The organism is Martinezella rhizogenes (assembly GCF_007002745.1).
In the GTDB taxonomy this organism is placed as follows: domain Bacteria; phylum Pseudomonadota; class Alphaproteobacteria; order Rhizobiales; family Rhizobiaceae; genus Agrobacterium; species Agrobacterium cucumeris.
Genome location: NZ_SGNY01000008.1, coordinates 1 through 57,671, shown reverse-complemented (window position 1 = coordinate 57,671; position 57,671 = coordinate 1). Strand labels below are relative to the sequence as shown.

At 59.4% G+C, this 57,671-nt stretch carries 47 protein-coding genes and 2 pseudogenes (1 of these 49 running past the window's edge); 16 read left to right on the top strand and 33 right to left on the bottom strand.

Annotated features, from left to right (window positions below; genetic code table 11):
- From EXN68_RS20810 to EXN68_RS20795, 4 genes are all read right to left on the bottom strand, one after another.
- Window positions 1-11, bottom strand: the 5' portion of a protein-coding gene (locus EXN68_RS20810) for a carbohydrate ABC transporter permease (protein WP_142842668.1). 931 nt of this gene lie to the left of the window's left edge; 11 of the gene's 942 nt are visible here — the first part of the coding sequence; it begins with the start codon at window positions 9-11; the stop codon falls past the left edge of the window.
- The gene (locus tag EXN68_RS20805; protein WP_142842667.1) at window positions 4-906 is read right to left on the bottom strand and encodes a carbohydrate ABC transporter permease; all 903 of its coding nucleotides are present in this window, start codon (window positions 904-906) and stop codon (window positions 4-6) included. The genes EXN68_RS20810 and EXN68_RS20805 overlap by 8 nt, the downstream gene beginning before the upstream one ends.
- Before the next feature lie 143 nt (window positions 907-1,049).
- On the bottom strand, window positions 1,050-2,282 hold the full coding sequence (locus tag EXN68_RS20800) for an ABC transporter substrate-binding protein (RefSeq protein WP_142842666.1): 1,233 nt from the start codon (window positions 2,280-2,282) through the stop codon (window positions 1,050-1,052).
- Window positions 2,283-2,552: 270 nt separating this feature from the next.
- Window positions 2,553-3,983, bottom strand: coding sequence for a mannose-1-phosphate guanylyltransferase/mannose-6-phosphate isomerase (locus tag EXN68_RS20795; RefSeq protein ID WP_142842665.1), 1,431 nt, complete (start codon window positions 3,981-3,983; stop codon window positions 2,553-2,555).
- Between the two features lie 459 nt (window positions 3,984-4,442).
- On the opposite strand from EXN68_RS20795, the gene EXN68_RS20790 reads away from it, so the two are divergent.
- The 7 genes from EXN68_RS20790 (at window position 4,443) to EXN68_RS20760 (ending at window position 13,176) form a co-directional block, all read left to right on the top strand.
- A complete protein-coding gene (locus EXN68_RS20790; protein ID WP_142842664.1) occupies window positions 4,443-6,731 on the top strand; it encodes an NADP-dependent malic enzyme in 2,289 nt (762 codons plus the stop codon).
- Window positions 6,732-7,123: 392 nt separating this feature from the next.
- Window positions 7,124-7,963 (top strand): transporter substrate-binding domain-containing protein, encoded by an 840-nt coding sequence (locus EXN68_RS20785; protein ID WP_142842663.1) that lies wholly within the window; start codon window positions 7,124-7,126, stop codon window positions 7,961-7,963.
- Between the two features lie 192 nt (window positions 7,964-8,155).
- Complete coding sequence (locus EXN68_RS20780; protein ID WP_142842662.1) at window positions 8,156-8,899, top strand: amino acid ABC transporter permease; 744 nt, start codon at window positions 8,156-8,158, stop codon at window positions 8,897-8,899.
- Complete coding sequence (locus EXN68_RS20775; RefSeq protein WP_142842661.1) at window positions 8,896-9,678, top strand: amino acid ABC transporter permease; 783 nt, start codon at window positions 8,896-8,898, stop codon at window positions 9,676-9,678. Before EXN68_RS20780 ends, EXN68_RS20775 begins: the two co-directional genes overlap by 4 nt.
- 12 nt (window positions 9,679-9,690) lie before the next feature.
- Window positions 9,691-10,488, top strand: a complete 798-nt coding sequence (locus tag EXN68_RS20770) for an amino acid ABC transporter ATP-binding protein (RefSeq protein WP_142842660.1) — start codon at window positions 9,691-9,693, stop codon at window positions 10,486-10,488.
- A gap of 4 nt (window positions 10,489-10,492) precedes the next feature.
- Window positions 10,493-11,839: an MmgE/PrpD family protein gene (locus EXN68_RS20765; protein WP_142842659.1), complete on the top strand. Its 1,347-nt coding sequence runs from the start codon at window positions 10,493-10,495 to the stop codon at window positions 11,837-11,839.
- A gap of 26 nt (window positions 11,840-11,865) precedes the next feature.
- The gene (locus tag EXN68_RS20760; protein ID WP_142842658.1) at window positions 11,866-13,176 is read left to right on the top strand and encodes an LLM class flavin-dependent oxidoreductase; all 1,311 of its coding nucleotides are present in this window, start codon (window positions 11,866-11,868) and stop codon (window positions 13,174-13,176) included.
- 82 nt (window positions 13,177-13,258) lie between these two features.
- Here the strand turns inward: EXN68_RS20760 and EXN68_RS20755 are convergent, their stop codons facing one another.
- Window positions 13,259-14,995: a methyl-accepting chemotaxis protein gene (locus EXN68_RS20755; protein WP_142842657.1), complete on the bottom strand. Its 1,737-nt coding sequence runs from the start codon at window positions 14,993-14,995 to the stop codon at window positions 13,259-13,261.
- Window positions 14,996-15,325: 330 nt separating this feature from the next.
- Here EXN68_RS20755 and EXN68_RS20750 point away from each other — a divergent pair, with 330 nt between their 5' ends.
- Window positions 15,326-16,579: an NAD(P)/FAD-dependent oxidoreductase gene (locus tag EXN68_RS20750; RefSeq protein ID WP_142842656.1), complete on the top strand. Its 1,254-nt coding sequence runs from the start codon at window positions 15,326-15,328 to the stop codon at window positions 16,577-16,579.
- 49 nt (window positions 16,580-16,628) lie between these two features.
- Here the strand turns inward: EXN68_RS20750 and EXN68_RS20745 are convergent, their stop codons facing one another.
- On the bottom strand, window positions 16,629-17,162 hold the full coding sequence (locus EXN68_RS20745) for a hypothetical protein (RefSeq protein ID WP_142842655.1): 534 nt from the start codon (window positions 17,160-17,162) through the stop codon (window positions 16,629-16,631).
- A gap of 68 nt (window positions 17,163-17,230) precedes the next feature.
- Window positions 17,231-17,455, bottom strand: a complete 225-nt coding sequence (locus EXN68_RS20740) for an aa3-type cytochrome c oxidase subunit IV (protein WP_161991423.1) — start codon at window positions 17,453-17,455, stop codon at window positions 17,231-17,233.
- Between the two features lie 414 nt (window positions 17,456-17,869).
- Here EXN68_RS20740 and EXN68_RS20735 point away from each other — a divergent pair, with 414 nt between their 5' ends.
- Together EXN68_RS20735 and EXN68_RS20730 are read left to right on the top strand one after the other, a co-directional pair.
- Window positions 17,870-18,409 (top strand): TRAP transporter small permease subunit, encoded by a 540-nt coding sequence (locus EXN68_RS20735; protein ID WP_142842653.1) that lies wholly within the window; start codon window positions 17,870-17,872, stop codon window positions 18,407-18,409.
- A gap of 32 nt (window positions 18,410-18,441) precedes the next feature.
- Complete coding sequence (locus EXN68_RS20730; RefSeq protein ID WP_142842652.1) at window positions 18,442-19,923, top strand: TRAP transporter large permease; 1,482 nt, start codon at window positions 18,442-18,444, stop codon at window positions 19,921-19,923.
- 389 nt (window positions 19,924-20,312) lie between these two features.
- On the opposite strand, the gene EXN68_RS20725 is transcribed toward EXN68_RS20730, so the two are convergent.
- Window positions 20,313-21,407, bottom strand: coding sequence for a TRAP transporter substrate-binding protein (locus EXN68_RS20725; protein WP_142842651.1), 1,095 nt, complete (start codon window positions 21,405-21,407; stop codon window positions 20,313-20,315).
- A 292-nt stretch (window positions 21,408-21,699) separates the two neighbouring features.
- Between EXN68_RS20725 and EXN68_RS20720 the strand changes: the two genes are divergently transcribed.
- Complete coding sequence (locus tag EXN68_RS20720) at window positions 21,700-22,455, top strand: gamma-glutamyl-gamma-aminobutyrate hydrolase family protein (RefSeq protein ID WP_142842650.1); 756 nt, start codon at window positions 21,700-21,702, stop codon at window positions 22,453-22,455.
- Window positions 22,456-22,573: 118 nt separating this feature from the next.
- Here EXN68_RS20720 and EXN68_RS20715 read toward each other — a convergent pair whose 3' ends face one another.
- From EXN68_RS20715 to EXN68_RS20630, 17 genes and pseudogenes are all read right to left on the bottom strand, one after another.
- Window positions 22,574-23,605: an ABC transporter permease gene (locus EXN68_RS20715; protein ID WP_142842649.1), complete on the bottom strand. Its 1,032-nt coding sequence runs from the start codon at window positions 23,603-23,605 to the stop codon at window positions 22,574-22,576.
- Between the two features lie 32 nt (window positions 23,606-23,637).
- Window positions 23,638-25,179 carry a sugar ABC transporter ATP-binding protein gene (locus EXN68_RS20710; RefSeq protein WP_142842648.1) on the bottom strand — a complete coding sequence of 514 codons (1,542 nt, stop codon included), beginning with the start codon at window positions 25,177-25,179 and terminating at the stop codon, window positions 23,638-23,640.
- Between the two features lie 237 nt (window positions 25,180-25,416).
- Complete coding sequence (locus tag EXN68_RS20705; protein ID WP_142842647.1) at window positions 25,417-26,346, bottom strand: sugar ABC transporter substrate-binding protein; 930 nt, start codon at window positions 26,344-26,346, stop codon at window positions 25,417-25,419.
- Window positions 26,347-26,717: 371 nt separating this feature from the next.
- Entirely contained in the window at window positions 26,718-28,160 is a 1,443-nt protein-coding gene (locus tag EXN68_RS20695; protein ID WP_142842646.1) for a M20 family metallopeptidase, read from the bottom strand.
- A gap of 127 nt (window positions 28,161-28,287) precedes the next feature.
- Window positions 28,288-29,832, bottom strand: coding sequence for an ABC transporter substrate-binding protein (locus EXN68_RS20690; protein WP_161991422.1), 1,545 nt, complete (start codon window positions 29,830-29,832; stop codon window positions 28,288-28,290).
- Between the two features lie 36 nt (window positions 29,833-29,868).
- A complete protein-coding gene (locus tag EXN68_RS20685) occupies window positions 29,869-30,705 on the bottom strand; it encodes a serine hydrolase (RefSeq protein WP_161991421.1) in 837 nt (278 codons plus the stop codon).
- A 13-nt stretch (window positions 30,706-30,718) separates the two neighbouring features.
- Window positions 30,719-32,353, bottom strand: coding sequence for an ABC transporter ATP-binding protein (locus EXN68_RS20680; protein ID WP_142842643.1), 1,635 nt, complete (start codon window positions 32,351-32,353; stop codon window positions 30,719-30,721).
- On the bottom strand, window positions 32,350-33,168 hold the full coding sequence (locus EXN68_RS20675; protein WP_142842642.1) for an ABC transporter permease: 819 nt from the start codon (window positions 33,166-33,168) through the stop codon (window positions 32,350-32,352). The genes EXN68_RS20680 and EXN68_RS20675 overlap by 4 nt, the downstream gene beginning before the upstream one ends.
- Complete coding sequence (locus EXN68_RS20670; protein ID WP_003511005.1) at window positions 33,165-34,109, bottom strand: ABC transporter permease; 945 nt, start codon at window positions 34,107-34,109, stop codon at window positions 33,165-33,167. Before EXN68_RS20670 ends, EXN68_RS20675 begins: the two co-directional genes overlap by 4 nt.
- Window positions 34,110-34,289: 180 nt before the next feature.
- On the bottom strand, window positions 34,290-35,195 hold the full coding sequence (locus tag EXN68_RS20665; RefSeq protein WP_110757939.1) for a LysR family transcriptional regulator: 906 nt from the start codon (window positions 35,193-35,195) through the stop codon (window positions 34,290-34,292).
- A gap of 103 nt (window positions 35,196-35,298) precedes the next feature.
- Window positions 35,299-36,243: an isoaspartyl peptidase/L-asparaginase family protein gene (locus EXN68_RS20660; RefSeq protein ID WP_142842641.1), complete on the bottom strand. Its 945-nt coding sequence runs from the start codon at window positions 36,241-36,243 to the stop codon at window positions 35,299-35,301.
- A 44-nt stretch (window positions 36,244-36,287) separates the two neighbouring features.
- Window positions 36,288-36,458, bottom strand: a pseudogene (locus EXN68_RS20655) (hydantoinase/oxoprolinase N-terminal domain-containing protein); the annotation flags it as partial.
- 69 nt (window positions 36,459-36,527) lie between these two features.
- Window positions 36,528-37,238, bottom strand: coding sequence for a ribonuclease activity regulator RraA (locus EXN68_RS20650; RefSeq protein ID WP_142842640.1), 711 nt, complete (start codon window positions 37,236-37,238; stop codon window positions 36,528-36,530).
- Between the two features lie 56 nt (window positions 37,239-37,294).
- Window positions 37,295-39,019 (bottom strand): L-arabinonate dehydratase, encoded by a 1,725-nt coding sequence (gene araD / locus EXN68_RS20645; protein WP_142842639.1) that lies wholly within the window; start codon window positions 39,017-39,019, stop codon window positions 37,295-37,297.
- 1 nt (window position 39,020) lies between these two features.
- Entirely contained in the window at window positions 39,021-40,100 is a 1,080-nt protein-coding gene (locus EXN68_RS20640; protein WP_142842638.1) for a Gfo/Idh/MocA family protein, read from the bottom strand.
- On the bottom strand, window positions 40,097-41,113 hold the full coding sequence (locus EXN68_RS20635; RefSeq protein WP_142842637.1) for a Gfo/Idh/MocA family protein: 1,017 nt from the start codon (window positions 41,111-41,113) through the stop codon (window positions 40,097-40,099). The genes EXN68_RS20640 and EXN68_RS20635 overlap by 4 nt, the downstream gene beginning before the upstream one ends.
- Window positions 41,106-42,158, bottom strand: a complete 1,053-nt coding sequence (locus tag EXN68_RS20630; protein WP_142842636.1) for a Gfo/Idh/MocA family protein — start codon at window positions 42,156-42,158, stop codon at window positions 41,106-41,108. The genes EXN68_RS20635 and EXN68_RS20630 overlap by 8 nt, the downstream gene beginning before the upstream one ends.
- Before the next feature lie 118 nt (window positions 42,159-42,276).
- Between EXN68_RS20630 and EXN68_RS20625 the strand changes: the two genes are divergently transcribed.
- A complete protein-coding gene (locus tag EXN68_RS20625) occupies window positions 42,277-42,990 on the top strand; it encodes a GntR family transcriptional regulator (protein WP_142842635.1) in 714 nt (237 codons plus the stop codon).
- Between the two features lie 46 nt (window positions 42,991-43,036).
- Window positions 43,037-43,945, top strand: coding sequence for an SMP-30/gluconolactonase/LRE family protein (locus tag EXN68_RS20620; RefSeq protein ID WP_237681439.1), 909 nt, complete (start codon window positions 43,037-43,039; stop codon window positions 43,943-43,945).
- 24 nt (window positions 43,946-43,969) lie between these two features.
- On the opposite strand, the gene EXN68_RS20615 is transcribed toward EXN68_RS20620, so the two are convergent.
- From EXN68_RS20615 to EXN68_RS20590, 6 genes are all read right to left on the bottom strand, one after another.
- Window positions 43,970-45,283, bottom strand: a complete 1,314-nt coding sequence (locus EXN68_RS20615) for an HlyD family type I secretion periplasmic adaptor subunit (protein ID WP_142842634.1) — start codon at window positions 45,281-45,283, stop codon at window positions 43,970-43,972.
- Window positions 45,270-47,132, bottom strand: a complete 1,863-nt coding sequence (locus tag EXN68_RS20610) for a type I secretion system permease/ATPase (protein ID WP_142842633.1) — start codon at window positions 47,130-47,132, stop codon at window positions 45,270-45,272. Before EXN68_RS20610 ends, EXN68_RS20615 begins: the two co-directional genes overlap by 14 nt.
- Before the next feature lie 14 nt (window positions 47,133-47,146).
- Window positions 47,147-47,902 (bottom strand): calcium-binding protein, encoded by a 756-nt coding sequence (locus tag EXN68_RS20605; RefSeq protein ID WP_142842632.1) that lies wholly within the window; start codon window positions 47,900-47,902, stop codon window positions 47,147-47,149.
- Between the two features lie 104 nt (window positions 47,903-48,006).
- A complete protein-coding gene (locus EXN68_RS20600) occupies window positions 48,007-50,781 on the bottom strand; it encodes a TonB-dependent receptor (protein WP_142842631.1) in 2,775 nt (924 codons plus the stop codon).
- 157 nt (window positions 50,782-50,938) lie between these two features.
- A complete protein-coding gene (locus EXN68_RS20595) occupies window positions 50,939-51,934 on the bottom strand; it encodes a FecR family protein (protein WP_142842630.1) in 996 nt (331 codons plus the stop codon).
- Between the two features lie 112 nt (window positions 51,935-52,046).
- Window positions 52,047-52,547 (bottom strand): RNA polymerase sigma factor, encoded by a 501-nt coding sequence (locus EXN68_RS20590; protein WP_046801413.1) that lies wholly within the window; start codon window positions 52,545-52,547, stop codon window positions 52,047-52,049.
- 610 nt (window positions 52,548-53,157) lie between these two features.
- Here EXN68_RS20590 and EXN68_RS20585 point away from each other — a divergent pair.
- From EXN68_RS20585 to EXN68_RS20575, 3 genes are read left to right on the top strand one after another with little or no spacing between them, the layout of a single operon-like run.
- Window positions 53,158-54,267, top strand: a complete 1,110-nt coding sequence (locus EXN68_RS20585) for a 2Fe-2S iron-sulfur cluster-binding protein (RefSeq protein WP_142842629.1) — start codon at window positions 53,158-53,160, stop codon at window positions 54,265-54,267.
- 42 nt (window positions 54,268-54,309) lie between these two features.
- Window positions 54,310-55,431 (top strand): histidinol-phosphate transaminase, encoded by a 1,122-nt coding sequence (hisC, locus tag EXN68_RS20580; RefSeq protein ID WP_142842628.1) that lies wholly within the window; start codon window positions 54,310-54,312, stop codon window positions 55,429-55,431.
- Entirely contained in the window at window positions 55,428-56,849 is a 1,422-nt protein-coding gene (locus tag EXN68_RS20575; RefSeq protein ID WP_142842627.1) for an FAD-binding oxidoreductase, read from the top strand. The genes hisC and EXN68_RS20575 overlap by 4 nt, the downstream gene beginning before the upstream one ends.
- Window positions 56,850-56,907: 58 nt before the next feature.
- Here EXN68_RS20575 and gfa read toward each other — a convergent pair whose 3' ends face one another.
- Entirely contained in the window at window positions 56,908-57,480 is a 573-nt protein-coding gene (gene gfa, locus EXN68_RS20570; RefSeq protein ID WP_142842626.1) for an S-(hydroxymethyl)glutathione synthase, read from the bottom strand.
- Window positions 57,481-57,544: 64 nt separating this feature from the next.
- Window positions 57,545-57,671, bottom strand: a pseudogene (locus tag EXN68_RS20565) (S-(hydroxymethyl)glutathione dehydrogenase); the annotation flags it as partial.

Sequence of the window (57,671 nt, the reverse complement as noted above, 5' to 3'; positions counted from 1 at the left end):
ATATTAGCCACGCTTCTTGCCTCCGAATTCGAGGTAGGCCCATGGAATGACGATGATCGCGACAGTCAGAAGCATCATGGTCGAGGCGGCAAAGCCCTGCCCCAGGTTCTGCGCCTGAAACATGTAGTCATAGACATATTTCGCCGGCACTTCAGATGCGATGCCCGGTCCGCCGCTCGTCTGCGCCACGACAAGATCGTAAACCTTGACGATGCCGCTGGCGATGATGACGAGGGTGGTGATGAAGACAGGCCGCATCATCGGAATGATGATGAGAATATACGTCTTCCACATCGGGATGCCGTCAACACGCGTCGCCTTCCAGATATCCTCGTCTATGCCGCGAAGACCCGCCAGCATCAGGCACATGACGAGCCCAGTGCCCTGCCAGAGCGCCGCAATCAGGATGCCGTAGATGACGATCTGCGAATTATAGAGCGGATCGAAGGTGAAGCTTTCCCAGCCCATCGAGCGGACCACGGACTGGATGCCGAATTCCGGGTTCAACAGCCATTGCCAGACAAGGCCGGTAACGATGAAGGACAGTGCAAAGGGATAAAGGAAAATGGTGCGGAAGGTGTTTTCGAACCGGATTTTCTGGTCCATCAGCGCCGCCAGCACGAAGCCGATGACGAGACTGAAGATCAAAGACAAAATACCATAGATCGCCAGATTCTGGATGGAAACGATCCAGCGTGGTGCTGCCCAGAGCCGCTCATACTGATCAAAACCGATGAAGCTCGCCCGCGGCAGAAGCTTGGAATTGGTGAAGGAATAAATCACCGTCCAGACCGTGCCGCCGAGGAAGATCACCATGGCGGTCAAGATCATGGGAATGGAGGCAATCTTGGAATTGAGATTGCGAAAAAGCTGATTTGGACGCCTGGAGCGCGTTTGACCTGCCATGTTACCTCCTCCTGTAACGTTACAGTAAACGGTCAGGCAAAAGCCTTACCGCATGAAACCTCTGCCCGCACTGGTGATTATCGCACGGACCGGACGTTGGAGCGGGGAGCGGCGAACCGCTCCCCAACCCGGAGAGATCACAATCAGTCAGCGGAACCGATGAGGTCCGCGAAGCGCTTCTGGCCATCTGCCGCCGACATCGAGCCAGCGAAGAATTCGGCCATCAGGTCTTCCTTCTGTTTCTGCGTATCGGCAGAAATCAGCTGGTCGGTGCTGGTGAGCGCATTGCCCTTGGCCAGAATTGCCAGCCCCTTCTTCATGCAGTCATTGGCGGCGTTGAGATCGACGTCGCCACGGATCGGCAGCGAGCCTTTCTTCAGGTTGAAGGCGACCTGCGTTTTCGGATCGACGATGGTTTCAGCCAGCACGTCCTGCGCCTTGGTTTTCGCCTCGTCCTTCAGGACCGGGAAATAGAAAGCGTCACCACCAGTGGTGATATAGTCATTGAGGCCAAGACCCGGCAGGCAGGAATAATCCGTACCGGCCTTCTGATTGGCCAGCTGGAATTCACCCTGCGCCCAGTCACCCATGATCTGGCCGCCGGCCTTGCCGGTTATGACCAGGTTGGTCGCCTGGTTCCAGTCCTGAACATTGGTGCCCTTGGCCATGTCGCGCGCCTCGACGGCCGCCGCAAAAATCTTTGCCATATCGGGCCCGGCTGCCGCTTCGGCATCCTTGTCGCCATAGACTTTCTGGTAGAGATCCTTGCCGCCAATCGAAAGCGTCAGCGTGTCGAACAGGCCGTTGGCCTGCCATGCCTGCCCACCGAGCGCGAGCGGCTGGATGCCGGCCTTTTTCAGCGCCGGTGCGGCCGCAACAAATTCCGTCCAGTTCTTTGGAACCTCAACGCCCGCCTTCTTGAAGGCTTCGTTGGAAAGCCACAGCCATTGCCAGGAATGAATGTTGACCGGTGCGCAATAGATTTTGCCATCAATGGTGCAGCTATCGAGCAGGCTTGCGGGCTTGATGACCTCTTTCCAATTGCCCTTTTCGGCAACATCTGAAAGGTCGCGCATCAGGCCGGCCTGCACCAGCTCTTCCGCCTGCCGGCCGTGGTTGAACTGGGTGGCGCCCATCGGGTCACCGCCGGTGATGCGGCTGATCATGATCGGACGGGCCGTACCGCCCGAACCGGCAATTGCGCCATCCACCCATTTATTGCCGGTCGCATCGAAAGCCTTGGCAAGCTCGGCCACCGCCGCGGCTTCGCCGCCCGATGTCCACCAATGGGTCACCTCAAGATCGGTAGCCCCGGCCATGCCTGCCGGAATCATGACACTGGCCAAAAAGGCCGCAGAAATAACACGCATTCGCATGAGTCTCCTCCCTCACTGAAACGTTGCAGTTGGAACGTATGCGAAGATTTTTGATTAGGCAACCGCCTAAAATACGAATCTATTCAGGGTCATTTCGGGGCTTTTACAGGCCGGGAAACCGTGCGGGCCGGCGCCGGGGACTGGAGGCGGCGATGTTTTCCCATGCCTTTGCCCATTGCGTAACCGCACTGGCATCGTGAACGGGAAAAGGCGAGCCGGACAGCAGTCCGACTCGCCTTCGATCATACGGATTTCATACGGCCGGCGATATTATTGCCGCTTGTAATCATCCTCGATGCGGATGACATCATCCTCGCCGATATAGGCTCCAGTCTGGATTTCAACCAGTTCAAGCGGGATCTGCCCCTCATTGGCAAGCCGGTGCGGCTGGCCGATCGGGATATAAACCGACTGGTTTTCCGTCAGCAGCTTCGTTTCTTCGCCAATCGTCACCGTCGCCGTTCCCTTGACGACGATCCAGTGTTCCGAACGGTGATAATGTTTCTGGAACGAGATGCGGTGGCCGGGATCGACCGTGATATGGCCCACCCGGTAGCGCTCGTCCACATACATGTGTTCGATATAACCCCAGGGACGATAAACGCGTTTGTGCGTCTGCGTCTGCGGCGCATGGTCGCCGTCCTTCAGCGTCTCCACCAGCCCTTTCACATCCTGCACCCGGTTTTTCGGCACCACCAGAACCGCATCCTTGGTGGCCACCACCACCAGATCCTTGGCGCCCACCACTGTCGTCAGCAATTGCGTGGAGTGAATGAGGCAGCCCTCGGAATCGATGAACACGCCATCGCCCTCGAGCGCATTGTCATTGCCGTGCTTGTCGGCAATCTCCCAGATCGCGTCCCAGCTGCCGATATCCGACCAGCGGAAATGGCCATGCACCACCGCCATGCGTTTGGTTTTTTCAATCACCGCATAATCGATGGAGTTTTTCGGCGAAGCCTCGAAGCTTTCCTGATGCAAGCGAACAAAGCCAAGGTCGCTTTCATATTGCTCGACCGCCTGCGTCACTGCCGAAAGAATCTCCGGCGCGAAGGCCGTGAGTTCGGCGATCATCACGTCGGAGCGGAACAGGAAGTTGCCGGAGTTCCAGAGATACCCTTTTTCCAGATAGGAAATCGCCGTCTTCATGTCAGGTTTTTCCACGAAGGCATCGACGGCGCTGAGATCGGCCTCACCGTCGATCGCCTCACCCGGCTTGATATAACCATAGGAAGTGCGCGGCTCGGTCGGCACCAGACCGAAGACGACGATATTGCCCTGATCGGCGGCTTTTGCGCCGAGTTTCACGGCGTCGGAAAACTTGTCGGCATCAAGCACCACATGGTCGGCGGCAAGCGCCAGTACCAGGCATCCTGGCTCACGGCGCTCGGCCAGAACGGCGGCTGCGGCCATGGCGGCGGCGCTGTCGCGGCGGGCAGGCTCCAGCACCACCGTTGCCGGCAGGTCGATCTCTTCGGCCTGACGGCGGGCGAAGAAACGGAAATCCTCATTGGTGATCACCAGCGGCTCGGCATAAAGCCCCTTGTCGCCCACCCGCATCAACGTCTGTTGATAGGTCGAAAGATTGCCGACCAACGGCTGGAACTGCTTGGGCAGCTGGTCACGCGAAACAGGCCAGAGCCGCGAACCAGCACCGCCAGCAAGAAGAACCGGCGTGATCTTTCGAGAGTGTTCCTTCACAATAAAACCTTTCCAACTCTAAAAAATTTCCCGGCGCGCCGGACAATATACATATTTGCCAATGCTGCCATCATCGGTTCACGGGCACACAAGCGCAAGCTCATAAATTCGCCCTGTGAAAGCTTGGTGAATAGATGGCAAGGGCAGCTGGAGGGCATGTATATTGCCTGCGGGTTCCTCCGCTAACGCAAGGTCGCTTGTGAGGTTCCATCCGATGCGGCACGAAAATATCGCGGAAAATGGGAACCCCCTTTCGGCAGCGGGAGCACTGATCCACCGAACCTGCCGACCCCGCGCCAGGCGAAGAATATTGACTTAATCGATTGAATCGGCCGCAAATTTCATCACGCTTAAATTTGCTGCACTGAACAACATTCAAGGCTTGGCAGGCGTGCAAAAAATACCATAACAACAACGAATATTTTTATACTGATAACGACAGGAAAGCGCACACAGCCCATGTCCGATACGCCAAAAACCGCCAGCACCAGAACATCGGTTACGGATCAGGAAGCCCTGGATTTCCACTCTGAGGGCAGACCGGGGAAACTGGAAATCACCCCGACCAAGCCGATGGCGACGCAGCGGGATCTGTCGCTCGCCTATTCGCCGGGCGTGGCTGTTCCGGTGAAAGCCATCGCCGAAAATCCGGCAACGGCTTACGATTATACGACACGTGGCAACATGGTGGCGGTCATCTCCAACGGCACCGCGATCCTCGGTCTCGGCAATCTCGGCGCGCTCGCCTCCAAGCCGGTCATGGAAGGCAAATCGGTCCTCTTCAAGCGCTTCGCCGATGTCGATTCCATCGACCTCGAGGTCGATACCGAAGATGCGGATGAATTCATCAATTGCGTGCGTTACCTCGGCCCATCCTTCGGCGGCATCAATCTGGAAGACATCAAGGCGCCGGAATGTTTCATCATCGAAAGCCGCCTGCGCGAGCTGATGGATATTCCCGTTTTCCATGACGACCAGCACGGCACCGCCATCATCGCCGCCGCCGGTCTCATCAACGCCATTGAGCTGACCGGCCGCGATTTCAAGACGACGAAACTGGTCTGCAATGGCGCGGGCGCTGCTGCCATCGCCTGCATGGACCTTATCAAGGCCATGGGCTTCAACCCGGAAAACATCACGCTTTGTGATACCAAGGGCGTGATCTATCAGGGCCGCACCGAAGGCATGAACCAGTGGAAATCCGCCCATGCGGTAAAAACCAATGATCGCACGCTGGCGGAAGCCATGAAGGGTGCGGATGTGGTCTTCGGCCTGTCGCAGAAGGGCGCTTTCAGCGAAGACATGATCCGCTCCATGGCGCCGAAGCCGATCATCTTCGCCATGGCCAATCCGGACCCGGAAATCACACCGGAAGAAGTTTCACGCATCCGCGACGACGCCATCATGGCGACCGGCCGTTCGGATTATCCGAACCAGGTCAACAATGTCCTCGGCTTCCCCTACATCTTCCGCGGCGCGCTCGATGTGCGCGCCCGCCAGATCAACGACGCGATGAAGATCGCCGCCGCGCAGGCGCTGGCCGATCTCGCCCGTGAAGACGTGCCTGACGATGTGGCCGCCGCCTATCAGGGCAACCGCCCGCGTTTCGGGCCGCAATATATCATTCCCGTTCCCTTCGATCCGCGTCTGATCTCGGCCATTCCGGTGGCCGTGGCGAAAGCCGCCATCGAGACCGGCGTCGCCCAGCGCGAACTGCCTGATCTCGACGCCTATGCCCGCGAGCTTTCCGCCCGCCGCGACCCGATGGCCTCGACGACGCAGCGTCTTTACGAGCGCGTGCGCCGCTCGCCAAAGCGCGTGGTCTTTGCCGAAGCGGAAGAAGAACAGGTCATGCGCGCGGCGATTTCGTTCACCGCTCAAGGTCTTGGCACCGCCATCCTGCTCGGCCGCGACGATATCATCAAGGCCAATGCCGAACGTGCCGGCATCGATCTCGACCGCGCCAATATCGAGATCACCAATGCCCGCCTCTCCAGCCGCGTCGATGCCTATGTCGATTATCTCTATGCGCGGCTGCAACGCGGCGGCTTCCTGCTGCGCGACGTGCAGCGCCTGATCCACAATGACCGTAACCACTTCGCCGCCTGCATGGTGGCGATGGGCGATGCGGACGCCGTGGTCACCGGCGTTACCCGTAACTATTCGACGGCGCTCGAGGATATCCGCCGCTGCATCAACACCAAGCCCGGCCATCGCGTCATCGGCGTTTCGCTGGTTGTCTCGCGCAACCGCACCGTATTCGTCGCCGATACCGCCGTACACGACATGCCGTCGGCCGAAGACCTGGCTGATATCGCCGAAGAGGCAGCCGGCCTCGCCCGCCGTTTCGGTTACGAACCGCGTGTCGCCATGCTTGCCTATTCCACCTTCGGCCAGCCGACCGGCGAGCGTTCCGACAAGGTGCGCGAGGCGGTGAAAATCCTCGACCGGCGCAACGTCAATTTCGAGGTCGACGGCGAGATGTCGGCCGATGTGGCGCTGAACCATCATCGCATGCAGAGCCAATATCCCTTCGCCCGCCTTTCCGGCCCGGCCAACGTTCTGGTCATGCCGGCCATCCATTCCGCCTCCATCTCCACCAAGATGCTGCAGGAACTGGGCGGCGCAACCGTCATCGGCCCGCTTCTCGTCGGCCTCGACAAGTCGGTGCAGATCACCTCGATGGGTGCGAAGGACAGCGATATCGTCAACATGGCCGCGATCGCGGCTTATAACGCCGGGAGATAAGCACAGGGCGTGCCACTTGTTTCTTCTCCCCGCCGGGGAGAAGGTGGCCCGAAGGGTCGGATGAGGGGGGCAACGTTGCCGTATCTCACGACCCTTGCCCCCTCATCCCGCTGCCGCGACCTTCTCCCCCTCGGGGAGAAGAAATAGGCGGCATTCGTTCGTTTTCCCATTGGCCATTCGGTCGACAAACGGTGTCCGGATTGTCCTGCGCGCCCTTACGGCAGACGCAGACAAAGAACAGGATTCTACGATTTTAAATTATTAGGATATTTTTTCGCCCTCAAAGCTTTATTGGAACACGATTTTATTCATAGTATTTTTTGCGCAATGCCAATTCTCGCTCTTGGCGGGTGCCTCATGTAGTTTCCACCTACAATCAAAAGGAAATACCCATGGCCCTCTCTTTTTCCAGATTTGCCGCAAAACTCATTGCCGGAACCGTCGTCATCGCTTCGATGGCCACTGCCGCCCATGCGGATGCAACGCTTGACCGTATCAAGGGTCGCGGCAAGCTCACCGTCGGTGTCATCCTCTCTGGTGCGCCTTTCGGTTTCATCGATCCGAAGACGCAGGAGCAGAAGGGCCTCAACATCGATGTCGCCAAGGCGCTGGCTGCCGGCCTCGGCGTCGAGTTGGTCACCGAAACCGTTACCCCGCCCAACCGCGTACAGTTCCTGCAGCAGGGCAAGGTCGACATTCTCATCGCCAACATGCAGTACACCGAAGAACGCGCCAAAACCCTCGATTACGTGCAGACCCCGTATGACCGCCAGGGTGGCGCCGCCATCGGCCGCAAGGACAGTGGCATCAAGGACTGGTCGGATCTGAAGGGCAAGATTGCCTGCGTATCGCAGGGCTCCAACTACACCCAGCCGCTGATCGAGCAGTATGGCGCGCAGGTTAAGGCGCTGCCGAGCCAGCCGGAATCGCTGCTGGCGCTGAAGGGCGGCAATTGCGATGTTTCCGTTCACGTCAACGGCACGCTGAGCCTGATGCTGCAGGACCGCGCCGACGAGTGGAAGGATTACGGCATTCTTATTCCCACCGACCTCATCCCTTCCGATTCCGTGATCTGGCTGCGCAAGGGTGAGGCTGACACGCAGGCCGCTCTGGACAAGATCGTCAAGGAGCTGCACGCTTCCGGCAAGATGATCGAATTCGCCAAGGCGAACCGCCTGCCAAGCATCGGCTACATGGAAGAGCAGCAGAAGAAGCTTTCCGCCGCGCAATAAGACCGACGCAGGGTCTCTCCGTTTCATGCCTCTCGTCACCGCAGGGTGAGGATGATGCCGAACACGCGGAGTGATTTCCCATGACCATCAGGAACGGCCGGTTTCGCCTGCCGTTCTTTTCTGCTTTATAACAAGGCAGGCCATTCTGGCGCCGCCCGCCGGGCGGTTCCGCGATAACAGCATGGATTTCCGATGCAGGATTCATTTACAGCGCGCTTCATTGAACTCGCCGCGCATCTCGGCCTCAACTATGATTTTCTGAACAGCGGTTACGAGGTTCAGATCTGGCTTGACGGCATGAAGATGACGCTCATCCTCGTCGCCGTCACTTTGCCGCTCAGCCTCATCTTCGGCTTCATTTTCGCGGCCATGCTGACATCAGGCAAAGTCTGGCTCGCCGGCCCGGTGCGCGCCTATGTGGAACTGACGCGCAACACGCCGACGCTGGTGCAGCTGATGTGCGGTTTCCTCGTGCTTAACATGCTGATTTCCAACGTGCTGGGCGGCGCGCAGAACAACCCGCTGACGCCATTCTTCTGGGTCGTCGCCATCACCGGCCTGCATATCGCCGCCTTCCATGCGGAGGCCTTGCGCGGCGGCATCGAAGCGGTTCCAGCCACCACCATCGAAGCGGCGCGCGCGATCGGTTTCAGCTCCTTCGAGATTTTACGCTATGTGGAGTTTCCGCTGGCGATCCGCACGGCGCTGCCCTCGATCATCAATAATCTCGTCAATCTGGTGAAGCTCACCACGGTCGGTTCGGCAATTGCGGTCGGTGAAATCACCTATGCCTCGATCCTGATCTGGACGCAGCGCGACAATGTGGTCGAGCTGATGCTCGTTATCCTCCTTTTCTTCAGCGTCATCAATTTCATCGTCGCAAGGGCCGGTCTCTGGCTTGAGCGGCGCCTTGCGGTTCCGGGGTTCGGTCAATGAGCGCGGTGGTTTCTCAAACGCGGGCGGCAAAAAAGCTGCCCTTCGGCACCATTCTGCTGCTCGGCGTGCTGATATCAGTCATTCTGTGGCTGATCCTCGATCCGTCGCTCGGTCAGGTGCTGCTGCAATGGCTGCCCTATCTGGCCAAGGGTTTCGCCATGAACGTGCTGATCAGCATCCTTGCGATCGCCATCGGCACGTTCATCGGCGTCCTGCTCGGCATCATGGAGCTTGCGCCCTATCGCCTCGTGCGCGCACCGGCGCTCACCTATGTGCAGATCTTCCGCAACGCCCCGCATCTGGTGCTGATCTTTGCCGCGACCTACATCTTCCCCTTCGAGATCGTCGCCTTCGGCAATTACATTCCGTTTCCGGACTGGATCAAGGCCGTGGTCGGGCTTGCCATTCCGGCCAGCGCTCATATTGCCGAAATCACCCGCGGCGCCATCCAGTCCATCCCCACCGCGCAATGGGAAGCCGCCCAGGGTCTTGGTTTTTCACGCAATCAGACCCTGCGCTGGATCATCCTGCCGCAATGCGTGAAACGTTCGCTGCCGCCATGGATGAACCTTTATGCCTCGATCACCATGGGCACGGCGCTTGCCTCACTGGTCGGCGTGCATGAGTTGCTGCATGCCGCAACAGACGCCAGCACCGCCGTGCAGCGCAACGATTTCACCGTCGTGGTCTATCTCACCGTTCTGATGGCGTTCTTCCTGTTCTGCTATCCCGTCTCCCGTTTCACGCAGCGCCTCGAGCGGCGCTTCGCTTCCCGCTGATTGGAACAAGCCATGTCCGCACCCGCACCACAAACCGCCCAAGCGCTTGTCGAACTCGAAGGAATTCATCTCTCCTTCGGCGACAACCAGGTCCTGAAAGGCATCGACCTCACGGTCAACAAGGGCGACGCCGTTTCCATCATCGGCCCTTCCGGCTCCGGCAAGTCCACTATCCTGCGCTGCATCAACGGCCTGCTCATCCCGCAATCCGGCAAGATCACCGTTGGTGGCACCCGGGTAGACCAGCTGAAGACCGAGGCCGAGCGCATCGCACTGCGCAAGCGTATCGGCATCGTCTTCCAGCAGTTCAACCTCTTCCCGCATCTGACCGTCATGGAAAACATCACCATCGCGCCGATCAAAATCCTCGGCACACCGAAGGCTGAAGCCGAGCGTCATGCTCGCGAACTGCTGGAAAAGGTCCGCCTTTCCCAGAAGGTCGATGCCTATCCCGGCCAGCTTTCCGGCGGCCAGCAGCAACGCGTGGCGATTGCCCGCGCTCTTGCCATGCGACCGGAACTGGTGCTGTTTGATGAGGTCACCTCGGCGCTGGACCCGGAAACCGTGGGCGAGGTGCTCGCCGTCATCCGCGATCTCGTCAATGACGGCATGACCAGCATTCTCGTGACCCATGAAATGCGCTTTGCCGAGGAAATCAGCGACAAGATCGTGTTCACCGAAAACGGCCTGATCGTTGACCAGGGCACGCCTGATCATATCTTCTACAAGTCGACCAATCCGCGCATCAACGCCTTCGTCAAGGGTCTGGGAGGACAGGCGGCACGGCTCAATGATGGCGAGGGGATCTGACACCATGGCCACCGAAGAAAAACTCACCCTTCAACTGGCCGAAGCCATCGCCGCGTCTGATCCGCTGCGCGACGATGAGGCGGTGACGATTGCCCGCACGGCGTTGATCGATTTTTTCGCCTGCGTACTGGGCGGTGCTGCCGACAGAAGCACGAAAATTCTGATCGATACCTTCACGACAGGCACGCAAGGCACGGCCGGCATCATCGGCCATGACCTGCGCACAGACGTCTTTACCGCCGCCCTCATCAACGGCCATGCCGGCCATGTGCTTGATTATGATGATGTGCATGGCAGCGTGCGCGGCCACCCCACCGTCGCCATCATTCCCGCACTTCTGGCCGTTGCGGTCGAGGAAAATTCGACGGCGGACGCCTTTATCGCCGCCTATATTGTCGGGCTGGAGACGATGGCGCGGATTGGCTTGTCGCTTGGCACCAAACATTACGAAAACGGCTTCCACGCCACCGCCACGCTCGGCCCTATCGGCGCTGCCGCTGCCATCGCCCATCTTCTGAAATTCGATCCGCAGACCACAGCGGTCGCACTTGGCCTTGCCGCCACGCAATCGGCCGGGCTGCGTCTGCAATTCGGGTTCGATGCCAAGCCGCTGCATGCCGGGCTTGCCACCCGCGCCGGCCTCACCGCCGCGCGGCTGGCACGCTCAGGGTTTCAGGGCGCACCGGATTTTCTGGAAAACCCCATCGGCTTTTATTCCGCCTTCGCCTTTGGTGCAGAGCAACCCAAACGGGTCCTGTCTGGCTGGGGCGCGCCCTGGCAGATCGTCTCGCCTGGCTTGACGCTCAAAGCCTTTCCCTGCTGCACCGCCGCCCACCCCGTCGCCGTCGGCGCGCTGGCACTGCGTAACGCGCATGATCTGACGCCGGACGAGATCGAAACTGTTATCATCACCTTCCCGCCGGGCGGAGATGCCGCCCTTGTCGGCACCGCCACGCCCGCTACCGGCATCGATGCGCGCTTCAGCCCCGAATATGTTTTTGCCGCAGCGCTTGCCGATGGAGCACTCGGGATTGGCCATTTCGACGAGCGCCCTGTTCGTGCCGACCTGCTTACACTTTCGGCAAAAGTCTCGCGCCGGCATGATGAAACAGCCCGCCGCCTGTCCCCCGATCCGACCACCCGTTTCGTGGTCATCGATGTGACAAAGAAAGACGGAACATTGCTGTCACGCCGCATCGACGGCCTGCCCGGTATCGACGATCCGACGGAGAAATTCGCCGATGCCACCGGCGGCAATGAGAAATTCGCCGAAATTCCGGCACTGGTGCGTTCCATGAAAACCGCAGCCGATCTCAGGAAGCTCGAAACGCTTCTGGCAACTGAAATATAACACGACCGACATGAAGGCATGACCCCATGACCAATACGACCCGCAAAAGACAGATGCATCTCGGCCTTTTCCTGCAGGGCGCCGGGCACCACGTTTCCGGCTGGCGTCACCCCGATGCGGAGGCTGGCAGCGAGAATTTTGACCTGCTCACCCGCGTCACGAAAATGGCGGAAGCAGCGAAGTTCGACATGGTTTTTCTGGCCGACGGACTGACCAGCGGCGTTGACGCGCATCCTTCCATGATTGCCCGCTTCGAGCCGCTGACCCTGCTTGCCGCCCTTGCCATGGTGACAGACAAGATCGGGCTGGCCGCCACCGCCTCCACCACCTATGGCGAGCCCTATCACACCGCCCGCGCCTTCGCTTCCATCGATCATCTCAGCCACGGCCGCGCGGCGTGGAACATCGTCACCACATCCTATGCCCGCACGGCGGCCAATTTTTCCAAGGACCACCCCGAGCATGACGAACGTTATGCGGTGGCGGAAGAATATGTGAATGTCGTTCGCGGGCTGTGGGACAGCTGGGATGACGACGCCTTCGTCAAGGACAAGCAGGCGGGCCGTTACGTCGATCCGGAAAAGGTCCATATCCTCAATCATGAGGGCAAATATTTCACGGTCAAGGGGCCGCTCAATATTCCACGCTCGCCGCAGGGCCACCCGGTTCTCATACAGGCCGGCTCTTCCGGGCCGGGGCAGGATCTCGCCGCCCGCACCGCCGATATCGTCTTCACCGCCCAGCAGGCGATTTCCGAAGCGCAGGCCTTTTATACGAGCCTTAAAGCCCGCGTGGAGAAATTCGGCCGCAATCCGGCAAGTGTGGCCGTGATGCCGGGCTTCATGCCGATCATCGGCAGCAGCTTCGAAGAGGCCGGTGAAAAGCTGAAGGAACTGAACCGCTGGACGGACATCAAGAGCGCCATGCCGCTGCTTGAAGAACGCATCGGCCACAGCCTTGCAGATTACGATCTCGATGGTCCGCTGCCGGACCTACCGATCTCCGACCAGCTGCGCAGCCGCGCCGAACTTCTGACAGAGCTGGCGCGCCGTGAAAAGCTGACGATCCGCGAACTGGCTTTGCGTGTCGCCGCCGGTCGCGGCCACCACATTGTCATGGGTACGGCAAAAGATGTGGCCGACCGCATGCAGCAATGGTTTGAAAATGGTGCGGCCGATGGCTTCAACGTCATGCCGCCCTTCTTCCCCGGCGGGCTGGAAGAGTTCAACCGCGAGGTCGTGCCGCTTTTGCAGGAGCGCGGCCTGTTCCGCAGGGATTACGAGGGCACGACGCTGCGTGACCATCTCGGCATTGATCGTCCGGTATTGCGGACATAACGGCGTGCGGATGCCTTTGACCAAAGGCACCCGCATCACCAGATTTCATCGATAAGTCAGGGCGGGCAGAAGCCCCGCCCTGTCACGCGGCAGCGCGTCCTGATTGTTGATCGCGCCGGCCGGCATTTGAAAATTCCGACCGGACGGACGATCCGTCTTCACGCTGAATGTTACGACGGTTCAGTTTGAACAGGCTGACAAGCTGCGCAAGCACATCGGCACCCTGAGCCAGCGTGGCACTAATTGCGGTGGTGCGCGCGCTCATCGCGGCATTTTCCTGCGTCATCCGGTCGAGCCGGTTGACCGCCTTGTTGATTTCGCTGATGCCAACGGCCTGTTCGTCGGCCGCCTTTGAAATCATCTCGACATTGCCGTCGATGTGCCTGACCAGCGCGTCGATCTGCTTCAGCGCCTCACCGGTTTCGCCGACCAGCCTGACGCCTTCCAGAACCTCGCTGCCGGAATTGTTGATGAGCGCCTTGATTTCCTTGGCGGCATTGGCGGAACGTTGTGCAAGTTCGCGCACTTCCTGTGCCACCACGGCAAAACCCTTGCCTGCCTCACCTGCACGTGCTGCTTCAACACCGGCATTCAGTGCCAGAAGGTTGGTCTGGAAAGCGATTTCATCGATAACACCGATGATCTGGCTGATTTCCCGCGATGCCGTCTCGATGCGCTGCATGGCATCCACCGTCCGTTCGACCACTTCCGTGGAGGCCACCGTGGATGTCCGCGCGCTCTGCACGAGTTTGCGCGTTTCCTTCATGTTCTCGGTGGAGGAGCGAACCGTCGCGGTTATCTCTTCAAGCGCCGCTGAGGTCTCTTCCAGCGCCACCGCCTGCTCGCGGGAGCGTTCTGCGAGATTGACGGAGGCTTCGCTGACTTCCTGGCTGCTGCGGGTCAGGTCGCCGGTCTGGCCGAGAACATTCTCCAGCGTTTTCTGGAATTCCGCGATGGACTTGTTGAAGTCCCGCCGCAGCCCTTCGAACTCGCCGACGAACGGCTTGTCCAGCGTGACGCGGATGTTGCATTGGGAAAGCCGCTCCAGCGCCGCGCCGAGCTCTTCCACGGCATGCACCCGGTCCGACACGTCGAAGGCGAATTTGGCAACCTTGAAGACCTGTCCCCGATCATCGAGGATCGGGTTGTACGAAGCCTGGATGAAGATGCGTTTGCCATCCTTGCCAAGCCGCATGAACTGGCCGGTGGAGAAACGGCCGGTTCGCAGGTCTTCCCAGAAGGTGCGGTATTCCATCGACCCGGCATATGAGGGTTCGCAGAACATCGAGTGGTTCTTGCCGATGATCTCCTGCGCCTGATATCCCATCGCTTCGAGGAAATTTTCGTTGGCGCTGAGGATCGTTCCATCGGGCGAAAATTCGATCATGGCCTGGGCACGGGAGAGCGCCGCGAGCTTGCCGTTATCATCGGCGCTCTGGCGCTTGATGGCCGTAATGTCGGTTGCGATCTTGACGACCTTGTAGGGTTTGCCGAAACGGAAGACCGGATTGTAGGAGGCTTCGATCCAGATATCCGCACCGCTTTTCGCACGCCGACGATATTGACCCTTGTCATGCTCGCCGCGGGCCAGTTTTTCCCAGAAGGTCTTGTATGACGCAGACGCTGCATCTTCGGCGGAAAGGAATGTGCGGTGATGGAGCCCGACGATCTCGTTTTGGCTATAGCCGATGGCCTTGCAAAAATTATCGTTCGCTTTGAGCACCTTGCCGGTCAGATCAAACTCGATGATGGCCTGTGAGCGGTTCAGGGCTTCCAGCACCGCAGATGCATCCAAACCAAATTTAGAAAAATGAGACATGCTTTCGAACCCCCAACAATGATCAGTTTGCGGACCTCCTCAACCCTGAATTAGACAAGAGATGAAACTGATCGGTCTGCCCGCACGCAAACTAGCTCGACACCGTTAAATAGCGATTAATGATGAGCTATAACCATCGTCTCACAGGTCTAATCTGCCGCTAAAAAACCGAAAGGCCCGAACCCCTCCGGCATGCGGCATCCCCCCAGATGTGGACCGCTTATTTGCCACAGTGCTGATATTTCTGCGGCTGCGGCGCAATGCGGCCTTTCATTGAAACCGCATTCATTGTTATGGCGGGCCTGAAAGATTTGTGTTGCAGGAGCGCTAATGACCAAAACCCTGAAATGCGACGTGCTGGTGATCGGCACCGGCATTATCGGTTCCATGGCGGCGCTTTACCTGCAAAATGCCGGACGAGAGGTTGTGCTTCTCGAACGTGGCGAAGTTGCCGGCGGTGCAAGTTCCGGCAATGCCGGCATTCTGGCCTTTCCGGAAATCATCCCCATTCCCTCCCCCGGCATCATGAAAAAAGCGCCGCGCTGGCTTTTCGATCCGCTCGGCCCGCTCAGCGTGCCACCAGCCTATGCTGCAAAGATCGCCCCCTGGCTCTGGCGTTTCTGGCGTGCCAGCGCCGAGCGCAACTTTCGTCATGGGCTGAGGGTACTCAGCGAGATCAACCGGCTGGCAGCCAGTGAAATGGCGCATGTCGCCGCCATGCCGGAGCTTTCGTCCCTCGTTTCGAAAACCGGCACACTCGATCTTTATGACACAGAAGCAAGCTTGAATGCTGCGGCGAGGGGCTGGGAAGAAAAACAACGCGCCGGGTTCTCCTTTGAGCGTGTCGGCCGCAGTGAGATAGACGAGCTGCAGCCGGGCCTTGCCCCGCAGTTCCGCCACGCCATGTTCTCCCCAGATGGCCTGCAGGTCTCCGACCCCCTTGATTTCACCCGCGCCATTTTCGATCTGGTGATTGCCCGGGGCGCAAGCCTGCGCAAGGGTGAGGCGGAACGCATCGACGCCGTTGGCGAAAGCACGATCGTCACCCTCGAAAATGGCGACAAGATCGATGCCGACAGGGTGGTAATCGCCTGCGGCGCCTGGTCGAAGAAACTTGCCGCGACGCTTGGCAATATCGTGCCGCTGGAAACCGAGCGCGGTTACAACACCACCCTGCCCGCCGGTGCCTTCAACCTGACGCGCCAGCTCTATTTCAACGATCACGGCTTTGTCGTGACACCGCTGTCTTCAGGCATCCGCGTCGGCGGTGCGGTCGAGCTTGGCGGACTGGAGCTGGAGCCGAATTTCAAGCGGTCGGAAGCGATGCTGAAAAAGGCGGGGCGTTTCCTGCCCGGTCTCAAGGTGGAAGGCGGAACGCAATGGATGGGTTTCCGTCCGTCAATGCCGGACTGTCTTCCCGTCATCAGCACAGCGCGTACCACGCCCTCAGTCATCTACGCCTTTGGCCATGGCCATCTGGGACTGACGCAATCAGCAGCCACGGCCCGCCTCGTGACCCAGCTGGCAAACGGCGAGGAGACCGCGATTTCGGTCGATCCTTTCCGACCGGGGCGTTTTTCGTAAGGGAAGAACGCGAAGCCCGCCTTGAAGCGGCCTGACAGCAATATGCGGGTTATTTTACCGGCTGCATGGAATCATCAGGGAATTCCACCGTAGCGAAGGACGGATAGACTTTTCGCAGGATCGTAACCTGCTGCTGATCGCTCACGCGTAGCAGATACCAGTCCGTGCCATCCATCAAGGCGAGTGTATGGGATTTCGCCTCAATCGTCTGGCCGCCGGTTTCCATCACCGTCTTTGTCGGAATGAGCGCATAGGGCCTTCCATCAGGCGTCTGCTCAACGCTGATCGCCCCTTTATCCATGGTAAATTCGGTTATCTTGACCGCCGCGAGCGCCATCTGCATCTGCGTCGTCAGGGCGCTGCGCAATTGTTCGACGGTCACGCCCCCATCGCTTGCGATAAACTCGAAGATTTTGGGCGGCACCGTCTTGCCGACGGTGTCGAAATCCTGCCCGTTCAAGGCGGCGCTGAACCGTTCAATCTGCGTATGCAGCCTGTCTTGCTCAGACGGCAAAAGATCCCGCGACAGAACGGGCTGCGAAAGCGCCGCAAACAGGATGAGGCAGGATAACAGGCGCTTCATGACTAGCCTTTCCGATGTCCGGCGTCGCCTGGTTTCCACACCGGGAAACCACTCGCGAAGGAGATCGTTCAGCGCAACAGAATGAAGCCTGCGGCCGAGAGCACCAGAAATACGATAAGACCACCAAGAAAACCCGCAGAGGTGAAGAAGCCAGCGACCATGGCCAGCATCAGCACGCACAGGAGCATGGTGCCGTATTTCGTCAAAGCCAGAAAGCCGTTATAGGTCTTTTCGTGCTCGACGTAATTCATCTCGGCGCCAACTTCGACCGGACCCGTGTGGTGTTCGCTCATTCCGCTTCCCCTTTGCTCCATCCGTCATGCCGTCATAAAAGACGATTTCTCCCGCGTATGATTACGGGCTCATGCCGGACTCTCCGTAGCCAGAGGTAACATGAAGTCGTCGAAAAGCGCAATGCGTTCTCTGTGAAAGAACATCGCGTCGCCAGGGCGATACGGAACAAACAGAACAGCACCGGCAATTGAACAATGGTCCTACGCCAATAGTCGAATAGAGGCGTTATTTGGACCGTTTTGTGGCGGTTTTGGTTGCTTTTCAAGCAGCCTGCCCATACACGGATTCCGTGGGGAGGAATCTGGAATTTGCAGGAGCGGACAGGCGTGGAAGCGCGGCCGCCCCGAGGAAGTTCCCGGCTTTCTTCTTCGCCATAACCCGCAAAGGGCCCGGCAAGGGAAGAGGGGAAAGTCATGAAATCGCTTTTAAAAATAAGTGCTTTGATAGACCTTGCGAGCGAAGCTCTGGGCAAGGTCGCCGGTTACCTGGTGCTCATCTGCTGCCTTGTCAGCGCCGGCAACGCCATGGTTCGTTATGCCTTCAATTACAGTTCGAACGGCTGGCTGGAAATCCAGTGGTACATGTTCGCCTTCATCGTGCTGATCGGCGCATCCTATACGCTGCGCATGAACGAGCATGTACGTGTCGACATCATCTATGGGGCGATTTCGCCGCGCAACCGCATCTGGGTGGATATTATCGGCATCGTGCTGTTCCTGCTGCCCGGCTGCTTTTATCTGGCCTGGCTGTCCTGGCCCATGTTCACGCTCTCCTGGCATCAGGGCGAAATGTCCTCCAATGCCGGCGGCCTCATCCGCTGGCCCGTGAAACTCGTCATCTTCGCCGGTTTCGCCCTGCTGGTTCTTCAGGGGTTTTCAGAACTCATCAAGCGCATAGGCGCCCTCAACGGGCTTTATGCGCTCGATACGAAGTATGAAAAGCCCCTGCAATGATCGCGCCGATCTGAACCTTCAGGATATTTCCCATGTTTGAATATGGTATTCTTCCACCTCTGATGTTCCTCGGCATGATCATCTTCATGCTTTACGGATTTCCGGTTGCCTTCTCACTTGCCACTGTCGGCCTCGTCTTCGGTGTCATCGGCATCTTCACCGAGCATTTTTCGCCGGCCTTTCTGCAGGCCTTGCCGTTGCGCATCTTCGGCATCGTCTCCAACGACCTTCTGCTCGCCATCCCCTTCTTCACCTTCATGGGCGCAATCCTCGAGCGATGCGGACTGGCGGAGGATCTGCTTGAGGGAACCGGCAAGCTGTTCGGCGCCATTCCCGGTGGTCTCGCATATGCCGTCATCATCGTCGGCGCGATCCTCGGCGCAATCACCGGCACGGTTGCCGCCTCCGTCATCACCATGGGCGTCATCTCGCTGCCGATCATGCTGAAATACGGTTATAATCCGCGGCTTGCCACCGGCGTCATCGCCGCATCGGGCACGATCACGCAGGTCATCCCGCCGTCCCTCGTCCTCATCGTTCTCGCCGACCAGCTCGGCAAATCCGTCGGCGACATGTATCTCGGCGCAATCGGCCCATCGATTCTGCAGGTGGCGATCTTCATGCTCTTCATCTTCGTGATGTCGATGTTGCGACCGAAGGATTTGCCGGCGCTGCCGCCGGAAGCGCGTGGCGAACTCAACCGGGCGCTGGTGTTCCGCGTGCTGGCGGGCATGATCCCCTCCATCGTGCTGATCTTCCTTGTGCTCGGCACCATCTTCCTCGGCCTTGCCACCCCGACGGAGGCCGGCGCGCTCGGCGTCGTCGGCGCCATGGCGCTCGCCGCCGCCCACCGCCGCCTCACCTGGGATCTCGTCAAACAGGGCATGCATTCGACCATGCACATCACCTCGATGGTGGTGTTCATTCTCGTCGGCGCCACCTGCTTTTCCCTTGTCTTTCAGGGCATGGACGGCTCGCTGTGGATCGAGCATATGCTGTCAGGCATTCCGGGCGGCCCAATCGGCTTCCTGATCTTCGTCAATATCTTCATCTTCTTCCTTGCCTTCTTCCTCGATTTCTTCGAGATCGCCTTCATCGTCATTCCGATGCTGGCGCCGATCGCCCAGTCGCTCGGTATCGACCTGATCTGGTTCGGCGTGCTGATCTGCATCAACATGCAGACGAGCTTCATGCATCCGCCCTTCGGTTTTGCCCTGTTTTATCTGCGCTCCATCGCGCCGCGCTCGGTCAAGACATCGGATATCTACATGGGCGCCATCCCGTGGCTCGGCATGCAACTTATCCTCGTCGCCATCGTGATCTTCTGGCCGGAATCCGTCACCTACTGGCTCGACAAGGCGCCCGATGTGGATCTGAACTCCATCAAGATCGAAATCCCCGCTTTCGGCAATCAGGGCGGCAACACAATGCCCAATTTCGGCCTGCCTGGAGGCCAGCCGGGTGGATTGCCGGGCATGCCAAACCTCGGTGAACCGCCGAAGATCGGGCCGTAAGAGTCGTCTTGTAAGGGCTGGGCGAAACGCCTATGATTGTGGAGTGGAAGACAGGGTTCCAGCCCCGCCTTCCCTTTGCTTATCTGCTTAGAAAATTGAACCGGACGGAGACAGACCAGCCCGTCCGGTTCTTCCTAAACCAAAGCGTAATGCTCAGTGGTTTCCACATCACATCACCTCCACAGTTGAGAGCAAGGCCTTTGCCGAGGTCGGCGTGGCCTATCCTCGCCGACACTCCGGCTGGCCCCGGAGCCTGCTGCTTTTGCGCCCAATAGCTTGATCGTAAATCACCCTTTCTTGTCGGGCGCATGAAGGCTGACACGCAAACAAAAACCCCGGAAACCGAAGTTTCCGGGGCCTTTGCCAGGTCCGCCGCCGTCACTGAATAATCAGAGCTTACCGTTACGTTGCTGGATCATCATGAACGTATCGAAAGTGTATTCCGCAAGCTGCATCCAAAGGTAACCTTCGCGCTTGAACGCGACCTGGTCCTCGTAGATCTTCTTGAAGTCTGGATTGGTGGCAGAAATATTGGCGTACACTTCCAGTGCCGATTTGTAGCAGGCCTCGAGGATTTCCTGGCTGAACGGCCGCAATACGGCACCTTCCGAAACCAGCTGCTTGATGGCGATGGGGTTCTTGGCGTCGTATTTCGCCATCATGCTGGTGTTGGCGAAGGCGCAAGCATCCTGCAGCGCCATCTGGTAGTTCTTCGGCAGGCTGTTCCACTTGTCCAGATTGACGAAGGAGTGGATGACAGGGCCGCCTTCCCAGAAAGCCGGGTAATAGTAATATTTCGCCACCTTCTGGAAGCCGAGCTTGTGGTCGTCGTAAGGGCCGACCCATTCGGCGGCATCGATGGTGCCTTTTTCCAGCGCCGGGTAGATGTCACCGCCGGCGATCTGCTGCGGCACGACGCCGAGCTTTTCCACCACCTTGCCGGCGAGACCGGCAATACGCATCTTCACGCCCTTGAAATCCTCAACGGTATTGATTTCCTTGCGGAACCAGCCGCCCATCTGGGCACCGGTATTGCCTGAGATCATGCCGTAAAGATTGTGCTTGGCGTAAAATTCGTTGAGCAGCTTGTTGCCGTTGCCTTCGTAGAACCAGGAATTGGTCAGGCGGGCATTAAGGCCGAAGGGTATCGCCGTGCCGATGGCGAAGGTCGGGTCCTTGCCGACGTAATAATAGGAGCAGGTGTGGCACATTTCCACCGTGCCTGACGACACGGCATCGGCCGCCTGCAGGCCGGGCACGATTTCACCGGCAGCAAAGGGCTGGATGGTGAAATTGCCATCCGTTGCCGCGGCAACATGTTTGGCTATGTCCTCGGCGCCGCCATAGATCGTGTCGAGCGATTTCGGAAACGACGACGTCAGACGCCAGTTAATCTTGGTATTTTGCTGTGCAATGGCGGGCGCGGCCAGAGCCGTAGCGGCTCCCGCAAGCGCACCTTTTTTCATAAAGGAACGGCGATCCATCTATATCCTCCCAGATATGAACGCTGCCCGCAGCTTGAATTCCCCTCTTTGCTGTTCAGGCATCGCAGCAAAGTAAGCACGGTTACCGCCCGGCTGACAAGCACCCGCCCCAAGAATTAATCGCGGAAAACCGGCCTTTTCGGAAAGTCTCCTTCGTATTTTATTTGCAACTGAAATATCCTCGCGCCGCCTTATACTTTAGGCGCATCCACTACCGGCAAAACGCAAAACACCTGCTTGACTTGGTTCACCGGCAGTCGCACAAATTTCGAAGATTCGCCCCGGAGCAACCATGCCAAAACCCATCATTGCCGTTCCCGCCGACATCAGGCATTTCACCGGAGCCGACTGGCACGCCGCGCAGAACCAGTATCTTTCCGCAGCTCTGAAGGTCGCCGGTGTCATGTCCTTCATCATTCCGGCCTTCGAGGACGGCAACGAGGTCGACGCCATTCTGGACCGGGTGGACGGCCTGCTCGTCTCCGGCTCGGCAACCAATGTTCACCCTGCCCTTTACGGAAAGGAAGCACGGGAAAGCGATGGTCCCTTCGATCCCGCGCGTGACGCGACCAGCCTGCCGCTCATCCGCCGCGCCATCGAACGCGGCATTCCGATGCTGGCGATCTGTCGCGGTATTCAGGAATTGAATGTCGCGCTTGGCGGCACGCTTGCTTCGGAAATTCAGGAACAGCCCGGCGTGTGGGATCACCGCAAGCCGGAACATGACGACCGCGACGTGGCCTTCGCCATTCGCCAGCCGGTGCAGGTGCGCGAAGGTTCGTGCATTGCGCAGCATCTTGGCATGTCGGGTGAAATCCAGATCAACTCACTGCACCGCCAGGCAATTGCCGAGACCGCGCCGCGCCTGCAGGTCGAAGCCACGGCGGCGGATGGCACCATCGAAGCCGTTTCCGTCATCGACGCCAAGGGCTTTGCGGTCGGCGTGCAATGGCATCCGGAATATTGGGCCGAGACGGATGCGCCGTCGCGCGCCCTGTTCGAGGCCTTCGGCAAGGCTGTTCACGAATACCGAAACAGCAAGGCGTAAAAAACGCCCCTTCCCTTCAAGGATCGCCCCTGCCCTTCAAGGCAAGCCGCATCTCCGACGCCAGCGCAAAAAAAGGGGCAAGCCTGAAAGCCTGCCCCAAGTCCGGGAGGAGGAGTGCTTAGCGCTTGGCGCGTTTCTTCTGTCGGTAGACGTCGGCGACGACGGCAGCGACGATGATCAGGCCTTTGACGATCTCCTGGTAATAGGCATCGACCCTGAGGAACGTGAAGCCGGATGTCATGACGCCGAGAATGATGGTGCCGATGACCGTTCCGGTGATGCGACCAGCGCCGCCCGCAAGCGATGTGCCGCCGATAACGGCTGCGGCGATGGCGTCGAGTTCATACATCACGCCCATGCCGGCCTGCGCCGTCTGTGCACGGGCTGCGGTGACGACACCGGCAAGACCGGCCAGCATGCCGGCAATGGCATAGACCTTGATCAGATGCGCCTCGATATTGATACCGGAAACGCGTGCCGCCTGCTGGTTAGCGCCGATCGCATAGGTGAACTTGCCATAACGCGTGTAACGCAGCGCGATATGGAAGATGATGGCGACGACGAGGAAAACGACGACCGGCCAGATGCCCGTACCGATGAAGTTGAAGCCATCGGTCAGGCCGGAGATCGGCTGGCCTTTGGTGTACCACTTGGAAAGACCGCGTGCCGTCACCATCATGCCGAGTGTTGCGATGAAGGGGGGGATTTTCGTTCGCGCGATAAGCTGCCCGTTGATGAACCCGGCCAAAGCCCCGGCCAAGATGCCGACAGCAAGCGGTATGAAGAATGGCAGGTCGGTGAGGCCCGGATAAAGCGCCCGCGGCCAGGTCGAGGATTGCGCCACACTGGCAGACAACATCGCTGTCAGACCGACAACCGAACCGGAAGACAGGTCGATGCCGCCGGTAATGATGACCTGCGTCACGCCAACGGCGATGATGCCGATCACCGACACCTGCAGGATCATGATCGTCAGGCGCTGCTGGTTCATCAGGAAGCTCTGGCCGATGAAAATCCAGCCGAGAATTTCATAGACCAGCGCGATGCCGATCAGCACAAAAAAGATATTGGCTTCCGGCGGTATGCGCCTGTGCGGCTTGCGTCCGGATTTTGCATCCAACTCTGCGTTGGCGGTGGCGTTCGTATTCATAGTTGTTCCTCCTCGAGAAATCCCGGCGCGCCTCACCGCGATGCGAGATCCATCACCTTCACCTGCGTGGCTTCACTTCTGTCAAGGAAACCCGTCACCCGACCCTCATGCATGACCATGACACGGTCGCTCATACCCAGAACCTCCGGCATTTCGGAGGAAATCATGATGACGGCGACGCCTTGACGCGCCATCTCGCAAACCAGCTTGTGAATCTCCGCCTTGGCCCCGACATCGATGCCGCGCGTCGGTTCATCCAGAATGAGGATGCGCGGCTTGGTCAGCATCCAGCGACCGATCAGCACCTTCTGCTGGTTACCGCCGGACAGGTTTTCGATACGCTCGTATAGATGCGGCGTCTTGACCCGCAGCTTGCGGCACATCTCTTCGCAGGCGTCCGAAAGGGCGTTTTCCTGCACGAAGCCATTGGCGACATATTTGTCCTGCAGGACGGCGATCTGCATGTTCTCCAGAATATTGAGGATCAGCAGACATCCCGTATCCTTGCGGTCCTCGGTCAGGAACGCCATGCGGTGGCGGATTGCCTCTGTCGGGCTGTCGATCGCAACCTGTTTACCGTCGATTGCAACGGTACCCGAGGAGGCCGGCGTAACGCCGAACACCGTCTCGGCAACATTGGAGCGTCCCGACCCGACAAGACCCGCAACACCTAAAATTTCGCCGGCGCGAACATCGAACGACACGTCATGGAACACACCATCAAGCGTCAAATTCTTGACCGACAGCACCACATCGCCGATCGGAACCTCCTCCTTCGGGAACATCTGCGTGATTTCGCGGCCCACCATCATGCGGATGATGTCATCGCGCGTCACATCGGTGGAAGCATGGGTGCCGATATATTTGCCGTCGCGAAAGACGGAAAACTCGTCAGCGATCTCGAACAGCTCGTTCATCTTGTGGGTGATGTAGACGATGCCGATGCCACGCTCCCTGAGGTCGCGGATAATGCGGAAGAGATGCTCGACCTCGCGTTCCGTCAGCGCCGATGTCGGCTCATCCATGATCAGAACGTCGGAATCGTAAGAAACCGCCTTGGCGATCTCGACCATCTGACGGCTCGCAACCGACAGCTCGCCGACGCGCGTTTCCGGATCGAGGTCGATACCAAGCCTTTCCAGAAGCGTCTCCGTGCGGCGGTACATTTCGCCATGGTCGATGAAACCAAACCGGTTTTTCGGCTCACGGCGGATCCAGATGTTTTCGGCCACCGTCATATAGGCCATCAGGTTGAGTTCCTGATGGATCATGGCAATGCCGTTTTCGAGCGCGTCGAGTGGGGAATCGAGGCGTATCGGAGCACCTTTAAGACGGATTTCACCAATGTCCGGCTGATAGATACCAGCGAGAATCTTCATCAGCGTCGATTTGCCGGCGCCGTTCTCGCCCATCAGCGCGTGCACGGTGCCGCGCTTGAGGTGGAACGACACATCATCAAGCGCCACGACGCCGGGAAATTCCTTGCGTATACCGTCCGCTGCCAGAAGAAATTCTGCATTCGGCACGGCGCCGCTGGCGCGCACGGCGGCCATTGTCGATGGACTGACGACCATCTCACCCTCCACAATAGACAAAAATGACCGGAAAATTGACCTGCAAAATCGCGGCCGTCCTCCGGGGAGGCTTACAGCGCCGTGTCACCGAAGACAGGCATGGGCGCTGTAACACTTTGAATTCAATGAAATTATATTCTCTGCATCAGCCCGCAGGCTGCGCCTTCAGTTGCCGTCCGGGTCCGGCATCTGCTCCCGATATTATTTCAATCGAGCGCAAATGCCGGAACGGGATCGTCAGTTCTTGGCCACGTAATCCTTGACGTTCTCAGGCGTGACGAGCTGGAAGGGAATGTAGACCTTCTTGTCGACCTTGTCGCCCTTGACGAGCTTCAGTGCCGCATCGAGAGCGCCCTTGCCCTGACCAGCGGCGTCCTGGAACACCGTCACATCAAGATCGCCGGCGCGCATGGCGGCAAGCGCGTCCTGCGTGGCGTCCACACCGGCAACGACGTAGTCCTTCATGTCCTTGCCGGCGGATTTCAGCGCCTGAATGGCACCAATGGCCATTTCATCATTGTTGGCGATGACCGCGTTGAATTCGACACCACTGGAGAGCCAGTTGGTGACGAGGTCGGCGCCCTGCGTGCGCTGCCAGTTGGCCGTCTGCTCTTCAACCACCGAAATACCCTTGCATTCATCGGTTTTCAGAACATCGTGTACGGCCTGTGTGCGCATGCGCGCGCCCTGGTTGGAAAGCTCGCCCATCATGACAACGGCTTTGCCTTTACCACCGAGAAGGCGGCAAACTTCCTTGGTTTCCAGCGTACCGGCCACGGTTTCTTCAGATGCCACGAAGGCCTGACCTTCCGGCAGGCTGTCCACGTTCACCGGCTGGCGGTTGACGTAAACCAGCGGGATCTTGGCTTCTGCCGCAAGTTTCGACATGGCCGCCGTCGCGTCGGTATCGACCGGGTTGACGATGATCGCATCAACCTTGGACGCGATGAAATTCTGGATCTGGCTCTGCTGCTTGGCAACGTCGTTCTGCGCGTCTTCAACCTGCAGGGTAACGCCCTTCAGTTCCTTGGAGTAATCCTGCATGCCGTTTCGCAGCACGGTCAGGAAGTTGTCGTCGAACTGAGCCATCGAAACACCGACGGTTTCTGCATGTGCCGCCGTGCCCAGAAGCACAGACATGGCTGCACCAATAATAAGCTTCTTCATTGTTTTCTCCTCCACAGTGTCCGGCGCCACCTCTCCCAGCCGGAAGCGGACCCGAAAGCCCGCCGCTATCTCCACATTCAGAAAACGGAATAATGAAACCGATTTTCTGCTGTTCGATATATTTATTCCATTTTTGGTTCGAACGTCAATGTTTTCTTCGCAGCCAGGCGACGAAGCGGCACACAAGGCGGTGATGATGGGAGATTAAGGAAAACGGAGCTTCCTCCCCGCCCTTGCGGCGAGGAGAGATAAGCCGTTGAAATCATGGATCCCCGGGGCAAGCCCGAGGATGACGCCAAGTTTGATGGCAGGTCGAATTCAATCGCAAGCTCGCATATCATCCAGCGAAAAGGATGCTGGAACGGTACGTTCTATCTGTGCGAACTGGGCATGACATCTGCAGGAATCGGGCAGACGTAATCGCTGCCTTCGGTTTTTTCCTGCCATTCCTTCTTTGCACTGGCGAGCAGTTCCGGCGAGGTCATCAGCGCAAGCCCGGTCGATGCAAGCGTCTTGGCGGCATGCGCCATGGCCTTGTGAGCGGCGGGGCTTTTGCCCTGCGCTACCACCTGCCAGGTATGCGGATTGGTCCCGATCGCCCAGGCCGGCGTCCAGCACTGCGCCGTCGGCGTGATCCAGCTGACGTCGCCGACATCGGTGGAACCCGCCCGGAAATGCGACTGGCCCTCGAAAGCGCGCAGGCCGAGATGCAGGGGCGTCGAACCATCAATCATCCGGTTGGAAAAAACATCGCCCTTTATCTGGTAGAGCCGGATGCTGCTTTTGATCGCCTCGTCGGTGAAAGTATCCTGAATGCTCTTTGCGAAAGCAATATCCGCTTCGTCGAAGGCGATGGGGCCGAGCGTCACCATGTTTTCATGCATCGCCGTTTCCAGCGTGATGTTAGGCAGAAGGTTGGTGGACGCGGTATCGAAGACGATCTCAACCTCGGTCTCGGTCATCATCGCCGCGCCGCGCGCCACCTTGTCCACCCGTGCAGCAAGATCGAGCGCCTGGCGCATTTCCGGGGCGCGGATCAGGTAAAGCACTTCGGCCTTGGCCTGCACAACATTCGCCGCCTTGCCGCCGGTATCGGTGATCGCATAATGCACCCGGCAATCCTGCGGCATGTGTTCGCGCAGGAAATTGACGCCGACATTCATGAGTTCGGCGGCATCAAGCGCCGAGCGGCCGAGATGGGCGGCGTTGGAAGCATGGGCCGCAACACCCTTGAAACGGTAGAAATATTCCAGCACGGCAAGATTGTTGGTGGAACGCACGCCGTTGAACGGTGCCGGATGCCAGGTCAGCGCCGCGTCGACATCATCAAACAGGCCAGCGCGCACCATGAAGGTCTTGCCGGAACCGCCCTCCTCACCGGGGCAACCGTAATAACGCACGGTGCCGGGCAGATTATTGGCTTTCAGATGCCGGGCGAGCGCAATGGCCCCCATCAACGAGCCGACACCGAGGAGGTTATGGCCGCAGCCATGGCCGGTGGCGTCCGCCTCGCGCGGCTGCACCTGCGCCACATCAGCCACCTGGCTCATGCCGGCCAGCGCATCGAATTCGCCGAGGAAGGCAATGACCGGCTTGCCGCTGCCGAATTCGCCGATGAACGCCGTTTCCATGCCTGCCACGCCGCGGCGAACCGCAAAGCCGTTTTCCTCAAGCGCGGCGGCGAGAACGCCAGCGGATTGCCGTTCTTCAAATTTAAGCTCGGCAAAATCCCAGATGCTGTCGCTTAGGGTGGTGAAGTCGGGCTTCATGGCCTCGACCTCGGCGGCAATCGACATCACGGCATCACGGTTCATGGCTTGTCCTCGCATTTCCGCCCTTTACGGGCACGCGCAAGCGCTTCGGCGGATGCACCGCCAAATCCTTGCACCCTATGATGGAAAGCCCGCGCCGGGGTCCGCCTCCGGCGCGGGCAACAGTGGATCAGTTGTCGACCGAGACTTCCCAGAGACGGGCGTTCGACTGCCAGACCGGCTGACCCTTGAGCTTCTTCGTGGCACCCCAGACATCGACCATGTCGTAGAGGAAGATGCCCGGCATTTCCTTCAGCATCAGCTCATGGAACTCGTCGAAAATCTTCTGGCGCTTTGTCTGGTCGGCCTCGACATAGGCCGCCTTCATCAGCTCGATCGCCTTCGGATCGTCCCACATCAGCGAGGCGTTCTTGTCCTTGTTGCCGACATAGAAGGCATACATCAGCGCCGGATCGAGACGCGGGGCGACCGACTGCGAGATCACCTGATAATTGCCGGAGCGACGGCGATCGACCTGAGTGGCATAATCCAGCACCTCGATCTGCACGTTGAGACCCGCCTGCTGCATCATGGCCTGCGCCATGACGGCGGCCGGGAAGCTCGGCACGTTGCCACGCTTGTTGGCGATGATGGAGATCGGCTCGCCCTTGTAACCGGCGGCCTCCAGTTCCTTCTTCGCAGCCTCGATGTCATAGGCCGGACGCTTTTTCTGGGTCTCGTCGAAATAGACCGAGTCCTGCGAGACCATCGAGCCGTTGGCTTCACCCGTGCCGTTCGATGCGGCAGCAACCAGTTCATCGAGATCGAGCGCCATCGCCATGGCGCGGCGCACGCCTGGATTGCTCAGAACCTTGTCGCGGGTCTGGATGTAGAACAGGTTCTTGCCGTTGTTGCGGGCAACGATGAGCTGCATCTTGTCATTGGTCTTGAATTCCGGAATGAGATCGGGAGAAATCTCGGCCGTGTCGAGCACGCCGGATTCAAGGCCGGCCTTCACGGTCGAAGCATCAGGAATGACCATGAACTTGATGCCGTCGGCCAGCGGCCGCTTGGAGCCGACCATGCCATCAGGCTTGCCGTCATTTGCCGGCGAAACATAATCGGCGAATTTGGCGAGGCGGATATATTCGCCTTTTTTCCACTCGTCCCACTGGAACGGCCCGGTGCCGATCGGCTTGACGAAGCTGCCATCGGCAGCAACCGATTCCGGCGAGATCATACCGGTATAACCGCATTCCGGCCGCGACATCAGGCCGAGGAAAACGGCCGAGGGTTTTTCAAGCGTGATCTCGACCGTGGATGCATCCGTGGCCTTGACGCCGGTGACGTGCGCTGCCCCGCCTTCCGCGAAATCGTTGAGGCAGGTCCATTTTGTTTCCGGCTTCAGATAACGTGTCCAGTTCCAGGCAACATCCTCTGCGGTGAGCGGCTTGCCATTGTGGAATTTCACGTCCTTGCGCAGCTTAAACGTATAGGTCAGGCCGTCAGGCGCAACCTCGACGCTTTCGGCGAGAAGCGGCTTCACCTCTCCGGCATTGTTATAACCGACGAGGCCTTCGACGATGTGCAGGATAACCCCGTCCGTATTGCCGTCGCGATTCACGCCGGGATTGTTGCTGCGCAGATCCGAGCTTTGCGCAATGGTGATATCGCGGGCCGCCGCGATGTTGGCCGTTACCAGCAGGGCAACGCCTGCGAGAAGAAGTTTTTTCACTGTTCTACCCTCTTTGTTGTCGTTGATTGTAATTGATTAAAAACCGTCCCAGCAGGCCTGTGCCAGCCGGCCGATCGTCTCAAGCGCGATGGTGTATCCCGGCGTGCCGTCAGGCATGGTTTGCGGAACCTCATCGGTATAGGTGGTGATGATGAAGGACGGTGCGCCGTTTCTGTAGACGATGCCGGCATCCATGCGCCCTCGTTTGCCGCGGCCACTCTTGCTGGCCACCACGGCCTCGAAAGGCAGGCGGGAGCGAATTCCATACCGCAAAATCTGGTTTTTCAGCGTCTGCATCGCCCACTCGCACAATTGCGGGCTGCAACCGAGCTTTGCCTGCGCTTCCGGCGAAGATTGCGCATCGAGAATGGTCTGCAACAGCAGCACCTGATCCGCCGCCGAAGTGGTGGTGACGGTCTTCAACGGATGGTCGGCCGCCAGCGCCAGCGGCGGGATGAGGAAACGGTGGTGGGTATTGGCCATGCCGAGCGATTTGCAATAGCCGTCCACCTCTTCCAGCGTCAGCCGTTCCAGCACCATCTTGGTGCAGACATTGTCGCTCAGCACCATCATGCCGGCGACGGCATCGCGTAGCGAAATGACGATACCCGGCGTCATATAACGGAACATGCCGCTCGCGACCTCTTCCGCCAGCCGTTTTTCATAGGTAATGGGCTGGTCGAGATCGATCCGCCCTTCGCTGGCGGCCTTGAGAACGGCCATCATGATCGACGTCTTGCGGGTGCTGCCCGATGGCGTCTCCTCGTTTTCTCCCCGGCCGATCTCTTCACCGGTCAGGAGATTGCGCACCATGAAGCACGTCACGAAAGGCTGTGCATCACAGATCGCATTTAATTGGGCAGCCACAGTCATTGTCATCTTCCTGTTAAACTTCATCTTCCAGACGCCATTTCAGTGTCACGCCGCCCTTTTCATTCTGGTCGAGGGCGGGAATGGCCGAGAGCAGCCGGCGCGTATAGGCCTCCCTCGGACTGTCGAAAATCGTGTCGCGGTCACCCTCTTCGATGATGCGGCCGTCCTGCATGACGACGACACGGTCGGCCACCTGCTCCACCACGCCGAGATCGTGGCTGATGAACAGGCAGGAAAAACCGTAACGTTTCTGCAGATCGGAAAAGAGATCGAGCACCTGCGCCCGCACCGTCACGTCGAGCGCCGAGACCGGTTCGTCGGCGATCAGGAACCGCGGACGGCGGGCAATAGCGCGGGCAATCGCCACGCGCTGGCGCTGGCCGCCGGAAAGCTCATGCGGATAACGGGCGGCAAAATCGGCGCCGAGCCCCACTTCCTCCAGCGTTTCCAGCGCCCGCTTGCGCTTGGCGGCCTGGTCGAGGTCAGGCACGAGGCGCAATGCCTCCTCCACCAGCGCCTGAATGGTCATGCGCGGATCGAGCGAGGAATAGGGATCCTGAAACACCATCTGGCAGTTGAGGCGATAATCCTTCCAGTCCTCGTTGCGCTCGCGGCCCTGAAAGCGGATATGCCCTTCGCTTTCCTTGACGAGCCCGGCAATGGTGCGGCCAAGCGTCGTTTTGCCGGAACCGGAACCACCGACGAGCGCCACGACCTCGCCCTCATGAATATCGATGCTGACGCCATTCAGCGCCCGCTTCGGTTTGGCTTTTTTCAGCAGGGATTTGCGGCCGGCATAATCCACAACGATATCGCGGGCCGAAACCATTGGCGCCTTGGAGGTGTCGATACTGCGCGGCTCACCACGAAACGGCAGGGAGGAAAGAAGTTTCTTCGTATAGGGGTGCTGCGGCGCGTCCAGCAGGTCCTCGGTACGGCCCTGTTCGACGATCGTGCCTTTTTCCATCACCACGATGCGGCTGGTATAACGTGCCACCATCGGCAGATCGTGACTGATGAGGAGAACGGCAGTGCCTTCCGCCCGCGTCAGCTCCACCATCAGTTCCATGACATCGCGCTGGATGACCGCGTCAAGCGCCGTCGTCGGCTCATCGGCGATCAGCAAAGCCGGTTTCAGCAACATGACCGAGGCCAGCATGATGCGCTGGCGCATGCCGCCGGAGAACTCGTGCGTATAGGCCGTCAGCGCACCTTCGGGATCGCGGATGCCGACCCGGCGCAGCATGTCGAGAATTTTCTCGCGGCGCTCTTCCGGCGACAACTTCGTGTGAAGGATCAGCCCCTCTTCCAGCTGCCGGCCAATCGTCATCGATGGGTTGAGGGAGGTCATCGGCTCCTGAAACACCACGCCGATCTCCGCGCCGCGCAAACGCCGAAGCTCCCTCACCGGCAGGGACATGACGTCCTGCCCCTTGTAGATGATCGACCCGCCGGTGACGGCGATGGCCGGCGGCAGAAGCGATATGAGCGCGCGGGTGGCAAGCGTCTTGCCCGAGCCGCTTTCGCCGACGATGCCGAAGATTTCACCCGCAGCAATATCGAAGGAGACATCCTTGACCACCCGGTGGCCGGTTCTGGCGACTTCGAGCGAAAGGCCGCGAACAGTGAGAAGTGTATTGTCTGTCATTTGAGACCTCTCATGCGCGGGTCAAGCCTGTCGCGAAGGGCATCGCCCAGAAGATTGATGCCAAGCAGCGTCAGCGCGATGCAGAGACCGGGGAAAAGCCCGAGCCACACGGCCTGCTGGATGAAGGGCCGGCCGGCGGCCAGCATGTTGCCCCAGGTGGGGGCCGGCGGCGGCACGCCGAGGCCGAGGAAGGAGAGCGCGCTTTCCGACAGGATGGCCCAACCGAACATGGAGGTGGCAAGAACCGTGATCGGCGCGATGCAATTGGGCAGGATGTGGCGGACCATGGTGTAGATCTCGCCATTGCCCATCACCAGAGATGCCTCGATGAATTCCCGCTCGCGCAGAGAAAGCACGGCACCACGCACCACGCGGGCCATGGATGGCGTATAGGCGATGCCGAGCGCGAAGATGATGCCATACTGGTTTGCGCCGAAAACCGCGAGCAGGCCGAGCGCCAGCAGAATGCCTGGGAAGGCCAAGAGCGCATTGTTGATGGCCATGATGACGCCATCCACCCAGCCCCGCGCATAACCGCTGACAAGGCCGATCAGCGTGCCGAAGATTGTCGCGAAGCTGACCGTCAGGAAGCCGATCCAGACACTGGCCCGTGCGCCAACCATCAGTCGGCTCAAAACATCGCGCCCGAATTCGTCGGTGCCGAGAAGATGGCTGGCGCTTGGGCCGGCCAGACGCGAGGCAAAGCCGAGCTTCATCGGGTCATAGGGGGTCCAGAACAGACCGGTTGCGGCAGTGATGAGCAGGAGGGCGATGAGAAAGCCGCCGATAAGCCCGTTAAGTGTGAACTTTTTCATTCGGCAACCACACGCGGATCGAAGAGGGGATAAAGAAGGTCGACGAACAGGTTGACCAGCACATAGGACAGCGAAACGAACAGCAGGCAGCCCTGTATGACCGGATAGTCACGGGCAAAAATACTGTCGACCATCAGCCGTCCGAGGCCGGGAATAGTGAACACCGTCTCGATGACGGCGATGCCGCCGAGGAGATTGCCAAGGATGAGGCCTATCATCGTCCAGGTCGGGCCGAATGCGTTCTTGAAGGCGTGCCGCCAGAGCACGGCGCTTTCCGAAAGGCCCTTGGCACGGGCATGGGTAATGTAATCCAGCCGCAGCACTTCCAGCGTCGAGGCGCGCGCCATGCGGATCAGGACACCCATTTCGTGGATCACCAGCGTCATGACGGGCAGGACGAGATAAAGCATGCCACCAACAAGATTATCGCTGATCGACACATATCCCAGCACCGGCAGCCAGCCGAGCTTGAGGCCGAAAAACAGAAGAAGCAGCAGGCCCAGCCAGAATGTCGGGATGGACAGAAGCAGGGTTGCCGTTCCCACCAGCGCAAGATCGGTCAGGCTGTTCTGTTTCCAGGCGGCGATAACACCCGCCGGAACCGCAATCAGGCTGGCGAGCAGCACGGCGACCACGACGATCTCGGCGCTGACGAGAAAACGCGACACGACCAGCGGCAACACCGCTTCGTCATTAACGATGGAGCGGCCGAAATCGCCCTGCACCACATTGCCGGCCCAGATGACGAATTGTTGCGGCATGGACTTGTCTAGGCCGAGTTCGGTCCTCATGGCTTCGATCTGTTCCGGTTGCGCCATGTCGCCCAGCATCAGGGCAGCCGGATCGCCCGGAATGAAGCGGATGAGCGCAAAGACCGTGATCGACACGAATGCGATCGTCGGCAGCGCCATCAAAAGACGGCTCAGTATGAATCTTATCATCGGTTCCCCACGATTGATGGCCGGGAATGACATCCCGCCTCTATCGGTTTCGTTGCTGGTGACTATGACGGATTGAGAAATATCACGCAATATTATGCGTAAATGTCATATGTCTATGCAGAATGGCGGCGCGTTTCTTCCTGATGAGGACAATGAGATTTTCCGCCCAAAATCCCGTTTTCAGTCGATTTTTTGCGAAAGCTGGATTTCCCGCTTCAGGGCATCGCTCAGTGCCTGCGCCGCGATGGACAAGGGCGCACCGGAAGCGCGGGCAAGACCGAATTCCTGTGTGGCCTGCGGGACGAATGGCCGGGCGACAACGGGAAGGTGCCGATAGAGGTTAGCATAAAAACTGCTGATGATCGTTACCCCCAACCCGTGCGCCACATAGGCGCAGGCGGAACTATTGGTATGGGTCTCGATCTTCACCATCGGCTTGACGCCAGCCTTCTTGAACACCTGATCGAGCGCCATACGGTTCGGCCGCTGCCGGCCGATCAGGATGAGCGGAACATTGCGCAGATCCTTGACGGTGATTTCGGTGAGTTCAGCCAGCGGATGATCCTCCCGGACCACGCAGACGCTTTTGCCGGTCGCAACACGTTCGACATCGATGCCCGGCCCAATCTCGCCTTCCATCCGCAGGAAACCGAGATCGATCACCCGCTCACCCACCAGCTTGTTGATGGCGGTAGTCGTCTCGAAGAAGGTTTCGATACGCACGCCGGGAAAATCCCGGACATAATCGATCAGCATGGCGGGCGCGAAATTTTCCCACATGCTGCTCGGCAGGCCGATGCGAACGATTTCCGGGCCGGCGGCACCATTGCGCAGATCTTCGGCGTGGCCGGACATGCGATCGACGGCGAGCAGCACGTTTTCGGCATCACGGGCAAGAAGTGCGGCTTCCGGCGTCGGAATGAGCCGCCCTTTGTCACGGGCAAACAGTGTCAGCGACAGATCCGATTCGAGCTGCGCCAGAAGCCGGCTGACACCGGACTGGCTGAGACCCATGGCCTTGGCCGTGGCAATGGTCGAGCCGGTGGAAAGAAGCGTGCGCAGGACTTCGAGCTGCTTGATGTTCATGAGGCCAGCACCATGGATGAAAAACGAGCCGGTATCGGTTCAAACCTTTTGCCGCCGATAGCGCTTCCTGTCACCGGTTTTTTATCCTACCCGCGACAGCGACCTACAATTTCACCTCATAGACCGTGTCATGGGTGGCCACGCGTGCCTCGCCCGATGGCGTCACCCAGCCGCGGAACATGCCGGATGTATTATAGGGCGCGGATATGCCGCCTTCGGCATCGATCGCCACTAGCCCGGCACCGATATCGTAGGGAGCCAGATCCTTGTGCACGAGATTGCCGGCGGCGGTCTCCAGATCTTGCCCAAGATAAGCAAGGCGGGACGCGATCTCGTGGCCGACAACATAACGGATGAAAAACTCGCCCTTGCCGGTCCCGGAGACTGCACAGGCGCCATCCCGCGCATAGGTGCCAGCGCCGATCACCGGGCTGTCTCCCACCCGGCCGTCCGGCTTGTTGGTGTAACCGCCGGTCGAGGTGGCCGCAGCAAGATGCCCCGCCGCATCGCGCGCCACTGCGCCGACAGTCCCGTGCTTTTCGTTTTCAGTCGCTTCCGTGCCTGTGGCGGCGTGGCGCTTCATCGCCGCCAGTGCCTCCACGCGCTTTTGCGTGGTGAAGTAGGATTGAGGCTCGGTGGCTAGCCCCTTTTCCCTGGCGAAGCGGTCGGCCGCCTCACCCGTCAGATAGACGGCACGTTCATCGACCATCAGCGCACGCGCCGCCTTCACCGGGTTGCGGATGGCACGGGACGCGCTGATCGCGCCCGCCGCCAATGTGGCACCGTCCATGATGGATGCATCGAGTTCGTGAATGCCGTTTTCGTTGAGTGCGGCACCATGCCCGGCATTAAAATGCGGGCTGTCCTCCATGACAACGACCGCCGCCTCGACCGCCTCAAGCGCGGTTCCGCCAGCCTTCAGCACGCCGTAGCCGGCACGCAGCGCCGCTGCCAGATCATCGCGCGCAGCAGCCCACTCCTCAGACGTCATGCTGTCTTCCGGCATCACGCCGCAACCACCATGAATGGCCAGTGCGATCTTCGTCATGTGCTCACTCCTTCGTCACCCCACTCCGGCAGGGCCTCTTACCATCAATGAGAGGCGATATCGCCGATGACCCGTACGCGCACCCTGCGAGCACCGCCCGGCAGATAGGCGATCGGGATGTCCTGCACCTCAAGCGTCTTGAGGCCTGCCCGCTCCGCGCCAGACGCAACGGCTGCGTTCTGCGCCTTGGTCTCGGCTTTTGCAAGCAACTGTTCCGCAAGCTGGATTGCAAACGCCGCGCGGAGGCGATCCGCGCGGCGAAAGTACTGGGCTGACTGTAAGGCTCAGCGGTTGTTTTTCTTGCGCCATTCGGCAAAAGCCGTCTGGTGTTCTTCCTTGGTGCAGGGGTAAAGCCCGATGATCGTCTGGCCGGCCTTGACCTGCTCCACCACGAAATCCTCATAAGCCGTCATTTCCACCGCCTCGGTGGCGATCTCATCGGCAATGCCGGCGGGAATGACGATGACACAGTCTGCGTCGCCGACGATGATGTCGCCGGGAAAGACAGGCGCATCGCCGCAGCCGATCGGGCCGTTGATCTCAATCGCCTCATGTTTGGTGAGGTTGGTCGGGCTGGAAGGCCGGGTGTGATAGGCCGGAATATCCAGTTCGGCGATGGTGGCGGCGTCGCGGAAACCGCCATCGCTGACGATGCCGGCACCGCCACGCACCATAAGGCGCGTTACCAGAATATCGCCGGCCGAGGCGGCGCTCGCATCCTTGCGGCTGTCGATCACCATCACATGCCCCGGAGGGCAGGTTTCGATTGCCACCCGCTGCGGATGGGCGGGATTGCGAAATTCGACCAGCTGGTTGCGGTCCTCGCGTGCGGGCATATAACGCAGCGTAAATGCCGGCCCGACCATGTTCGTGCCCTTGTAGCCGAGCGGATGTACGCCCTGTATGACCTGGTTTCGCAGGCCACGCTTGTAAAGCGCTGTCGCCAGGGTGGCGACGGAAATGGTTTTCAGCTTGTCGCGGGTCTCTTGGTTCATCCCGGTCTCTCCTGTCATTTTATATCATTGGCGAGGGCTCTGCCCCGCTCATGGCTTCAATAAATATCCGGCTCACCAGCGGCGCGGCCGAAATCGGTCTGCAGGAAGTCAAAATCGCACCCCTGATCAGCCTGGCTCACATGTTTGGAAAAAATATAACCGTAGCCGCGCTCATAGCGCGGCGGCGGCGCCTGCCAGGCGGCCCGGCGGCTGGCGAGCTCCTCATCGCTGACCAACATGTCGAGGCGGCGCTGCGGCAGGTCGAGCCGCACGATATCGCCTGACTTCAGCAAGGCGAGCGGTCCGCCGATGAAACTCTCCGGCGCGACATGCAGCACGCAGGCACCATAGGAGGTGCCAGACATACGGGCATCGGAGATGCGCAACATGTCGCGATGGCCTTTCTTGATCAGCGCCTTGGGGATCGGCAGCATGCCCCACTCTGGAAAACCGGGGCCGCCGAGCGGACCGGCATTGCGCAGCACCAGCACATGATCCGGCGTCACATCGAGATTTTCATCGTCGATTGCCGCCTTCATCTCGGGATAGCTGTCAAAAACCAGCGCCGGGCCTTCATGGATGTGAAATTTCGGATCGCAGGCGGCGGGTTTGATGACCGCACCATCAGGACAGAGGTTGCCGCGCAAGACGGCGAGTGAGCCTTCCGCATAGACCGGATTGTCGAGCGAACGGATCACATCGTCATTATAAACCTTCGCGCCCTCGAGATTTTCACCCATGCTGCGGCCGGTCACCGTGAGAGAAGAGCAGTCAAGCCGGCTTTCAAGCTGCTTCATCAGGGCGCGCAAACCGCCCGCATAATAAAAATCCTCCATCAGATAGTCTTTGCCCGAGGGGCGAACATTGGCGATGAGCGGCGTGACACGGCCAAGCTCGTCCAGCTCATCGAGCGTCATCGGCACACCGGCGCGGCGCGCCATGGCGATGAGGTGGACAACCGCATTGGTGGAGCAGCCGGTTGCCATGGCAACGATGGCGGCATTGCGGAATGCAGCCGCCGTCAGAATACGATCCGGGGTCAGATCCTCACCCACCATTTCCACGATGCGGCGGCCGCAGCCTGCCGACATGCGCTGGTGTTCGGCATCAACAGCCGGAATGGAGGATGCGCCCGGCAGCGTCAGGCCCAGCGCATCGGTAATCGCCGTCATCGTCGATGCCGTGCCCATGGTCATGCAGACACCGGCGGAACGGGCGATGCCGCCCTGCAACCCACGCCATTCCTCGTCACTGACATTGCCAGCCCGGCGTTCGTCCCAATATTTCCAGGCGTCAGAGCCGGAACCCAGCACCTTGCCGGCATAATTGCCGCGCAGCATCGGCCCGGCCGGCAGATAGATCATCGGTACGCCGGCTGAGATCGCGCCCATAACAAGGCCGGGCGTCGTCTTGTCGCAACCGCCCATCAGCACCACACCGTCAAGCGGATGCGAGCGGATCATCTCTTCCGTCTCCATCGCCAGCATGTTGCGATAGAGCATCGAGGTCGGCTTGGTGAAACTCTCATCGACCGAAAGCGATGGCATTTCCACCGGGAAGCCGCCCGCCTGCAAGACACCGCGCTTCACATCCTTCACGCGTTCGGGAAAATGCGAATGGCAGGTGTTCAATTCGGACCAGGTGTTGAGGATGCCGATGACGGGTTTGCCGACAAAATCCTCCTCCGCATAACCGAGCTGCATCATGCGTGAGCGGTGGCCGAAACTGCGCAGGTCATCGGGTGCGAACCAGCGGTCGGATCTCAATTTTCTGTCGGTCATGTCAGACTTTCCGCGAAACGGGCGTCTCAGGCGCCCAACCTTTATAGAGATCGTCACCCTCGCTCAGCGGCAACCGCACGGGCTGCCCCTGCCGTACCGACTTATAGATGGCGGTGACGAGTTCGATGGAACGCAACCCGTCGGCAACGGTCACTTCATTGCCGCCCCTGCCCTCGATCGCATCGGCTATGGCTTCGAGGAAACCGGCAAAACCATCCAGCCCCGTGCCGACCCGCGCCAGAACCGCATCGATCTCCTGCTGTGTCGTCGGCGCGCGGGCGGTGAAGTGCCACGTGTCCTCGGCCGGCGCATAGGGTTTGGTGCCGCTTTCAGCGGTCAGCCCCTCGAAACAGAAACGCAGCCGCGACGTGTCATTGCCAGCGCCAAGCGTCACGGAGCTCGTTACCAGAGCGCCGCTTTTCATGCGCAGGCTGATGGCTGCACAATCTTCCGTTTCGATGGTGTTCACCCGCGTATCGGCGAAGGCAAATACCTCCTCGACCGGGCCGAGCACATGGCAGATAAGATCATGGGCATGGATGGCATGCCCGAGCGTCGCGCCGCCACATTCGCCCTTCCAGGTGCCGCGCCATGGAATTGAATAATAGTCGGCACCCCGGTTCCAGTGCACTTCGGAACTGGCCACAAAGGCCTTGCCGGCAAGGCCGGCATCGATCAGCGCGCGCAGCTGCCGCATGGCGTGGCCGAACCGGTACTGGAACACCGGAAACACCTGCCGGCCGGTGTTTTTCACCGAAACAAGCAGCGCATGCGCCTCCTCCAGCGAGCGAACAAGCGGCTTTTCGCAGATCACATCCTTGCCGGCGGCATGGGCCTGCAGGGCAACCGGAAAATGCAGGTGCGGCGGCAGGCAGATATCGATCAGCGAAATGCTGTCATCCGCCAGCACCTCCTCAAGACTTGCCGTCACCTTTATCGAGGGATCATCCTCGGCGAGCTTGCGCGCCCGCTCCAGGTCGAGATCGCAGATGGCCTTTACCGTAAAGCGGCCTGGAAGCGCGCGATAGCCTTTGAGATGCAACGCGCCGATTCCCGCGCCGATGATTGCAACTCCGATCATGCCGCTCTCCCTTCGGCTTTTGCCTGCGCCTTCAGCGCCAGTTCACACACCCTGAAAGCGTGAGCCTGAGGCATGGCGGTTTCGGTGCGGTTGCGGATATCGGCGGACAGGCGGTCGAAATAGGGCAGGCCGGCATCCGAGGCATCTATGTATTCGCAGCGATCGCCATTGACGAGAATAAGCCTGTCGGTGCCCGGCTTGTTGCCGAGATCGACATATTTCCGCAGCTCGATATAGCCTTCCGTTCCCAGAATGGTCAGGCGGCCATCGCCCCAGGTGGGCAGCGCATCCGGCGTATACCAGTCGACACGAATATAGCCATGGCCGCGATCACCGCGCAGCAGCACCTCGCCGAAATCCTGCAAGCCCGGATCGCCGGGATTGGCATAATTCGCAACTGTCGCAGAAACGACTTCCACATCCGTCGAGCCGGTGAAAAACATGAACTGGTCGATCTGGTGGCTGGCAATATCGGTGAGGATACCGCCATAGGATTCCAGATCGACAAACCAGTCGGCGCGCAGCGCCCGGTTGAGACGGTGCGGCCCCGTGCCAATGGTCTGCACCACCCGGCCGATGGCGCCCGCCGCCACCAGTTCCGTGGCCTTCGTCACGCTCGGCACTTCGAAACGCTCCGAAAAATTCACCGACCAGATGCGTTTCGTGCGGGCCACGGTGGCGCGCAGCTGCTCCAGCTGGGCAAGCGTGGTGCATCCCGGCTTGTCCGACATCACATCCTTGCCCGCTTCCATGGCACGAACGGCAAGGTCGGCGCGCTTCTTCGGAACATCGGCAATCAGGACGAGATCGATGGTCGGATCGGCAAGAATTTCTTCAACGCTCCCCACACGCGGAACATCGGGGAAGCGCTTCAGGAAACCCTCGACAATTTCGGGTTCGCCCTCCGTCCACCAGCCGGCAAATTCCGCGCCGGCATTCAGCATGTTCTGTGACATGCCGAAAATATGCCGGTGCTCGATACCGAGAGCCGCAAACTTGATCGGTTTAGTCATTGCGCAGTTCCACTTCCTTGCCGCCTTCGGCAGATTTGACGATTGCATCGATCAGTCGGTGAGAAAGGAGCGCGGCCTCACCGGTCACCACCGGCTCCCGCTCCAAAACAAGGGCATCGACAAAATCCTCGATAATGCCCTGATGCCATTCATGGGTGAACGCCATGGGATCGGCGCCGCCACCCGTGCCGGATGCCGCCCCGCCGAAGACCTCGCTGCGCCCATCCCGCCAGTCGACATGCAACACGCCGGAGGCAAGCCGCAGACTGGCCTTGTCGAAATGCAGGGTAATGGTTTCGGCACTTCCGGGAAAACTGGCTGTGCTTGCCATGAGCGAACCGACCGCGCCATTTTCGAAACGCAGCCCGGCCGAGACGAAATCCTCCGTCTCCATCCGATGAAACCGCGTCGTCGCCGCCATGGCCTGCACACGTGCCACCGGTCCGGCAAAGCTGAGCGCCAAGTCGATCGTATGGATCGCCTGCGATATCAATACACCGCCGCCATCCCGCTCCCGCGTGCCGCGCCCGGGCTCGTCGTAATAGGCCTGCGCGCGCCACCACGGCACGGAAATTTCGCACACGCCCAATGCACCGAGGGCGCCGCCCGCGACAAGCTCCTTCGCCTTGAGCGAAGCCGCGCGCATGCGGTGCTGGAAAACAATGCCGAGCGAGATACCAGCGCTTCGGCAGAAGGCAACCAGTGCGGATGCTTCCGCCGTGTTACGGGCAACCGGCTTTTCAAGCAGGACATGTTTTCCGGCGCGGGCGAGCGGCTCCACCACGCTTGCGCGGGCATTTGGCGGCGTCACCACGATGGCGAAATCCACTCCGGGATCAGCCGCCATATCGTCAACGGAGCGATAGACTATGACCTCATGACCCGTCAGCGCGGAAGCTTCCTGCGCCAGACGGGCGGCCCGGCCGGAGCCGCCATCCACGATGCCCTTGAGATTGATTTTGTCAGGAGAAGCGGCTGCGGCAAGTACATGCGTTCTGGCGACCATTCCGGCACCCACAATGACACAAGTTTTGCCTGTTCGCATGATCGCGAGCCTCCCAACCCACGTTTGGTCGTTAAAGTGCATACCGGTATGCCGGTTGTCAATAAATTTGCATTCCGGTAAACAGGTTCATGAAAAATTGCCGGACGCAGGGGGGAAAATGCGAAAAGGCCTGACAACGGAATATCCAACTCCGGAAATGGAGCCGCTGGATCTGAACCGTCCGGCGGTGGACCAGATTTATGCCGCGCTGAAAGCGGCAATCCTTGACCGGCAGCTTGCGCCGGGTCAGGCCGTCTCGGAAAACGACATCGGCCAGCTTTTCAATTCCAGCCGCACGCCGGTTCGTGAAGCATTGAGCCGCCTGCGTGACGACGGCCTGATCGTCACCCTGCCGAGCCGGGGCACCTATGTCTCCAAGCTCTCTGAACTGCAGATCAGAAGTGCGCAGTTCATTCGCGAGGCGCTGGAAGTGGCGGCCATACGCAGGCTTTGCCAGATGGACCTGTCGGGGCGGGCCATGCGCGACATCGAACAGGCTCTGGCTGCGCAGCGCCAGGCGATGACCGACGGTGACCGAAAGGCGTTCCGCCTGCATGACGACCAGTTTCACAGCGCGCTGGCGGCCGCCACCGGCCTCGATCGTCTGGAAACCTTGCTGATGCGGGAAAAAGCCGCTCTCGACCGGTTGCGGGTGCTCGCCATCACCGACGAGGCGCATATGGCCCGCCTGCTTTCCGAACACGAGGCCGTTTATGACGCGGTCAAGGCGAAGGATGAGGACCGTGCGGTGGAATGGCTGCGCCAGCATCTGCGCCGCGTCCTTGGCATCCTGTCGCAAATCTACGAGGCTCATCGCGAATACTTCGAATAGGCCAGCAAGATACGTCGAATATCAGACCCAGTGAAATGAGAGTGCCATGGCAAAAATGATGCTGAATATGGAACGAGCGCAACTCGTCTGCGATGTGATCGGCACTCTTGCGGAATCACCCGTATGGGACGAACGGCGGCAGGCGCTTTTCTGGTGCGACATCATGGAAAAGAAGCTTCATTCCATCGTGCCCTCCAGCGGCAAACACTGGACATGTGCACTTCCGGATACGGTCTCCTGTCTCGGCCTTTGTGAAAGCGGCAAGCTGATCGTTGCCTGCGGCATGCAGATTCTGCTGGTGGATCCCGAAAACGACACGATAGAGACACTTGCCACCATTCCCGCACCCGACGACCTGCCCTGCCGGCTGAATGACGGGCGGGTTGGTCCCGATGGTGCCTTCTGGGTTGGCACGATGGACGCCGGTGCCTTCAGCGATATTCGGCCGATGGGGCAATTATGGCGGGTCACGGCGACAGACATTCGCTGTACCGAAACGGGGCTGACCTGTCCCAACGGCCTTGCGTTTTCCGCCGATGGCACGGTGATGTGGCACAGCGATTCCGTGCAGCGCTGGATCCGCCGACGGCATTTCGACCGGCGGACCGGTCTCTTCGACGAAGGCCGGATCATCGCCAGGCCGACAAAGGAAGACGGGCGCCCGGACGGCGGTTGCGTGGATGGCGACGGCCGCTATTGGAGCGCCGGCGTTTCCGCTGGCGTGCTGAACATTCACGGCAATGACGGCACGCTGCTGGAAAAAATCCCGATGCCGGTGCCGCACCCCACAATGTCCTGTTTCGGCGGCCCGGATTTCCGGACACTTTTCGTCACCTCACACCGCAACAACATGGACGAAGAGACCCGCACGCGCTTTCCGCGCTCGGGCGGCGTATGGGCCATTCCGGCCAATGTTGAGGGTTTTCCGGCCTTCCGCTTTGCGGATGGAGCTTGAGCCGGCCGCTGCCTTTCCGAAAACCTAATCCTCCCGGAAGGCGCGGCTGATCTGGTCCGTCAGCGGTTTGGCGATATAGGAGAGCGCCGTGCGCTCGCTGGTCTGGATGAAAGCCTCTGCCGGCATGCCCGGCACCAGCGGCGCGTTGTTCAGCTTTTCCCGCTCTGTGACCGGCACGGAAATCCGCGCCAGATAATAGGAGAGACCGGTGCGCTGATCGGTGGTGATATCCGCCGCAATGCGGCTGATATGGCCTTCCAGTTCCGGCGTGACGCGCTGGTTGAAGGCGGTCATGCGCAGCATGGCCTTTTGCCCCACCTGCAACTGGTCGATATCTTTCGGCACGATCTGCACCTCGAGCGCCAGCTCGTCTCCGTCGGGTACAATAAGCATGATCGGGTCAGCCGGCGTTACCACCCCGCCGACGGTGTGCACGGCCATTTCATGCACCATGCCGGATTGCGGCGCGATGATATCGATGCGTTTCAATTCATCTTCGGCGGCGACCTTGCGCTCGACAAATTCGCCCATCTGGGCCTGTATCTCACGCAGCTCCCGCCCGACTTCGGTGCGCAATTCCTGATCGATCTGCAGAATTTGCAGCTTCGTTTCGGTAATCCGGCCGGCCGTCTGCGCCTGATAGGCAATTTTTTCGCCGCGCTCGCCGCCAAATGTCGCGGCCTGCGTCTGCAGGCTGTTCAGCCGCTGCACGGACACGACGCCCTGTTCCCGCAGGGATTTCTGCGAGGTGATTTCAGCCTGTAAAACCGCAAGGCCGTTATCATAGGCAACTTCCTGCGCCTTCAAGCCTTCGATTTCATGCTCGAATTGGGTAATTCGTTCGGAAAGCTGTGCTTTTCGACCCTCACGATAGGACTTGCGGAACTCGAACAGCTTGGTTTCGCTACGCATGGACGAAGCGACATCGGGATCGTCCCTGCGTACCACCAGAGCCTGCGGGAAGACCAGTTCAGGCATATCGTCCCGCTCGGCTTCCAGCCTCGCCATGCGCGCATTCAGCTCATCCAGCCGTTTGGTGACGATGGCGAGATTGGCGCGGGTCTGCGTCGCATCGAGACGCATGACGACATCTCCGGCCTTCACCCTGTCGCCTTCATTCACCAGAATTTCGCCGACGACGCCACCGCTCGGGTGCTGCACTTTCTTGCTGTAGGAATCCACCACCAGATGACCGGAGGCGACGACGGCACCGGCAAGATTGGTCGTCGCAGCCCAGCCGCCAACACCGGCCAGCAACGCAACACCTGCGGCAAGACCGGCGAGCAGATGTGTGCGGATGGAACGCGACACATGGGTGCGCTGATCAGTGTTTGACATCCACATCTCCTTCCTGGCTGTTCTCTTCCCGGGCATCGTCCAGCGCCACTGGCTGGGCCTGGGTATTGGCCACGACACGCAACGGCGAGATCGTCTGGGCGGATGCGGCATATCCCTTGGGAGCCTGCCCTTTTTGAGCCTGCCCCTGGGGAACACGCAGTACCTTCGAGAGCACCTCGTCGCGCGGGCCGAAAGCCTTCATCCGCCCCTCTTCCATCATCAGAATAAAATCAACGACACCGATGGCGCTCGGTCGGTGGGCGACGACGACGGCGATACCGTTGCGCGCCTTGACCGACGAAATCGCCTTGACCACGGCGGCTTCGCCTTCCGCATCGAGATTGGCGTTCGGCTCGTCCAGCACCACGATGAAGGGATCGCCGTAAAGCGCGCGGGCAAGCCCGATACGCTGGCGCTGCCCGGCAGAAAGCGCAGAGCCTGCCTCGCCGATATCGCTGTCATAGCCCTTTTCGAAACGCAGGATCAGTTCATGCGCTCCGGCAGCTTTTGCCGCAGCGATAATCGCCTCGGGATCGGGATTGTCCTCGAAACGGGAGATATTTTCGCCGATCGTGCCGTCGAACAGCTCCACGCCCTGCGGCAGATAGCCGATGTGGCGACCAAGGGCCTCGCGATCCCATTGATCGAAGCTCGCGCCATCTAGCCGCACCTTGCCGGCTGCCGGCATCCAGGCGCCGGTGAGAATACGCGACAGGGTGGATTTGCCGGAGCCGGAGGGGCCGATTACCCCAAGCGCATTTCCGGCAGTGATGACAAAACCAAGGCCGGTCACAGTCGGCTTTCTCTCGCCCGGCGGGACAATGGTGGCGTTCTCTACCCGCAGTTCCTTTTCAGGTTTCGGCAGTGCCATGGCAGTGGCATTGGCCGGCATCTGCGCGAAGAGCTCCCTCAGCCGCGCCCAGCTCTGCCGAGCGGCCACAAAGGACTTCCAGTTGGAAATGGCAAGATCGACGGGCGCCAATGCCCGGCCCATCATGATCGAGCTGGCAATCATCACGCCGCCCGATGCCTCCTGATTGATGACCAACCATGCGCCGACGGCGAGAATAGCCGATTGCAGCACGACCCGCAGGGATTTCGCGATATTGCCAAGACCGCCGGCCACATCGCCCGCCTTGCGGTTGGCGGCGAGATAGGCCTCGTTGGAGTTTTGCCAGCGTTTGCCGAGCCGGCCGGAAAGCCCCATGGCCTGAACAACCTCGGCATTGCGGCGCGAGGCCTCCAGCTGCCGATTGCGGGCCATGTTTTCGACCATCGTGTCGCGGATCGGTTTCTGGGAAAAGATGTTGGTCAGGATCGTCAGCGATATGAGCAGAATGGCGCCGGCAAGGGCCGTCACGCCGATCCAGAAATGAAACAGAAAACATATGCCGAGATAAAGCGGCATCCACGGCAGATCGAAAAAGGCGGTCGGCCCGGTGCCGGAAAGGAAGCCGCGCACATTGTCGAGATCGCGCAGCGGCTGTAACCCGTCGCCCGGCATGCGGTTGACGAGCGGCAGGCGCACGACGGCATCATGCACCCTGCCTGAATGGCGCATGTCGAAATCTTCGCCGATACGGATCAGAACACGGGCGCGGATGATATCAAGCAGGCACTGAAAACCGTAAAGGCCAAGCGCCAGAAGGGCGAGCCCGACCAGTGTCGGCAGGCTGCCGCTGGCCAGCACCCGGTCATAGACCTGCAGCATGAAGAGCGGCGAGGTGAGCGCCAGTATGTTGACCACGCCGCTGACGAGCGCGACACCGAGAAACGTACTTTTAAGGGGCGAAACAACCGCCGCAGTGAGGGACTGCGGCGGTGTCTGCTGGTGGTTTTGAAAGCCCACAGCCTGTTTTTCCTTTACGCGGCAAGCGCCGATGCGCTGGCGAAAATGAAGTCCGATGCGTCGAGTACGCTTGCATCGACACCGACGAGTGTGATCGAAACGGAGGCGTTGGAGTCGGATTCAACCACCGCATTGCCGTTGAGGTTGTACCAGAACAGGTCTGCGACCGAGGTCGAACCCCAACCGGATACGTCAAGCTTATCAGTACCATCCTGATAACCATAGGTGCCGGTTGGTCCAGCGGTTACGATATCGTTACCCCCGGAGAAGACGAATGTATCAGCGCCGGCAAAACCGGTCAGCGTGTTCGAAGATGCAGTATCTTCGACTACAGTGCCGGTAGCTGCGAAGTAGTCATAAAAACCGGCAAGCGAGCCAAAACGGGCAAGCTGGTAAACGGCGAGATCGAGCAGATCGCGCGCGCCGGCAAGCGAGTAAGCGCTGTCGGGATCGATCAGCAGTTCCTGCTGGCTGACGGCAATGCCGCTGGTGGACTGGCTGTAGCCGGTGCCGAGAACAATGCTGTCGACCGAACCCGTCAGGTTGCCCTGGGAGTACTGCAGAGCGCCGCTCATGACGATGCCCTTGCCGCCGTCGCTGCCATCACCCCACGCCTCATAGGTCGTGTTCGGGTTGATGGTGGTCGTGGCGAGAGAGCTGGTCTGAGCGTCGTAGAACGCACCATAGGTCGAACCGAAACCGCTCGTCCAACCGTTGAGGTAGCCGATCAGATCGGAGGAAGACTGCGTCAGTTGAATTGTGGTAGCCATAGGTGTACTCCTTTACTGGCCAATATAGATACCTTCGTCCTGTGACGAAGGCGTTTCATCTCCGGGACGGGCTGCAACCCAACCCGGAGAATTTCTTCCGCGCCTCAGAACTTCACGTTCATCGTCGCGATAAAGGTACGGCCAGGCGCGGTGTAGGCGCTTGTTGCCGGAATATATTTGCGGTCCATCAGGTTGTTGACGGCGAAACGAAGTGTCGCCTTGTCATTGAAAGCGTAGGACCCATAGAGGTCGACCGTCGTGTAGGGATCGGTCACCTCACGCAGATTGCCCTCCGTATCGAGCGAGCGCGATTGTGTCGGTGTGACGTGGTTCAACCGTGCGCCGAGAGCGAATTTCTCTTCAAAGAAACGCATACCGCCATCGAGCGTGAGCTTAACCTTTGGAGCCACATCGCCGGGCCAGGCGACGATCTCGCCGCTCGTTGTTGTGGTGCCGTTGGAAAAAACCTGCGTTTTGTCCGGCCAGTCGGTCTTCAGCAACGTTGCCGAACCACCAAGCCAGAAGCTTCGCGCATCATAATTGCCCTCAAATTCAAGCCCGCGCATATAGGTCGTGCCGTCAAGATTGACGAAGCTGGTATAGGTGCGGTCGGGAACCTGATCGGTGACGAGATAACCGAGCGCGATGTAATCTTTCACCTCGCGGCGAAAGGCAGCCATTTTGATGCGCACGGAATCGTGGTCCAGCAACACGCCGTCGAAGCTCATATTCGCGCCGATTTCATAGGTCGTGGCTTTTTCGGCCCGGAGGGACTGGTTCGGGGCATACTCGTAACCAACGGAATCTCCGGGGCGAGCACCGGCGAAAAAAGCCTCGAGAATTGTTGGCGGGCGCAGGCTCTGGGAATAACTTACATAGGGCCGGAACCAGTCGAACGGCTTGAACTCTATCGTGGCGGAGGGCAGCCACGCACTGTATGTGCGGTCGATATCCATCTCATAAGCAGGATTTTCGACGACATTTTCGTAAGTGGTCGCCAGCGGACCTGTACCAGGCATGCAGTTCGCCGCAATGCCCGACCATAAGCGGCTAGTAAATCGAGCTTCGGTAATCGTCGTTCCCGGATTTTGCCCCAAGAACACGTTATTATAATATTGAGACGCCGTGTAATTGTTGCCTATCGGATCACAGGCTACCGTTATCGTCCGCCTATAGGAGTTTTCGCTGTAGTAAGTGGCGGATCCCTTCAGACGCGACCAATCATAACGCACCCCGCCACTTATCGTTATCCAGTCTGCCGGCTCAAGCTCTCCATTTAAGAACAGGCTGGCGACATCACGGCGACCGGGGGGGCTAAAGGCGGTGAAGCTGCTGGCATAGGCGGGATTTTTCGCGATCGCAGAACTCATGGCAGCCGACGAGGCTATATCCCGGAAGGCTTCAGCCCCATAATTAAGGCTGAGCGTGCCGACTTTGGTATCGAAACGGCTGGTGTTTTCCACGCTACCACCGAAGCTGCGCAAGCCCATGTCGAGTTCGGTTTCGGAGGCATAGGAACGCGCCGACCGCAGCTCATGCGTCATGTTATCGTTCAGCCATAGCGACGACTTGAAGTCGATGAGTTCGCTTTCCGGATCCCAGTCCAGCTTGGCCACGATGCTGTCGTTGCGTACGCTTTCCCGGTCAACCTGCTCGGCCGCGCCCTGCACGAAATCATTCTGCTGATGCATCCATGACAATGAAGTCTGCACGTCCCCAAAATCGCCTTCTCCCTTGAAGAAGGTCGACCAGCCGTCCCGGCCGAGCAGGTCTTTCATTGTCAGTGCGGTGCTTCGGGCCTCACCTTTCGTTCCGATCTTGTATTCGTCCATGATCGTGCGGCTGTAACCTGCGACGAAAGAAAGAGGACCATCCGGCTCTCGAACGGCAGCCAGAACCGAGCCCTGAAAGTCGTAACCGTTGGTGCCGCGGGAAATATTGACCTCACCACCCTTGTTCGCGCCTTCGGGGATCAGATCGGCGGCGCGGATGGTGCGGAACTCAACCTTGCCACCCAGAGAACCGGCATTACCGGAGGTGGCGTTGGTCATTTTTTCGACTTCGACCGCACGGATAAAGGCTGTGTCCACATAGGCCTGGCCATTATTGGCGGAATAAATCGAGGCGCCGCCGGTGCTGAAACCACGCTGCGCATTCTGCCGCGCTCCATCGATGGAGACGACCACACGGCCGCTCTCCTGCAAACCGCGCACATTGGGCGAAACTGTCGGGAAGCTGCCGTTGCCTTCCCCGGCATAAACGCCGGAAACCCGGTTGAAAACATCGCGCGTATTGCGCACGCCGGCGGATTGGATCGCCTCGCGGCTGACGATGCTGATGCTGGCAGGGGTTTCATAAACCCAGTCCGGCGTTCCCTGATAACCGGTGCCGGCAATGGAATTGCGCCCGGTTTTACCGGTGACGGTGATCGCTTCCAGAACGGTCGTGCCTTCGGCCCCGGAAAGATCGGCCGCCGCCTGCCCCGTGCCGATGACAACAGCTCTGCCATTTCCGGCGATGCGGAAATTGACGCCGGTGCCGGCCAGCAGCCGTGACAGTGCCTCCCGCACCGTGAAACTGCCGGTGACGGCATTGGTGCGCACATTGCCCGCAGATGGCGTGGCAAGCGTGACCTGAAGGCCGGATTGCCGCCCGAAAGCGCCGACGACCGACGATAGTGACTGGGCGGGAATATTGAATGGCCGCGTTGCGCCCTGCTCACCACCGGCGCGCTGACCATTTGCGGTATTCGTTGCGGTCTGCGCAAAAGCCGGCATCGAAATTGACACGGCGACCACTGTCGTGGCCAGCAGGGCGGCCCTGCGCGCCCGCTGCCCCGCTTTTTTCTGTGAACCGGTCGTACGTATCTGGAGGCGCATGCTGGCTTTGTCTTCCTGTCTTTCACTCCGGACATATGTTGACCGGATTACTCAACAAAAAGACGATTGCCTCGGCAATTTTTTTCAGGTTTTCGGAAGAAATTTTATAAATTACTGAAAATAAATACGTTTTTGTTTCAGAAGGTTTCAGAAGGTTTCAGAAGCGGGTAATGATGCGGGCGCTATCGCCAATCGCGTGAACTTTACCCTTATAGGGCTCCACCAAAGCTTCCAGCGCGCGGTCAGGGTCGCGTAGATCGTAAAAACCCGTCACCCGCTGCCCGGCAAGCGTCTTGTCGGCCATTGTCAGCCACGCCGGATGGTAACGCTGGATCTGTTCCACCACAGAACCGATCGTCGCGTCCACAACGTAGAGCTCGCCGTTGCGCCAGCCGCCAATATCCTCGACGGAAATATTTTCTTTCCGGATCGCACCTGAAGCGTCGACAATCAGCATCTCGCCCGGCACAAGCCGGGTTGGCGGTGCGTTGCGGAAGGAGGCCTCCACGGAACCATGGGCAAGCGCGACTTGCGTTACACCATCCGTGAGGTCAACGTCGAAAGCCGTGCCCAGCACCTGAACCGTGACGTTTTGCGCCTCCACGGTGAAGGGGCGTGTGGTATCCGGTACGACATCGAAGAAAGCTTCGCCCTTCAGCACTTTCACAGTGCGGCGGCCATTGGTGAAATCCGTGGAAAGCGCGCTCGCCGCCGCAAGCTGTACCCTGCTGCCATCATCGAGGGTTATCGTGCGGCTTTCAGCGGTGGTGGTCTGATAATCGGCCTTGATACGGACGAGAGATGCCGGGACGAACAGCACGGCAAGACAGAGAGCAGCCGCCGCCATCGCCGCACCGGCATAATGCCGCCCGGACCAACGTCGCCGCGACATCGGTTTCACAGCCTTTTCCGGCAAATGCGGCGCGTCTTCCCAGAGGTTCTTGAATTCCGGCTCTACCAGACCAAGGTTGCGCCACGTCCTGCAGGTCCGCTCCCAGGCAAGACGGTTTGCCGCAGACGCTGCCAGCCATCGGTCGAATTCTACCTTCAGCCGCGGTTCCACTGCGCCTGCCTGGAGGCGGAGCAGCCACTCGGCCGCTTCTTCCGCCTTCCCGTCCGGTAATTCTATTTTGTTATCTGGATCAATGGTCATTGAACCCGGCCAGTTCCTTTGGGCAGGCGGAGGTGCCGCCTCGTCTTCCGCGTTGTTATAAAGACGTTTGAGAGAGCGATTTTTTTCACGGGATGCGACAAGCAGGGCAATTTTACTTCATTTCTTTGGTAATCGCGGCAATGCTGCCCTTGATCAGACGGTGAGCGCTGGCCACGGACACCCCGAGGTGACGCGCGATCTCTTCCATATTGTAACCACCGAACCTGTGCATTTCCAATGCCACACGTGCCTGAACCGGCAGGGAGGCCAAAATCGTCTGCATCTGCCGAACTTCATCGCAGAACAGCGCATGCTCCTCCGGCGTACCATGATCCTGCGGCACACCCCAGAACGGCGTGTCATCCGGCCGCTCCCGCAGGTCCTGCCGGCTGCGCCGGCGATTATCAAGGGCAAGGTTGCGAACGATGCGGAAGAGATAGGATTTGAGGTTGGAGGGATTGCCGGAGGCTTCCGGAACGAATTTCAGGAATGCCTCCTGAACAACGTCTTCCGCATCCGCCCGGGACCCCAGAATGAGGGTGGCGTATTTGATCAGGTCGACCCTATGCGCGACGTAAGCGTTATAACGCTTGTCATCTTCCCGTATGCCCATGTCTCAACCGAGAGAAATTTCAAGGATCAACGAAACTGCAAGCCGCCGATTGGCAGCGCAGATTTCCGGTAAAGACCTCTAGCACCCAAACCGTCAGCCGAACAGATATTTCATGACAATTATCATCAAGAATCACAGTTTTTGTCGCAATGTTGATCGGAGTGCTTTGAATTCCAACCCGATTGCATCCACGCCTGGCCCGGTCAGAATGAGATCGAGGCGGTCAGCCAGAAGTTTCGGGATAAGGCCCGCCGCTGCACTGTCTATGGCACGAAGGCGCAGAACGTGAGCGGGCAGTGCGTTGCCAGATCGGACGACGCACCGCTCTTTCGTTTAGTTATTCTAAACAAAAACACATGACCGGCGGGATTGTTTCTGCCTATGCCCGCGCAAATAATCAGTTTTGTCAGAGGGATAAATCGAGGTCCGGCGTGGGACGATAGATTGGTCGTGGCCAATCAGCAAACACAGTCTTAAGGGGCTCGCGCCTCCCGCCAAAACCTTGGGCCTTCTGAAGATTGAATCCAGCCGTTGTCGATCGGTCTCGTGGGCAGTCCCCAGGGTGACGCCTACGGATCGCCGACACGGCAATCATGAGGACAAGCACATTATGGCGAATACCCTAGATACGCGCTTTCGGCCGTTCAAGGTAAAGATGAAAAAGCAAGAAAGCGCCACGATCTCGTCTTTTTACCTCGCACCCGTCAACCCAGAGGATTGGCGTCCTTTCGAAGCGGGCCAGTTTCTCACGATCCAGATACCCAATCCCGAAGGTGGGGAACCGCTTATCCGGAACTACACCGTGTCGTCCGGACCGGGTGACGTCGGGATTTATCGCATCACCGTCAAACGGGAGGCGGCCCTGACGCCGGATATGGCCGATGGTATCGCGTCGTGCTGGCTGCATGACACGGTCGAAGAAGGCATGGTGGTACATATCGACAGGCCACGCGGCGCCTTCAAGCTCGACAGGGCCAGTCAGCGGCCGGTCATTCTGCTATCCGGTGGCGTCGGGCTGACGCCGACCGTTTCGATGTTAAAGGTACTGGTTGCGGAAAGCGACCGACCCGTCTGGTTCGTGCATGCCTGCGACGGGGCCGCCACCCACGCGCTACGCGATGAAATACGGGCGCTCGCCGAACAGCGCGACAATGTTCATGTGCACACCTGTTATCGCTTTCCGACCGATGAAGACGCGAAAGCGGGGCTGTTCCATTCCACCGGCTTCATCACACGCCAGACCTTGCAGTCTTTTCTGCCGCTGGACGACTATGAAGTCTATATGTGCGGCCCGCCGCCTTTCATGCAGGCGATGTATGATCTGCTTCTTTCCCTCGGGTTGGAAAAGAGCAAGATCGCCTATGAGTTCTTCGGACCCGCATCGCTGCTTTCACCATCGCCGCCGAAGACGGATGCAAATCCCAGCCCAAATAGCGCTGCCGCTCCGCAAGAGGCCAAAAGCACCGGCATCGAGATCATCCTTGGAAAATCAAATGCCAGGTTCGAGTGGGATGCAGCCTCGGAATCGATCCTGAGTTTTCTGGAAAATCAGGGTGTCGAACCTGCATTTTCATGCAGGGCTGGCGTTTGTGGAAGCTGCGTTCAGGGCCTCGTTTCCGGCGACGTGGAATATGTGGAAGAGCCGCTGGATGACGTGCCGGCCGGCCAGGTTCTCCTCTGTTGTACCAAACCCGTCAATTCGGTCGTGCTCGACCTCTGAAAGCCAGTTTCCAGCATCCATCCAAAATCAGCGAGACAATTCATGGTCGAACCACTCAGACTCAATCCGTACGTTGCAGAACTCCCACCCTATAATGCCGGGATGAACATTGCGGTGGCGCGCAGCAAGACGGGTTTGACCGATATTGCAGCGCTTGCCAGCAACGAGAACCCCTATGGCTGTTCGCCAAAGGTCGCCGCGGCGCTGGCCGGCCTTGATCCATCCCGTTATGCGGACCCCGCCTGTGTGATCCTGCGGGACGCGCTGAGTAAAAAGCTTGGCGTTGACGGCGACCGAATTGTCATCGGAAACGGCTCCGAAGAGATGATCGCTGCGGTTTGCCGCGCGGTTCTGCGTCCGTTTGCCACCGTGGTGGCAATGACGCCGGGCTTCGGTCTCCATGAAATCGAGCCCAGAGCAAACGGCGCGCAAATCGTCAGGATACCTATGACGAAAGATCTGCGGTTCGATCTTGAGGCGATGACGATTGCCCTGCGAGACAAACCGTCAATATTCTTCATCTCTTCGCCTTCAAACCCGGTCGGGCCAGCGCTGGAGCGGGATCAGCTCTCACGCCTCATCGCGGCTGTTCCGAAGAAGACATTGCTTGTTTTTGATGAGGCGTATTTCGAATTCTGTGACGAAAATACGCCCGACGGGCTCGAGCTCCTGGCGAAGAGCGCGATTTCCTATGTCGTGCTGCGAACATTCTCCAAGGCCTACGGGCTGGCTGGATTGCGCGTGGGTTATGCCGTTGCCTCCGATGCGCGGCTGGCGCAGGCCATGTCATCGGCAAAGACACCGTTCAACGTCAATGCCGCCGCACAGTTGGCAGCGGTTGCCGCCCTTGAAGACGAGGGCTGGATGCGCAGTTCGGTGGCGAAGGTCATTGGGGAACGCAGACGCATGGCTGAGGCAATGACATCGCTTGGCCTGTTCGTTCCGCAATCCCGGACCAATTTTCTGTTCATCGACATCGGCTGCGACAGCACGATCGCTTTCGATCATTTTCTGTCGCATGGCGTTATCGTCAAGCCCTGGAAAGAACCGGGATTTACAAGCTTTATCCGTGTGACCGTTGGACTGCCCGCGCAAAACGATCGTTTTCTCGACGCATTGCGCCTGCTGAAAGAAAAGCTGCTTGAGGCGGACGTCCCGTCATGATCAAGCAAAATGCCCATGCGACAGGGGATTTGCCCGTGGCCTTCCTCAGGGATATCGAAACGACCATCGGCCTTTCCCACCTGAAACAGGGGGATGCCATCGCCAATCTCGATTATGGCATAACCCCCGCAAATTTCGGCGCGGACGCCGTGGCTTTCCCGTCATCGACACAGGAGGTCGCCTCCATCATCAGAAGCGCCGCTGCGCATGGCGTTCCCGTTGTGCCGCAGGGCGGTCGAACCGGGCTTGTCGGCGGCGGTGTTTCCAGTCCCGGTCAGATCGTCGTCTCCACCACCCGGCTCAATCGGATCGTTGAGATTTATCCCGATGAGCGGGTTGCTGTCGTTGAAGCGGGCGTGACGCTACAGGCATTGCAGGCGGCCGCGTCGGAATATCAACTTGAGCCGGGCATCGACCTGCCGTCGCGTGGTTCCGCCACGATCGGCGGCATGGTTTCGACGAATGCCGGCGGGATTTCGGCTTTTCGTTATGGGGTGATGCGCCATCGCGTCCTCGGTCTGGAGGCCGTCCTGCCGGATGGCTCGATTTATTCCGACCTGACACGGGTGGTGAAAAACGCTGCCGGCTACGATCTCAAGCATCTCTTCATCGGGGCTGAGGGAACGCTTGGCATCGTCACCAGGGCGGCGATCAAGCTGGAGCCCGTTCCCGCAGCGACGGCCACGGCGCTTTTCGGGCTCCCCTCGGTGGAAGCGGCTCTCCAGGCCACCAAACTCGGATTAAGCGCCGAGTACGGCCACATGCGTGCGGCAGAAGCCATCTGGAACTCGTTTTTTTCCCTGACATCGGGCGAGCATCTGTGGTCAGCGACCGACTATCGCCCCGACTATCCCGTCAATCTCATCATGTCACTTGGCGGAGGGGACGAGGAACAGCTGCAGACGCAGCTTGGCCGGATATATGAGGAATTGTATGAGACCTATCCCGAGATGTCTGCCGTCGTTGCAACATCGCAGGCGCAGGAAGCGGAGTTGTGGCGTCTCAGGGAAGATACGGACCTCATCTATCGCAGATATCCGGCCGCGCCGTCTTTTGACGTCTCCGTCCCACTGTCGCGCATCGAAGCTTATGTGACCCGTTGCATACCGGAACTTCAGTCAATCGATCCAACCTTCGATCCCTACCTTTTCGGGCATATTGCCGACGGCAATCTTCATATCGTCCTGAACGCAGCGGGTGCGGATCTGACGCCTGAAAAGGCCGACGCCGTCGAAGCTGTTCTCTACCGTGACCTGACGCAATCGGGAGGCTCGTTCTCGGCAGAGCACGGCATCGGCTCCAAACGCGTTCGCGCGCTGCGTGCGACAACCGACCCCGTAAAATTTGCCCTGATGACCCGGATCAAGGCCGCCATGGACGCAGGACACACCCTGAACCCCGGCAAGGTCACCGGCTGACATGGCAACGCCGCGCTTTCTGGAAGCGCGGCGCCGAGAAATGTGAACCGATTGCGTGTCAGTTCGCCAGAACGCCGTTCTTTTTGGCCGTCCAGGTCGCGATGTAGTCCATCAGGGCGGGAGACAGGCAGTCGTAGGGTTCAAGGCCGCTATCCTTCAGCTTGGCCCGTACTCCGGGCATCTTGTCTGGTGAAAAACCCGCCTCAATGATGGATGACACGAAGGCGGCGAAGCCCGGTGCTGCCCAACCCTTTTCCTCAAACCGCTCAGGGTGAATGAATGCCAATCCCTTGAAGGGATGATCACGCTCCACAGGGCCGTACATGTGGACGCCGCATTGAGTGCAGGCATGCCGCTGGATCAGCGCGGATGGATCGACAACAGCCAGTTTGTCGCCATTTTCCAACACCTCCACACTCTCGGTCGGCGCAACCGCGACTACCGAGAACAGCGAGCCCTCCGGTTTCCAGCATTTGGTGCAACCACAGGCGTGGTTGTGGGCAATGTCACCTTTAACGCGCAGTTTGACCGGCCGGGATGCACATGCACACACCAGTGTTCCGCCTGAAAAGGCTGCATCGGTGCGCCGATAGCCCGAGTCGACGGTCGGATGAATGGCAATCATCGTCATGATAAGGTTCCTCCCTTTTTCGCCGGCGCGGAGTGCGCCGGCTATCTTGCATGGGGCATCACGCCTAGTAGACCACGACACCGCGTATGCTCTCACCCTTGTGCATCAGCTCGAAGCCCTTGTTGATGTCTTCGAGCGGCATCACGTGTGTGATCATCGGATCGATCTGGATCTTGCCTTCCATGTACCAG

Bases quoted from the DNA above. Each gene is read 5' to 3' on its own strand.
- EXN68_RS20805 (WP_142842667.1), bottom strand. From the start codon at position 906: ATGGCAGGTCAAACGCGCTCCAGGCGTCCAAATCAGCTTTTTCGCAAT.
- EXN68_RS20800 (WP_142842666.1), bottom strand. From the start codon at position 2,282: ATGCGAATGCGTGTTATTTCTGCGGCCTTTTTGGCCAGTGTCATGATT.
- EXN68_RS20790 (WP_142842664.1), top strand. From the start codon at position 4,443: ATGTCCGATACGCCAAAAACCGCCAGCACCAGAACATCGGTTACGGAT.
- EXN68_RS20785 (WP_142842663.1), top strand. From the start codon at position 7,124: ATGGCCCTCTCTTTTTCCAGATTTGCCGCAAAACTCATTGCCGGAACC.
- EXN68_RS20780 (WP_142842662.1), top strand. From the start codon at position 8,156: ATGCAGGATTCATTTACAGCGCGCTTCATTGAACTCGCCGCGCATCTC.
- EXN68_RS20775 (WP_142842661.1), top strand. From the start codon at position 8,896: ATGAGCGCGGTGGTTTCTCAAACGCGGGCGGCAAAAAAGCTGCCCTTC.
- EXN68_RS20770 (WP_142842660.1), top strand. From the start codon at position 9,691: ATGTCCGCACCCGCACCACAAACCGCCCAAGCGCTTGTCGAACTCGAA.
- EXN68_RS20765 (WP_142842659.1), top strand. From the start codon at position 10,493: ATGGCCACCGAAGAAAAACTCACCCTTCAACTGGCCGAAGCCATCGCC.
- EXN68_RS20760 (WP_142842658.1), top strand. From the start codon at position 11,866: ATGACCAATACGACCCGCAAAAGACAGATGCATCTCGGCCTTTTCCTG.
- EXN68_RS20755 (WP_142842657.1), bottom strand. From the start codon at position 14,995: ATGTCTCATTTTTCTAAATTTGGTTTGGATGCATCTGCGGTGCTGGAA.
- EXN68_RS20750 (WP_142842656.1), top strand. From the start codon at position 15,326: ATGACCAAAACCCTGAAATGCGACGTGCTGGTGATCGGCACCGGCATT.
- EXN68_RS20745 (WP_142842655.1), bottom strand. From the start codon at position 17,162: ATGAAGCGCCTGTTATCCTGCCTCATCCTGTTTGCGGCGCTTTCGCAG.
- EXN68_RS20740 (WP_161991423.1), bottom strand. From the start codon at position 17,455: ATGAGCGAACACCACACGGGTCCGGTCGAAGTTGGCGCCGAGATGAAT.
- EXN68_RS20735 (WP_142842653.1), top strand. From the start codon at position 17,870: ATGAAATCGCTTTTAAAAATAAGTGCTTTGATAGACCTTGCGAGCGAA.
- EXN68_RS20730 (WP_142842652.1), top strand. From the start codon at position 18,442: ATGTTTGAATATGGTATTCTTCCACCTCTGATGTTCCTCGGCATGATC.
- EXN68_RS20725 (WP_142842651.1), bottom strand. From the start codon at position 21,407: ATGGATCGCCGTTCCTTTATGAAAAAAGGTGCGCTTGCGGGAGCCGCT.
- EXN68_RS20720 (WP_142842650.1), top strand. From the start codon at position 21,700: ATGCCAAAACCCATCATTGCCGTTCCCGCCGACATCAGGCATTTCACC.
- EXN68_RS20715 (WP_142842649.1), bottom strand. From the start codon at position 23,605: ATGAATACGAACGCCACCGCCAACGCAGAGTTGGATGCAAAATCCGGA.
- EXN68_RS20710 (WP_142842648.1), bottom strand. From the start codon at position 25,179: ATGGTCGTCAGTCCATCGACAATGGCCGCCGTGCGCGCCAGCGGCGCC.
- EXN68_RS20705 (WP_142842647.1), bottom strand. From the start codon at position 26,346: ATGAAGAAGCTTATTATTGGTGCAGCCATGTCTGTGCTTCTGGGCACG.
- EXN68_RS20695 (WP_142842646.1), bottom strand. From the start codon at position 28,160: ATGAACCGTGATGCCGTGATGTCGATTGCCGCCGAGGTCGAGGCCATG.
- EXN68_RS20685 (WP_161991421.1), bottom strand. From the start codon at position 30,705: ATGACTGTGGCTGCCCAATTAAATGCGATCTGTGATGCACAGCCTTTC.
- EXN68_RS20680 (WP_142842643.1), bottom strand. From the start codon at position 32,353: ATGACAGACAATACACTTCTCACTGTTCGCGGCCTTTCGCTCGAAGTC.
- EXN68_RS20675 (WP_142842642.1), bottom strand. From the start codon at position 33,168: ATGAAAAAGTTCACACTTAACGGGCTTATCGGCGGCTTTCTCATCGCC.
- EXN68_RS20670 (WP_003511005.1), bottom strand. From the start codon at position 34,109: ATGATAAGATTCATACTGAGCCGTCTTTTGATGGCGCTGCCGACGATC.
- EXN68_RS20665 (WP_110757939.1), bottom strand. From the start codon at position 35,195: ATGAACATCAAGCAGCTCGAAGTCCTGCGCACGCTTCTTTCCACCGGC.
- EXN68_RS20660 (WP_142842641.1), bottom strand. From the start codon at position 36,243: ATGACGAAGATCGCACTGGCCATTCATGGTGGTTGCGGCGTGATGCCG.
- EXN68_RS20650 (WP_142842640.1), bottom strand. From the start codon at position 37,238: ATGAACCAAGAGACCCGCGACAAGCTGAAAACCATTTCCGTCGCCACC.
- araD (WP_142842639.1), bottom strand. From the start codon at position 39,019: ATGACCGACAGAAAATTGAGATCCGACCGCTGGTTCGCACCCGATGAC.
- EXN68_RS20640 (WP_142842638.1), bottom strand. From the start codon at position 40,100: ATGATCGGAGTTGCAATCATCGGCGCGGGAATCGGCGCGTTGCATCTC.
- EXN68_RS20635 (WP_142842637.1), bottom strand. From the start codon at position 41,113: ATGACTAAACCGATCAAGTTTGCGGCTCTCGGTATCGAGCACCGGCAT.
- EXN68_RS20630 (WP_142842636.1), bottom strand. From the start codon at position 42,158: ATGCGAACAGGCAAAACTTGTGTCATTGTGGGTGCCGGAATGGTCGCC.
- EXN68_RS20625 (WP_142842635.1), top strand. From the start codon at position 42,277: ATGCGAAAAGGCCTGACAACGGAATATCCAACTCCGGAAATGGAGCCG.
- EXN68_RS20620 (WP_237681439.1), top strand. From the start codon at position 43,037: ATGGCAAAAATGATGCTGAATATGGAACGAGCGCAACTCGTCTGCGAT.
- EXN68_RS20615 (WP_142842634.1), bottom strand. From the start codon at position 45,283: ATGTCAAACACTGATCAGCGCACCCATGTGTCGCGTTCCATCCGCACA.
- EXN68_RS20605 (WP_142842632.1), bottom strand. From the start codon at position 47,902: ATGGCTACCACAATTCAACTGACGCAGTCTTCCTCCGATCTGATCGGC.
- EXN68_RS20600 (WP_142842631.1), bottom strand. From the start codon at position 50,781: ATGCGCCTCCAGATACGTACGACCGGTTCACAGAAAAAAGCGGGGCAG.
- EXN68_RS20595 (WP_142842630.1), bottom strand. From the start codon at position 51,934: ATGACCATTGATCCAGATAACAAAATAGAATTACCGGACGGGAAGGCG.
- EXN68_RS20590 (WP_046801413.1), bottom strand. From the start codon at position 52,547: ATGGGCATACGGGAAGATGACAAGCGTTATAACGCTTACGTCGCGCAT.
- EXN68_RS20585 (WP_142842629.1), top strand. From the start codon at position 53,158: ATGGCGAATACCCTAGATACGCGCTTTCGGCCGTTCAAGGTAAAGATG.
- hisC (WP_142842628.1), top strand. From the start codon at position 54,310: ATGGTCGAACCACTCAGACTCAATCCGTACGTTGCAGAACTCCCACCC.
- EXN68_RS20575 (WP_142842627.1), top strand. From the start codon at position 55,428: ATGATCAAGCAAAATGCCCATGCGACAGGGGATTTGCCCGTGGCCTTC.
- gfa (WP_142842626.1), bottom strand. From the start codon at position 57,480: ATGACGATGATTGCCATTCATCCGACCGTCGACTCGGGCTATCGGCGC.